General features: G+C 62.3%; 45 protein-coding genes, 1 tRNA gene and 1 pseudogene (1 of these 47 running past the window's edge). 12 read left to right on the top strand and 35 right to left on the bottom strand.

From position 1 onward, the window contains the following. The coding region (locus JaAD80_RS02335) for a hypothetical protein (RefSeq protein WP_146012236.1) at positions 1 to 311 on the bottom strand (311 nt) is incomplete at its 3' end. Continuing rightward, the gene (locus tag JaAD80_RS02340; protein WP_102292703.1) at positions 308 to 1,087 is read right to left on the bottom strand and encodes a hypothetical protein; all 780 of its coding nucleotides are present in this window, start codon (positions 1,085 to 1,087) and stop codon (positions 308 to 310) included. The genes JaAD80_RS02335 and JaAD80_RS02340, both read right to left, overlap by 4 nt. A gap of 172 nt (positions 1,088 to 1,259) precedes the next feature. Here JaAD80_RS02340 and JaAD80_RS02345 point away from each other — a divergent pair, with 172 nt between their 5' ends. The 5 genes from JaAD80_RS02345 to JaAD80_RS02370 all read left to right on the top strand — a co-directional run bounded on the left by JaAD80_RS02345 (position 1,260) and on the right by JaAD80_RS02370 (position 5,860). After that, the gene (locus tag JaAD80_RS02345; protein WP_180979261.1) at positions 1,260 to 2,057 is read left to right on the top strand and encodes a caspase family protein; all 798 of its coding nucleotides are present in this window, start codon (positions 1,260 to 1,262) and stop codon (positions 2,055 to 2,057) included. Next, positions 2,051 to 2,662: a hypothetical protein gene (locus JaAD80_RS02350; RefSeq protein ID WP_146012237.1), complete on the top strand. Its 612-nt coding sequence runs from the start codon at positions 2,051 to 2,053 to the stop codon at positions 2,660 to 2,662. The genes JaAD80_RS02345 and JaAD80_RS02350 overlap by 7 nt, the downstream gene beginning before the upstream one ends. Positions 2,663 to 2,747: 85 nt before the next feature. After that, positions 2,748 to 3,572, top strand: coding sequence for a hypothetical protein (locus tag JaAD80_RS02355; RefSeq protein WP_102292706.1), 825 nt, complete (start codon positions 2,748 to 2,750; stop codon positions 3,570 to 3,572). 175 nt (positions 3,573 to 3,747) lie between these two features. Next, entirely contained in the window at positions 3,748 to 4,479 is a 732-nt protein-coding gene (locus JaAD80_RS02365) for a hypothetical protein (protein ID WP_219726770.1), read from the top strand. A gap of 115 nt (positions 4,480 to 4,594) precedes the next feature. Then, positions 4,595 to 5,860 carry a DUF6445 family protein gene (locus tag JaAD80_RS02370; protein ID WP_102292708.1) on the top strand — a complete coding sequence of 422 codons (1,266 nt, stop codon included), beginning with the start codon at positions 4,595 to 4,597 and terminating at the stop codon, positions 5,858 to 5,860. 505 nt (positions 5,861 to 6,365) lie between these two features. Here JaAD80_RS02370 and JaAD80_RS02375 read toward each other — a convergent pair. From JaAD80_RS02375 to JaAD80_RS02465, 19 genes and pseudogenes are all read right to left on the bottom strand, one after another. After that, entirely contained in the window at positions 6,366 to 7,307 is a 942-nt protein-coding gene (locus JaAD80_RS02375; protein ID WP_102292709.1) for a LysR family transcriptional regulator, read from the bottom strand. 95 nt (positions 7,308 to 7,402) lie between these two features. Beyond that, the gene (locus JaAD80_RS02380; protein ID WP_102292710.1) at positions 7,403 to 8,380 is read right to left on the bottom strand and encodes a glycoside hydrolase family 43 protein; all 978 of its coding nucleotides are present in this window, start codon (positions 8,378 to 8,380) and stop codon (positions 7,403 to 7,405) included. Between the two features lie 5 nt (positions 8,381 to 8,385). Further along, positions 8,386 to 9,360: a galactofuranose ABC transporter, permease protein YjfF gene (gene yjfF / locus JaAD80_RS02385; protein ID WP_102292711.1), complete on the bottom strand. Its 975-nt coding sequence runs from the start codon at positions 9,358 to 9,360 to the stop codon at positions 8,386 to 8,388. After that, positions 9,357 to 10,448, bottom strand: coding sequence for an ABC transporter permease (locus tag JaAD80_RS02390; protein ID WP_102292712.1), 1,092 nt, complete (start codon positions 10,446 to 10,448; stop codon positions 9,357 to 9,359). Before JaAD80_RS02390 ends, yjfF begins: the two co-directional genes overlap by 4 nt. Next, positions 10,445 to 11,986, bottom strand: coding sequence for a sugar ABC transporter ATP-binding protein (locus JaAD80_RS02395; protein WP_258002774.1), 1,542 nt, complete (start codon positions 11,984 to 11,986; stop codon positions 10,445 to 10,447). Before JaAD80_RS02395 ends, JaAD80_RS02390 begins: the two co-directional genes overlap by 4 nt. A 9-nt stretch (positions 11,987 to 11,995) precedes the next feature. Continuing rightward, positions 11,996 to 12,962 (bottom strand): annotated as a pseudogene (locus JaAD80_RS02400) (ABC transporter substrate-binding protein). Between the two features lie 165 nt (positions 12,963 to 13,127). Then, positions 13,128 to 15,485 (bottom strand): glycoside hydrolase family 127 protein, encoded by a 2,358-nt coding sequence (locus JaAD80_RS02405; RefSeq protein ID WP_102292713.1) that lies wholly within the window; start codon positions 15,483 to 15,485, stop codon positions 13,128 to 13,130. Between the two features lie 9 nt (positions 15,486 to 15,494). Further along, on the bottom strand, positions 15,495 to 16,535 hold the full coding sequence (locus JaAD80_RS02410) for an arabinan endo-1,5-alpha-L-arabinosidase (protein WP_258002775.1): 1,041 nt from the start codon (positions 16,533 to 16,535) through the stop codon (positions 15,495 to 15,497). A gap of 18 nt (positions 16,536 to 16,553) precedes the next feature. Then, a complete protein-coding gene (locus tag JaAD80_RS02415; RefSeq protein WP_258002776.1) occupies positions 16,554 to 18,110 on the bottom strand; it encodes a glycoside hydrolase family 43 protein in 1,557 nt (518 codons plus the stop codon). 94 nt (positions 18,111 to 18,204) lie between these two features. Next, positions 18,205 to 19,749: an alpha-N-arabinofuranosidase gene (locus JaAD80_RS02420; protein WP_102292715.1), complete on the bottom strand. Its 1,545-nt coding sequence runs from the start codon at positions 19,747 to 19,749 to the stop codon at positions 18,205 to 18,207. 91 nt (positions 19,750 to 19,840) lie between these two features. Beyond that, a complete protein-coding gene (locus JaAD80_RS02425) occupies positions 19,841 to 21,760 on the bottom strand; it encodes a glycoside hydrolase family 97 protein (RefSeq protein WP_180979262.1) in 1,920 nt (639 codons plus the stop codon). A gap of 187 nt (positions 21,761 to 21,947) precedes the next feature. Continuing rightward, on the bottom strand, positions 21,948 to 22,715 hold the full coding sequence (locus JaAD80_RS02430; protein WP_102292717.1) for an SDR family NAD(P)-dependent oxidoreductase: 768 nt from the start codon (positions 22,713 to 22,715) through the stop codon (positions 21,948 to 21,950). A gap of 77 nt (positions 22,716 to 22,792) precedes the next feature. After that, positions 22,793 to 24,370, bottom strand: a complete 1,578-nt coding sequence (locus JaAD80_RS02435; RefSeq protein ID WP_102292718.1) for an aldehyde dehydrogenase (NADP(+)) — start codon at positions 24,368 to 24,370, stop codon at positions 22,793 to 22,795. Beyond that, on the bottom strand, positions 24,367 to 25,359 hold the full coding sequence (gene araD1, locus JaAD80_RS02440; protein WP_102292719.1) for an AraD1 family protein: 993 nt from the start codon (positions 25,357 to 25,359) through the stop codon (positions 24,367 to 24,369). Before araD1 ends, JaAD80_RS02435 begins: the two co-directional genes overlap by 4 nt. 12 nt (positions 25,360 to 25,371) lie before the next feature. Next, positions 25,372 to 27,114: an IlvD/Edd family dehydratase gene (locus tag JaAD80_RS02445; RefSeq protein ID WP_034752921.1), complete on the bottom strand. Its 1,743-nt coding sequence runs from the start codon at positions 27,112 to 27,114 to the stop codon at positions 25,372 to 25,374. Positions 27,115 to 27,371: 257 nt separating this feature from the next. Further along, the gene (locus JaAD80_RS02450) at positions 27,372 to 28,448 is read right to left on the bottom strand and encodes an aldose epimerase family protein (protein WP_102292720.1); all 1,077 of its coding nucleotides are present in this window, start codon (positions 28,446 to 28,448) and stop codon (positions 27,372 to 27,374) included. 16 nt (positions 28,449 to 28,464) lie between these two features. Next, the gene (locus tag JaAD80_RS02455) at positions 28,465 to 29,412 is read right to left on the bottom strand and encodes a glycoside hydrolase family 43 protein (protein WP_102292721.1); all 948 of its coding nucleotides are present in this window, start codon (positions 29,410 to 29,412) and stop codon (positions 28,465 to 28,467) included. A 165-nt stretch (positions 29,413 to 29,577) separates the two neighbouring features. Then, positions 29,578 to 30,930 (bottom strand): MFS transporter, encoded by a 1,353-nt coding sequence (locus JaAD80_RS02460; protein WP_102292722.1) that lies wholly within the window; start codon positions 30,928 to 30,930, stop codon positions 29,578 to 29,580. A gap of 187 nt (positions 30,931 to 31,117) precedes the next feature. Then, positions 31,118 to 33,817, bottom strand: coding sequence for a TonB-dependent receptor (locus tag JaAD80_RS02465; RefSeq protein ID WP_102292723.1), 2,700 nt, complete (start codon positions 33,815 to 33,817; stop codon positions 31,118 to 31,120). Positions 33,818 to 34,394: 577 nt separating this feature from the next. On the opposite strand from JaAD80_RS02465, the gene JaAD80_RS02470 reads away from it, so the two are divergent. Beyond that, a complete protein-coding gene (locus JaAD80_RS02470) occupies positions 34,395 to 35,036 on the top strand; it encodes a hypothetical protein (protein WP_146012238.1) in 642 nt (213 codons plus the stop codon). A 193-nt stretch (positions 35,037 to 35,229) separates the two neighbouring features. Here JaAD80_RS02470 and JaAD80_RS02475 read toward each other — a convergent pair. After that, positions 35,230 to 35,305 (bottom strand) — tRNA-Arg (locus JaAD80_RS02475). 199 nt (positions 35,306 to 35,504) lie between these two features. On the opposite strand from JaAD80_RS02475, the gene JaAD80_RS02480 reads away from it, so the two are divergent. After that, positions 35,505 to 36,068, top strand: coding sequence for a cytochrome c5 family protein (locus JaAD80_RS02480; RefSeq protein ID WP_102292725.1), 564 nt, complete (start codon positions 35,505 to 35,507; stop codon positions 36,066 to 36,068). 183 nt (positions 36,069 to 36,251) lie between these two features. Here the strand turns inward: JaAD80_RS02480 and JaAD80_RS02485 are convergent, their stop codons facing one another. The 3 genes from JaAD80_RS02485 to JaAD80_RS02495 form a co-directional block, all read right to left on the bottom strand. Then, positions 36,252 to 38,321, bottom strand: coding sequence for a M13 family metallopeptidase (locus tag JaAD80_RS02485; protein ID WP_102292726.1), 2,070 nt, complete (start codon positions 38,319 to 38,321; stop codon positions 36,252 to 36,254). 302 nt (positions 38,322 to 38,623) lie between these two features. Then, positions 38,624 to 40,696 (bottom strand): M13 family metallopeptidase, encoded by a 2,073-nt coding sequence (locus tag JaAD80_RS02490; protein ID WP_102292727.1) that lies wholly within the window; start codon positions 40,694 to 40,696, stop codon positions 38,624 to 38,626. Between the two features lie 434 nt (positions 40,697 to 41,130). Next, entirely contained in the window at positions 41,131 to 41,709 is a 579-nt protein-coding gene (locus tag JaAD80_RS02495; RefSeq protein WP_102292728.1) for a hypothetical protein, read from the bottom strand. Positions 41,710 to 42,037: 328 nt separating this feature from the next. On the opposite strand from JaAD80_RS02495, the gene JaAD80_RS02500 reads away from it, so the two are divergent. The 3 genes from JaAD80_RS02500 to ybaL all read left to right on the top strand — a co-directional run bounded on the left by JaAD80_RS02500 (position 42,038) and on the right by ybaL (position 46,739). Then, complete coding sequence (locus JaAD80_RS02500) at positions 42,038 to 43,489, top strand: S41 family peptidase (RefSeq protein ID WP_102292729.1); 1,452 nt, start codon at positions 42,038 to 42,040, stop codon at positions 43,487 to 43,489. Positions 43,490 to 43,692: 203 nt separating this feature from the next. Beyond that, complete coding sequence (locus JaAD80_RS02505) at positions 43,693 to 44,814, top strand: beta-ketoacyl-ACP synthase III (RefSeq protein WP_102292730.1); 1,122 nt, start codon at positions 43,693 to 43,695, stop codon at positions 44,812 to 44,814. Between the two features lie 212 nt (positions 44,815 to 45,026). Further along, a complete protein-coding gene (gene ybaL, locus JaAD80_RS02510; RefSeq protein ID WP_102292731.1) occupies positions 45,027 to 46,739 on the top strand; it encodes a YbaL family putative K(+) efflux transporter in 1,713 nt (570 codons plus the stop codon). Positions 46,740 to 46,799: 60 nt separating this feature from the next. Here ybaL and JaAD80_RS02515 read toward each other — a convergent pair whose 3' ends face one another. Further along, positions 46,800 to 48,845: an NADPH-dependent 2,4-dienoyl-CoA reductase gene (locus JaAD80_RS02515; RefSeq protein ID WP_102292732.1), complete on the bottom strand. Its 2,046-nt coding sequence runs from the start codon at positions 48,843 to 48,845 to the stop codon at positions 46,800 to 46,802. A gap of 172 nt (positions 48,846 to 49,017) precedes the next feature. Between JaAD80_RS02515 and JaAD80_RS02520 the strand changes: the two genes are divergently transcribed. Further along, on the top strand, positions 49,018 to 49,617 hold the full coding sequence (locus JaAD80_RS02520; RefSeq protein ID WP_102292733.1) for an SRPBCC family protein: 600 nt from the start codon (positions 49,018 to 49,020) through the stop codon (positions 49,615 to 49,617). Positions 49,618 to 49,641: 24 nt separating this feature from the next. On the opposite strand, the gene JaAD80_RS02525 is transcribed toward JaAD80_RS02520, so the two are convergent. The 4 genes from JaAD80_RS02525 to JaAD80_RS02540 all read right to left on the bottom strand — a co-directional run bounded on the left by JaAD80_RS02525 (position 49,642) and on the right by JaAD80_RS02540 (position 52,213). Beyond that, entirely contained in the window at positions 49,642 to 50,097 is a 456-nt protein-coding gene (locus JaAD80_RS02525) for a hypothetical protein (RefSeq protein WP_092798744.1), read from the bottom strand. Between the two features lie 46 nt (positions 50,098 to 50,143). Further along, positions 50,144 to 50,584, bottom strand: a complete 441-nt coding sequence (locus tag JaAD80_RS02530; RefSeq protein ID WP_071325824.1) for a DUF2721 domain-containing protein — start codon at positions 50,582 to 50,584, stop codon at positions 50,144 to 50,146. A gap of 112 nt (positions 50,585 to 50,696) precedes the next feature. Beyond that, on the bottom strand, positions 50,697 to 51,653 hold the full coding sequence (gene pip / locus JaAD80_RS02535; protein ID WP_102292734.1) for a prolyl aminopeptidase: 957 nt from the start codon (positions 51,651 to 51,653) through the stop codon (positions 50,697 to 50,699). 77 nt (positions 51,654 to 51,730) lie between these two features. Further along, the gene (locus JaAD80_RS02540; protein WP_102292735.1) at positions 51,731 to 52,213 is read right to left on the bottom strand and encodes an Lrp/AsnC family transcriptional regulator; all 483 of its coding nucleotides are present in this window, start codon (positions 52,211 to 52,213) and stop codon (positions 51,731 to 51,733) included. 153 nt (positions 52,214 to 52,366) lie between these two features. Between JaAD80_RS02540 and JaAD80_RS02545 the strand changes: the two genes are divergently transcribed. Beyond that, positions 52,367 to 52,987, top strand: a complete 621-nt coding sequence (locus JaAD80_RS02545; RefSeq protein WP_258002777.1) for a LysE family translocator — start codon at positions 52,367 to 52,369, stop codon at positions 52,985 to 52,987. Here the strand turns inward: JaAD80_RS02545 and JaAD80_RS02550 are convergent. From JaAD80_RS02550 to JaAD80_RS02570, 5 genes are all read right to left on the bottom strand, one after another. Then, positions 52,924 to 54,360 (bottom strand): hypothetical protein, encoded by a 1,437-nt coding sequence (locus tag JaAD80_RS02550; protein WP_102292736.1) that lies wholly within the window; start codon positions 54,358 to 54,360, stop codon positions 52,924 to 52,926. The genes JaAD80_RS02545 and JaAD80_RS02550 overlap by 64 nt on opposite strands. Before the next feature lie 118 nt (positions 54,361 to 54,478). Continuing rightward, complete coding sequence (phbB, locus tag JaAD80_RS02555; protein WP_035823615.1) at positions 54,479 to 55,219, bottom strand: acetoacetyl-CoA reductase; 741 nt, start codon at positions 55,217 to 55,219, stop codon at positions 54,479 to 54,481. 211 nt (positions 55,220 to 55,430) lie between these two features. Then, positions 55,431 to 56,609: an acetyl-CoA C-acetyltransferase gene (locus tag JaAD80_RS02560; RefSeq protein WP_102292737.1), complete on the bottom strand. Its 1,179-nt coding sequence runs from the start codon at positions 56,607 to 56,609 to the stop codon at positions 55,431 to 55,433. A gap of 207 nt (positions 56,610 to 56,816) precedes the next feature. Beyond that, positions 56,817 to 57,383: a phasin family protein gene (locus JaAD80_RS02565; protein ID WP_102292738.1), complete on the bottom strand. Its 567-nt coding sequence runs from the start codon at positions 57,381 to 57,383 to the stop codon at positions 56,817 to 56,819. A gap of 48 nt (positions 57,384 to 57,431) precedes the next feature. Next, on the bottom strand, positions 57,432 to 57,671 hold the final stretch of the coding sequence (locus JaAD80_RS02570; RefSeq protein WP_102292739.1) for a LysR family transcriptional regulator. 669 nt of this gene lie beyond the right edge of the window; the window shows 240 of its 909 coding nt (coding positions 670–909); its start codon lies beyond the right edge, outside the window; the stop codon is at positions 57,432 to 57,434.

The following is a 57,671-nucleotide window of genomic DNA, read 5'->3' on the forward strand; positions in this document are numbered from 1 at the left end:
GCATACGCTGTGTCCGGCGTGACGAGCCAGCCGCGCCAGCGCTGCCGCGTGCTGTCCCAGGCATCGAGCAGCACGGCGCCAAAGCCGGGACAGCGCGCCAGCAGGTGGATTTGTCCGCCGGCGATGGGCCGCGCAGCCAGCGGCGCGGCGTCGCTGCGGCGCGCAAAGCGTTGCTGCACGTGTTCCGGCACGGCGACGCCGCGCCAGTCGGGGGTGGCGCCGGCCACCTCGCCGTCCAGCATGTCGACTGACGATGGAGGAGACGGCAGGCGCGCGGCAACGATGGCCAGCGTGGGCGTCAATGCATTCATGCCGAAGGCCTTTCATCGGGGTTCGAGGGAGTGGACGCGGGGTCCATGTGCAGGGATAACGCGGCCAGGCACAAAATATCCAAAACTATTTGCGCCGCCTGCAGGTCGCGTGCCGCCAGGGCATCGCCCACGCGCAATTTGAGCAGGTTCAATACCCAGCTGCCCAGCAGGGTGGCGCGGTGGGCCGGCTCGACCACCTGGCGCCCCGCGCTATTGGCCTCGCCCTTCTGCTTGTGCACCAGGCCCAGCTTGCCGCCGTGGTAATGCGCCGACGCGATCTGTTCGGCCAGTTCCTTGACGGGCATGCCGCCGCAGCCGCAATGGCGCAGCAGCAAGATCAAGTCATGCGGCAAGGTCGTGATGAACAGGTCGGCCGCGTCGCGCACTTGCAGTGGCGTCAGCTGGTAGTCGCGCAGCGGCTCGGCGTAAGAGTCGGGCGCCTGCAGGTCGCAGCCTTCTTGCGCATCGGCATCGTCGTCATCGCGCTGCTTGCGCAGCTGGTCGATGATGAAGCGCTTGAAGTACAGGAACAGGGCGCCCACGTGATGGGGCGCCGCATCGCTGTCGCCGTGCAGGACTTTTTCAATGAAGAACTGGTGCCGCAGGTCGGCCAGGGACTCGCCCAGCGACGCGGCCTCGCGCGGGCGGCATGGCGTCAGCGCGGCGATGACGCGCTGGTAAAACTCGCCCAGTTCGCCTTGCGTCAGCTGCTGGCGGCGGGTCCAGAAAGCATGAATAGGTTCAAATTGTTCCGATTGCACAGCCGGTCCGATCATGTGTTGGGGCGGCGCGCGCCACTGGCCGGAAGCAAGGCTCGCCGGTAAAGAAGAAATACGCTGGACAACAAGACAAACTTGTCAGTCAGGTAAAATGCATTCGGGCAATTTTCTCATACCACACTGGAAATCGCTAACTTTTGTTACTTCCACGACAATTTCCGAGCCGCCGATGCAACGCCTGATTCCCTTGTTCCTGAGCCTGTTCTGTTTACTTTGCGCCAACATGGCGCAGGCCGCCGTGCAGGCCAGCGCGCCAGCGGCCCCCGGCAAGCGCATCGCGCTGGTGATCGGCAATGCCGCGTATCCGCAGCCATTGTTGAACCCCGTCAACGATGCGCGCGCCATGGCCGAACGCTTGCGCCGCCTGGGCTTTGAAGTGCTGCTGCGCACGGACATCACGGCGGCGCAATTACAACAGGCCTCGGCGCAATTTTCCACGCAGGCGCGCGGCGCCGACATCGCCCTGGTGTTTTACGCGGGCCACGGCGCGCAGGCAGGCGAAGCGAACTATGTGCTGCCGCTGGGCGCGAACATGAACGCGCTGAGCGCGTCGGCCATTGCTGCGCAGGGCGTGTCCGTTTCCAGCCTGGCGGGCGACCTGCAGCGCACGGGCGCGCGCGGCGCCGTGCTGATCCTCGACGCCTGCCGCCAGGAATATACGCGCGGCGGTGCCACCGTGCCTGTGCCCGGCGGCAGCAATGCGGCCAGCCACGGCTTTGCCGACACGCAAGCGCCGCGCGGCGTGGTGATCGCCTATTCGGCCGGCCCCGGCGCCCTGGCGCGCGATTTCTGGTCGCCCGATTCGCGCAACAGCCCGTACACCAGCGCCCTGCTCGACGCGCTCGATGCACCGGGCTTGCCCATGGGCGATGTATTTTCGCAAGTGGCGGCCAGGGTTGCCGCCATGACGCATGACGTGCAAAAACCGCGCGTCTCGTTCGGCGAAACGTCGCGCGCCTGGTGCTGAACATGGGCAGCGGCAAGGGCGTCAGCCAGCCAGCACCTGGTGTGCTGGCCGCAGGCAACAGCGGCATGCGCGCTCCGGGGCCCGCGCCAGCCCCGGTGCCCCCGGCGGTGGCCAGCACGGCCCCCGGTGCGAAAGTGTGGCCAGGCAATGTGCTGCAAGACATCAACTATGAAATCCGCATGCAGATCGCGGCACGGCCGTTTCCCCGCCAGCAGCTGGAAAAGCGCGCACGCACGGGCGACCTGGTCGCGCTGACGGCGCTTGGCTACGGCATCGGTGGCGGCGACGCCGGCATCAAGCAGCCGAAGGCGGGCATGCAGTGGCTGGAAAAAGCCGCCGCCAAGGACTTTCCCATCGCCCAGACCTATCTGGCGGAATTGCTGATGGTCAAGGGCGACCCGGCCTCGTTGAAACGCGCGGGCGTGCTGCTCGACGCCGCATCGCAGGCCGGCTACAGCCCCGCCCATGCGTATAAATTCGACCTGGCGCGGCGCACGGGCGCGCCGCCGCAGGACGCGGCACGCCACTTGCAGGACGCCTTCATGGGCTTGATGAAGGATTACCAGGGCGCTGCCAAGGACCTGATGCAGCCGCCCAAAAAATAAACTGAAAAAATTTTGTATTTCCCTGAGCTGCCCCCGTTATCCGTGGGTACATGCAATAAAGCATGACAGCTCTCAGGGAAATTCCATGCACGCATCCAGCCCAGCAGCAAGCAGCGCCACGCAACGTGGCCGTATCCTCGCCTACCAGCCCAGCGGACAAGGTTCCGTCAGCGTGGCAGGCATTCAACATGCGTTCGACGTCGCCACGCACTGGCGCTCGGACGTGGCGCCCGCCATCAACGCCGTCGTCGACGTGCGCTTTGACGATACAGGCAGCCTCGACACCGTCAGCGCCGTGGCGACACAGCAGCTGGCGCAGGAAGAAATGGCCGGCGCGGCGAAATTGGCGCGCGAAAAAAGCCAGCAGTTGTGGGGCCGGGCCGTGTCCGCCCTGGGCATCAAGGTGCTGGCCAGCCTGGGCGTCCTGATCGCCGGCGCCTTTATCTTCAACACCATCGGCATCCGCCTGTTCGCCAGCGTCTCGCGCACCTACTGGCAGCTGCTGGGCCTGTCCGCCGACAGCCTGGAGAGCTTTGCCCGCGATGGCGGCGGCGGTTTTACCTCCGCACAATTTTTCTTCCTGCTGGCCATTGCCGGATGCTTTGCCACCATGGCCAGCAGCCACCCGAAAGCGGCGCTGGGCAAGTGCGCTCCTTTGCTGTTCATCGTCATCCACAGCAGCTTGCTGTTCATCAAGATCAAGGGCGCTGTCAGCGATGCGGGCAGCGCCATGGGCGGCATCATGGGCACCCGCGCGGCCCGCATGGCCGAGCAGATGGCCAGCGAAATGCTGGGCCAGGTCTGGCAGGGACTCTCGTTCGGCATCGGTTTTTACCTGGTGCTGGCCGCATCCATCGTCCTGGCCGCTTACGGCGTGGGCGAATACAAACGCTTGGGAGGCAAGCACTGAAAACCTACTGCGCAGCCCACTTCCGGGTCGGCGTTGCTCACTGTACATAAAGTACGGTTCCGCTACTCAACCCGGCATTGGGCTTGCTCGCTACGGTTTTCAGCGCTGCCGTGACTTTCACAACCCTAAAAATTAACACCGTCACTACCTTTTAACTTATCTTAAAGGAAATATCATGAACCGTACCCTGCCCGCCCTGCTCGCCATCGCCATCCTGCTGTCTGCCTGCGGCAAGCCCGCCGAGCATGCCACGCCGGCGGCTTCGGCGCCCGCCACCAGCGTGGCCGACATGGCCGCCAAGGCGCAAATGAAGGCGGCCGCCGCCAGCCTGCCGCAAGCGGACGCCGCCACGCCAACATCGAGCTATGTCGACATCACCAGCGGCAACCAGTTGATGTACAGCTACCTCGCCCTGTCCGGCGTGCCGCCCGACTACGCGGCCGTGGCGCAGCGCATCTCGCGCGAATATGCGGGCAGCAACGATGCCTTCCGCAAACAGGAAGTGCTCGACGCCCTGAAACCGCAGATCGACGCCAAGGTCAATGAGGCGAAAACCAAGCGCTACCTGCGCTACCAGATCAATGGCCAGGGCGCGCTGTCGCCGTACGCGATGGACAAGGCCGCCTTCCCCGCCAAGTTCGCCGAAGCGGGCACGTATTACTACATGTACGACAACGGCGACTACAAGCTGGCGTTCACGAATGGCGATGGCTACTCGCTGCTGAAAGTGGACCAGGACGCGGCCCGCAAGATCGAAGCGGCGCGCAGCGGCTACAAGGACTTTGCCATCGTCGTGTATGCCTACGCCCAGGAAGCGGACATGGCCAGCAACCAGGTCAAGGCGCAGATCGTCAAGGTGGCGATCAAGCTGAATGGGGAAGAAATTCCCGTTCAACAAGCGATGTAAACCCAAGGTCAGGTAGCGGGGTCGAACCCTGAGGGGCCGACCCCGGCCTTCGTTTTGGGTTCACGACCTCGCCACTTGCAGTTACACTATTCGCCAACGACATCGAGAGTGAGACATGGGCGAACAGACACTGGCGGAACAACAGCTGGCCAAGGGCCGGCAACTGCAGCAGCAAGGCAAGCTGATCGAGGCGATCAACGCCTACCAGGCGGCCTACAAGCAGGACCCGGCCCTGGCCGAAGCGCAGCATTTCCAGGGCCTGGCGATGCTGGAGCTGGGCCAGGGCACCATCGGCCTGGGCCTGTTAAAACTGTCGCTCAGGCAGCAGCCGGACAATGCCCTGTTCCACTACAACCTGGGCAATGTGCTGCGCGGCACGGACAGCGCAGCGGCGCTGGACAGCTATGCCACGGCGGCGCGGCTGGCCCCGCACGAGCATGATTTCGCCATCAGCCATGCGGAATTGCTGCTGGGGAAACAGCACCTGCAGGAAACCATTGCCGAACTGGAACGCGCCCACGCGCTGCGCCCGCAACGCTGGCAAACCCTGCAGGGCCTAGCCGAGCTGTACTACCGCACGGGGCAGCAGGAACTGGCGCTGGCCCGCTACGCGCAAGCCCTGGCGCTGCACCCGGCGCTGGCGGACAGCTGCCGCATCGGCTTTGCCCACCCTGCGCCGGCGGGCAGCGAACAGTCCAGCGTGCCGGAGGTGGCCGCCGGGCTGCAAGACTTCCTGCGCGAAACAGACCTGCACATCCTCGACGATTTCCTGCCCGACCCGGCCGCCTGGCGCGCGCAGGCGTTGACGCTGCCGTTCGCGCAGCAGCGCTATGCGGGACAGAACTATCCGGGCAGCCAGACGGATGGCCAGCCCAGTCAAGCCATCATGGAACGCATCGCCACGGCGCTGGGCCGCCCCATCCGTTTCATCTCGCCCGACAATGGCTCCTACCGCCTCAGCTATGCGGACGCCATGGCGCGCACGGATATCCACGTGGACAACGAGACGGGCAACAATTTCAATTTCTATGCGGGCGTGCTGTATTTGAACCCGCCCGAGCAGTGCCAAGGCGGCACCACCTTCTGGCGCCACCAGCCCAGCGGCTGGTACCGGAGACTACCGGAGGCGGACGTGAAAGCGGGTGGCTACGCCAGCTTCAAGGATTTTCAGAAACGCTGGCTGCCAAACAGCACAGTGCAGAAATTCAACGACCTGCAGGAACAGCGCGACAGTTGGCAAGCCTTGCTGGAAGTACCCATGCGCCACAACCGCCTGATCGTCTACAAGGGACACTACTTTCACTCGATCAGCAATGTGTTTGGCGACACGCCGGAGAATGGACGCCTGGTGCAGCTGTTCTTCTTTGAAGTGCCCGACTGAGCATGCTGCGCGGGCATTGTCGGATTACGCCCTGCGGGCTAATCCGACCTACCTGTTACCGTGCCATCCGTCGGTCGGATTAGCGGAACGCGTAATCCGACACAGCTCCCACAGCGACGGTTCAACACATCTCCGCGGCAGTGGTGCGTACAGGCACAAGCACCACAGCATCGATTCAATACATGTGGTTGTTGACCGTCGGTCGGATTAGCGGAACGCGTAATCCGACGCAGCTCCCACAGCGACGGTTCAGTACATGTCAGCGGCCGTGGTGCGTACAGGCACAAGCACCACAGCATCGATTCAATGCATGTGGTTGTTGACCGTAGGGCGGATTAGCGGAACGCGTAATCCGACACAGCTCCTACAGCGACGATTCAACACATGTCCGCAGCAGTGGTGCGCACAGACACAAGCACCACGGCATCGATTCAATACATGTGGTTGTTGACCGTCGGTCGGATTAGCGGAACGCGTAATCCGACACAGCTCCCACAGCGACGATTCAGTACATGTCAGCGGCCGTGGCGCGTACGGCTTTTAACAGCATATCCGCCCCGGGCGACAGCAAATGATCCTGCTGGCGGATGATGCCGAAGGCATCCATCTTGCACGGCAGTTCGATCGGCAGGATGCTCAGCACGTTCAGGGATGCGTAGTAGTGCGCCACTTCCGTCGGCATCACGTGCAGGGAATCCGTCTGCTGCAGCAAGGACGTGATCAGGAGCAAGGCGGTCGTGTCGACGACGTCGACGGGAGGCTCCAGGCTGGCGCGGCGGAACATCATGTCGAAGCGGTGGCGCAGGATGCTGCCTTGCGGCGGCAAGATCCACGGCTGGCCCGCCAGGTCCTTCAATTGCAGATTCTTGCGCGACAGCAGCGGATGGCCATTGCGCGCCACGGCGCTGGCCGGCTCTTCCGTCAATTCCTCGTAGATCAGCCCGGCGCTGCTTTCCTTTTCCAGGATGCGCCCGATCATGAAGTCGAGGGTACCGTGCTGCAGCATGTCCATCAGGGTATTGCTGTGCTCGAGGTGCACGCCGATGCGCATCAGCGGCGCCTGCTGCTTGATGCGCGCAATGGCGCGCGGCAACAAGGCCATGGCCGGCGTCATGATGACCCCCACTTCCACCTGGCCCGTCAAGCCCGACTTCAGGGCGACGATATCGTCATGCGCCAGCGACAGGCTGGTCAGGGCCATGCGCGCGTGGCGTATCATCGTCTCGCCGTAGATGGTCGGCTCCATGCCGCGCGGCAACCTGTCAAACAGGCGCACGTCGAGCATCTCTTCCAGATCCTTGATTTGCTTGGACGCGGCCGGCTGCGTCATGTGCAATTCTTCCGCCGCGCGATGGATGTTGCGCTGCTCGTCAAGGGCGATCAGCAGCAGCAATTGCCGCGTCTTCAGGCGGGCTCGCAAGAACCAGTTGGGGTTGAGGGTATCCATGAATAAATCATATCATGATCGATATCAGTTTCTAGCTGATACCGATATTATAGATATCGGTATTTCTCCTTTTTGTACGTGAAAACAACGCCTGCTTAACCGGCCTTGCAGGCCGCGCCGGGGTTCGCCGCCGGACCCTGCTGCGTCTGGTGGATGAACTCGATGGTGCCGTCCGGCTTGTATTTCAGTTCTTCCACGGCGACAGAGCGGCGGTATTCGCCGCCGCCGGGCAACTTATCGTTGTGATAGAAGATGTAGGACTTGCCGTTGAACTCGATGATGGCCTGGTGAATGGTTTTCACCACGGCGTTCTTGTCCATGATGGTGCCGCGGAAATGCCATGGTCCCGTCGGCGACGGCCCCGTCGAATACGCCGTTTCTTCCGGGAAGTTGCGCGAGTACGACAGGTAATACGTGCCCGCATGCTTGTGCATGTACGCCGCTTCCGTGAACGCATCCATGCCGAAGGTGAGGATCGGGCCGTCCAGCTCCGTCATGTTGGCTTTCAGCTTCGCGTACTTCAAGACCGTGTTGCCCCAGTAAATATAGGCCTGGCCATCCGTATCGATGAAGACGGCCGGGTCGATATCGTCCCAGGGAATGGCCGTCTGCTTCGTCATGTCGTTGGTGATCAGGGCGCTGCCGCGCGCGTCGACGAACGGGCCTGTCGGGCTGTCGGACACGGCTACGCCGATGGCCTTGCCGGGGATGCTTTTATGGTCGACGGTCGAGTAAAAATAATACTTGCTGCCGCGCTTGACGATGTCGCCGGCCCAAGCATCTTTTCCCGCCCAGGCAAAGGTGGAAAAGCGCACGGGCGAGCCGTGATCCGTCCAGTTCGCCATGTCGCACGACGAATACACGCGCCATTCATGCATGCGGTAATCCGTGTCCGTGGCGCTGGCTTCATCGTGGCCCACGTACAGATAGACTCTGCCATTGTCGACCAGCGCGGCCGGGTCGCCCGTGTAGATATTTTTCACGATCGGATTGGCCGCCTGCGCGCCGAATGTGGCGCAGGCGAGCGCTGCCGCCATGCCGATGGCTGCGGCACGTGTTTTTTGCTTCAACATAAAAGTTAACTCCCGTTGGTATTTTTCTGGCCCATGGCCATCAGTCTTTGCACGACGCAAAAGACAAACAGCAGGCCGCCGATGACGATCTTCGTCCACCAGGAACTGAGCGTGCCGTCAAAGGCGATCAGGGTCTGGATGGTGCCCAGCACCAGCACGCCGGACAGGGCGCCGGCCACATAGCCGTAACCACCGCTGAGCAAGGTGCCGCCGATGACGACGGCGGCGATCGCGTCCAGTTCCGTGCCCTGCGCATGCAAGCCATAGCCGGACAGCATGTAGAAGGCGAACAGCACGCCGCCCAGCGAGGCGCAGAAGCCGCTGAAGGCGTAGATCAGCACCTTGGTGCGGCCCACTGGCAAGCCCATCATCAGGGCCGACTGTTCATTGCCGCCGATCGCATACACGGCGCGGCCGAACGGCGTGGCGTGCGCCAGCCAGATGGCCAGCAGCAAGGTCGCCACGGCAATCACCACGCCCGGCGAGACAAAGCCGCCCAGGAAGCTCAGCTGGGTCTGCGACATGGCAACGAACAGCGGGTCGTCGATGGTGATGGAATTGATGCTGATCAGGTAGCACAGGCCCCGTGCCAGAAACATGCCGGCCAGGGTGACGATGAAAGGCTGCAACTTGAAATAATGGATCAGCGCGCCCATGCTGGCGCCAAACACGGCACCCAGCGCCAGCACGGTGGCGATCACCAGGGTCGGCGGCCAGTGCGCCACGTTGAGCAGCCAGGCGGCAATCATGGTCGACAGGGCCAGCACGGAGCCGACGGACAAATCGATGCCGCCGGAAACAATCACGAAGGTCATGCCGACGGCGATCACCAGCAAAAAGGCGTTATCGATCAACAAGTTAAAAATGACTTGCGTCGACAGCAGGCCAGGGTAGGCGGCGCCCCCCAGGCCCAGCATCACCACCAGCAGCAGCACAGTGACGAGCGAGGTGAAATACGGGGTGTGCAGCAAGCCCTTCATGCTTTTCTCCGATGCAGCAATTGCTTGAATTCCGACGATTGCGACAGGCAGACGAGGAAGACGACGACCGACTTGACAACCATGTTCACTTCCGGCGGCACGCCCAGCGAATAGATGGTGTAGGTCAGGGTTTGGATGATGAGGGCGCCGATCATGCTGCCCACCAGGCTGAACTTGCCGCCGGCTAAGGAAGTACCGCCCAGGGTGACGGCCAGGATGGCGTCGAGTTCCAGCATCAGGCCCGCGTTGTTCGCGTCGGCGCTCTTGATGTTCGAACTGATCATCAGGCCCGACAGGCCCGCGCAGGCGGCGCAAAAGACGTAGACAAAAAAGATCAGCGTGGCCGTCTTGATGCCCGCCAGACGCGCGGCGACGGGGTTGATGCCGACGGCCTGGATGAACAGGCCCAGCGCAGTCTTGCGCATCAGCACGGCCGTGATGATGAACACGGCAGCGACGAGGAACAGGGAAAACGGCAAGCCGAACAGATAGCCGCTGCCAATGAAGAAGAAGGGCTGGTAGTAGACGGTGACGATCTGGCCATCCGTCAGCAGTTGCGCCAGGCCACGCCCGGCCACCATCAGGATCAGGGTGGCGACGATGGGCTGCAAGCCCAGGCCCGCCACCAGCACGCCATTCCAGGCGCCGCACAGCAGGGCCGCGCCCAGGGCCGCCGCCAGCGCCCAGCCCATGGGAATGTTGCTCACATAGGTGGGCACGCCGTTGTCCATCACCATGGTGCCGCCGATCAGCATGGCGGCCACGGTGCCGGACAGGGCCACGACGGCACCGACGGAAATGTCGATGCCGCGCGTGGCGATGACGAGGGTCATGCCCAGCGCCGCCAGCATCAGCGGCGCGGCGCGGTTGACGATGTCGATCACGCTGCCGTACAGGTGGCCGTCGCGCACTTCCAGGTGGAAAAAGCCGGGGATGGCGAAGAAATCGACCAGCAGCAGCAAAAACAGCGCGGCCAGGGGCCGGCTCAATGGATGATGTAAAACGCTATGCACAATGGAGGAATCCGTGGTGGAGGCCGCCCGTACCGCCTCGATGGGCGCCGCGGACGGCGGTGTGGTCATGCTCATGCTGTCTCTCCGGCGATCACTTGCAGCACGGAACTGTCGTCAAGCTCGCCACGCGCATAGTCGCCGCAGGCCTTGCGGTCGCGCATGACGAGAATGCGGTCGCTGCAGCGCAGCACTTCCGGCAATTCGGACGAGATGAACAAAATTGCCATGCCCTTGCGGCACAGCTTGCTGACATAGCTCATGATTTCCTGCTTGGCGCGCACGTCGATACCGCGCGTCGGTTCATCGAGGATCAGCATGGTCGGCGAGGTCACCAGCCAGCGCGCCAGCAAGGCTTTCTGTTGATTACCGCCAGACAAGCTGCCGATCGGCGTCTCGATGCTGGCCGTCTTGATGCCCAGCGCCTTCACATATTCATCGGCCAGCGCCTGCTGGCGTTTAAAGGGAATGGCGCGCAGCAAGCCCGTGCGGGCCTGCAAGGCAAGAATGATGTTTTCGCGCACGGAGAGCGACAAGATCGCTCCTTCGTGCTTGCGGTCTTCCGAGCAAAAGCCGATGTCGGCCGCAATCGCATCGCGCGGCACGCTGAAGTGGCGCGGCTTGCCATGCACCATGATGCTGCCGGAGTCGGCCTTGTCGGCGCCAAACAGCAGCCGCGCCAGTTCCGTGCGGCCCGAGCCCAGCAAGCCGGCCAGGCCCAGCAATTCACCCTGGTGGATGTGGAAATCCATGGGCAGCAAGGCGCCCTTGCGGCCCAGTCCCTGCGCTTCCAGCACCGTGGGACCGAAGCTAGCGGCGCCGGCCTCTTGCGCCAGATCAAGCTCTTGCTCCTGCGTGTCGGCTGCCACGCCGATCATCTTGTTCACCAGCGCCAGGCGCGACAGTTCGCTGCACGCATACTCGCCTTCGCGCTCGCCATTGCGCATGACGGTGATGCGGTCGGAAATGGCGTAGGTCTGGTCGAGGAAGTGCGTCACGAACAGAATCGCCATGCCCTGCTCGCGCAGGCGGCGCAGCACGGAAAACAGCAGATTGACTTCCGCCTCGTCGAGGCTGGACGTGGGTTCGTCCAGGATCAGCACGCGTGCGGAAATGTTCAGCGCACGCGAAATGGCCACCATTTGCTGAATGGCCAGCGGAAAGCTGGACAGTTGCGCCGTGACATCGATATCGATCTGCAATTGCTGCAGCAAGGCACGCGCCTGCTGCTGCATGCTGCGCCAGTCGATGCCGCCGAAGCGGCGCGGATAGCGGCCAATAAAAATGTTTTCCGCCACCGACAGGTTCGGGCACAGATTGACTTCCTGGTACACGGTGCTGATGCCGAGCAGCTGCGCATCCGAGGTGGACGCCGGGGCGATCGGCTTGCCGTCGAGCAGAATCTGGCCGCTGTCGGGCGTGTACACGCCCGTCAGCACCTTGATCAGCGTCGACTTGCCGGCGCCATTTTGCCCCATCAGGGTATGCACTTCGCCCGGATACAGGCGCAGGGCGACATTGCTGAGGGCTTTGACGCCGGGAAAGGATTTACTGATGCCGCGCAACTCCAGCAAGGGAGCTGGCGCGGCGTCTTGATGCGCTTGCGTATTCATCATGCGGCAAGCTTAGTATTTACGGTTAGGAAATTCCTTCGCGGCCACCTCGGCAGGGAACACGCCTTCCACCGTCGTGATACGCGCCGGCACGGGCTTGCCGGCCACCACATCGCGGGCGATGGACATCAGTTGCGGGCCCAGCAGCGGGCTGCATTCCACGGTGACATTCAGCTTGCCGGCGATCATGGCCTCGAACGCGCCTTTGACGCCATCGATGGAAATGATGATGATGTCCTTGCCCGGCTTCATGCCCGCTTCTTCGATGGCCTGGATGGCACCGATGGCCATGTCGTCATTGTGGGCGTACAGTACGTTGATCTTCTTGCCTTCCGCCTTCAGTGAACGCTTCCATCACTTCCTTGCCCTTGGCGCGCGTAAAGTCGCCCGTTTGCGAACGGATGATCTTCATCTTCGGATTCTTGCCCACCACTTCCAGGAAGCCCGCCTTGCGGTCGATGGCCGGCGCGGAACCGACCGTGCCCTGCAGTTCAACGATGTTCAGGGTGGCATCCGGGGTCTTCTTGGCGTGCTCCAGCAGCCACTGGCCGGCGCGGCGGCCCTCTTCCACGAAGTCGGAACCGATGAAGGTCACGTACAGCGACTTGTCGGCCACATTGACGGCGCGGTCCGTCAGGATGACGGGAATCTTGGCGGCCTTGGCTTCGCGCAACACGGTATCCCAGCCCGACTCGACCACGGGCGAGAAGGCGATGACGTCGACCTTTTGCGCGATGAAGGAGCGCAGCGCCTTGACCTGGTTTTCCTGCTTTTGCTGGGCATCGGCAAATTTCAGGGTGACGCCATCTTTCTTGGCGGCATCTTTAATGGAGACGGTATTGGCGGTGCGCCATTCGCTCTCGGCGCCCACCTGCGAAAAGCCCATGACGAGGGGCTTGGCGGCGAAGGCGGTGGAAGTGGCGAAGGTGCTTGCCAGCAGCATGGCGCTGGCGAGGAGGGTGCGGCGTGTCAATGTCATTCTTGTCTCCAGTTTTTATTGGAATACCATCACAGCCGGATGCCGGATGGGCGGTTTTTATGAACCCATGGTAGGAGAAAGCAACATAGCCATCCAATCAATTCTTTTTCGCTTGCGATACCGATTTGCGTATCACTGGATGGCGTCCCGGCTCGCTCCTGCGGCTCAGCGCAGCAGGCGCAGCCCGTACAAGCCACCGGCCACGGAGTCCTTGCCGGCGACAAATTTCACCACCAGCTTGCCGTTCGCCGCCGCTACCAGCGCCTTGGGAATGGCGATGTCAAACGTATGCAGCTCCTGCGGCGCGTCGGCCGCCACGGCAACCGTCTGCAGCTTCGTGCCATTCACCAGCACGTCGAAGGTCCGGCCCGCATCGAGGGTGGACAGGGTCAGGCGCAGGGTGGCCGCCTCGCCTTGCGGGTCGTTCAACACATAACTGAACCAGCCTGTGGCGTGGCGCCAGTGCATGCCCTTGTTGACGCCGTTCTCTCCCCCTTCGGCCTGGAAAAAATGGTCCGATTCCGGCTGCTGCTGGCCGGGCGCCACCTGGTCGATGGTGAGCGCATCGAGGGCCAGGCGCTGCGCTTCCGCCTGCCGGGTCTTTTCCTGCAGCTGCGCCAGGTTGGCGGGCGTGGACACGGGCCAGTACAGCATGTAGCGTGCATCGTGCAGGCGGAAGAACGGAATCAGTTTCAAGGTCGCCGCATCCTTGCCCTGGATCAGGCCGGGTGCCGTAAACGTCAGCGGCTGGCCCTTGACGGGCTTGATCTTGTGCATGAACTCCTTGGTGTCGCTGACGAACAGGGGCGACGATTCCAGCGGGCAGACTTGCCCCTGGGCGATATGCCCCATGCGCGAGTCGTCGGCAAAATAATTCAGTTGCTCGTTGGCGAACGGCTGCGTCTTGGCGGCCAGCACGATGGGGCCATGCAGCACGGCATAGTAATTCGACTGGTCCGGCATCTGTTCCAGGCGCGTGCGCATCGGCAGCACCACGTCCACGCTGTCGCCGCTCTTCCAGGCGCGCGTGATGGTCACGTACTCGCCCGGCGCGCCGTGCACGCGCATGGCCTTGCCATTGAGTTTGACGCGCAGCTTGCCCTTGGCCACCCACCGCGGGTAGCGGATCTTCATGCTGAAGGTCTTGTTGCCTTGCACTGTGATGCGCGTCGTGTCCTGGTCGGGGAACTGTGTCGATTGGACGATGGTGACGCCCTGCTCCTGCCAGTCCAGGGTGGAGGCCATGAACAGGTTCACGTACAGCGCGTCGCCCTCGTGGGCGTAGATGAACTCGCCATACTTGGCCTGGCTTTCGATGCCGGAACCCACGCAGCACCACATGCCCTTGTCCACTTCCGAATACACGCGGTAGTGGTTCGGGCGCATGGGCGTGAAATACACGAAGCCGCCCGTGCCCGGGCGCTGCGACGACAGGATGTGGTTGTACAGCGCGCGTTCGTAGTAATCCGTGTATTTCACCTGTTCGTCGCGCTGGAACAATTGCTCGGTGAGCTTGAGCATATTGTAGGTATTGCAGGTTTCCGGTCCTTCGACCTCGTCCACCATCGATGAAAAATCGTGTTCGTCGTGGAAATGCTCCTTGACGCTGTTGCCGCCGATGGCCACCGTGCGCTTGTCGTGCACGGTTTGCCAAAAGAACTGCGCCGCCTGCTGCCAGTCGCGCCGGCCAGTCAGTGCGCCGATGCGCTCGAAACCGATGACTTTCGGGATTTGCGTATTCGCATGCAGGCCCGTCAGCTTGTCCTGCTGCGCCACCAGGGGCTGCAGGATGGCCTGGTGCGAGAAGCGCACGGCCAGGTCCATGTAGCGCTGCTCGCCCGTCATCGTGTAGACGTCGGCCAGCACTTCATTCATGCCGCCATGTTCGGCGCGCAGCATGGCTTGCATCTGCTCGTCGCTCAAGGCGTCCGACAGCTTGACGGCCCAGTCCGACAAGGCGATCAGCATGGTTTTCGCCTGTTCGCTGCCCGCCTGCTGGTAGGCGTCGCGCAAGCCCGCGTACACCTTGTGCAGGTTGTACCATGGCACCCACTTGCCGTTGACGGAGAAAGTGTCCGCCTGCATCTGTCCTTTCGCGACGGCTTGCCAGGCGGCGCTGCCGTCGGGAATGCCGCCCAGGTAGCCATTGCCATTGGCTTCCTGGCATTTCTGCAATTCCGCCAGCACGTAGTCGAGGCGCTCGCGCACCTGCGCGTCGCCCGTGGAAGCGAACATCAGGGCCAGCGCCGACAGATAATGTCCGCCCATGTGGCCGTCCAGGCCCGTCGCTTCCCAGTTGCCATAGCCGGGCTTGGGCTGCGGCAGGCCCGCCTCGCGGCGAAACGGCGCCAGCAATTTATCCGGGTCGAAGGCCATCAGGTAATGCAGGTCCGTCGTCTGCGCATCGAGAAACGGCCCGGCACCCAGGCGCACGGCCGAGAGGGGAAACAGCTCGGCCGCCTGCGGCACAGGCGTGACCAGCCCGCCGGCGGCCAGCGCCAGCGTCAACAAGGTTTTTTTCACGGTGCGTCCTTACGGTTTGGCGGTAGCGGCAGGCAACTGGCGGCTTTGATAGCGGTTCAAGTCGCGCGGATCGACTTGCGGCCAGCCATCCTTGTCCCACGTCATGGGCATGATCTTGAGTTTCTGCAAGTAGTCGTCCGCCGTTTCATACGCGTGCAGCACCAGGTAATCCTTGCCGTCAAAGGTATAGGCGCTGTTGTGGCCCAGGCCCTGCCAATCCTTGTCGCCCTTCAGCAGCACCGTGCCGCCGCCCTGCGCCATGTCACGGCCATCCTTGTCCAGGTAGGGTCCCGTCACGCTTTTTGAGCGCCCCACGGCCAGGTGGTAGGTGCTGTCGGCTTTCTTGCAGCACAGGCCCCACGAGACAAACAGGAAATACTCGTCGCCGCGCTGGAAGATGAACGGCGCTTCGATTTCTTCCGGCGCCGGCTTGAATTCGCCGTTTTTTGGCGGCAGCGGCACGCGGCGCGCCAGCGAGTGCCACTCTTGCGGTTCCGCAATCGTTTTCCAGTCGGCGTTCAGTTTCACCAGCTTGATGCCGTTCCAGAACGAGCCGAACGACATCCACGGCGTGCCCTGCTTGTCGGTAATGATGTTCGAATCGATGGCGTTCCATTCGTCGCGCTCGGGCACCGATTGCAGCAGCATGCCCTGGTCGACCCAGCGGTAGTTTGGCGAGCGGGGATTCAGGGTAGTGTTGACGGTCACGCCAATGCCCGAGGTGTTCTTGCCGAAGCCGGAGACCGAGTAGTACAGGTAATATTTGCCGTTGTGGAACTGCACGTCGGGCGCCCACACATGGTCGTCGAACGATGGCGCGGCTGTTTTCGCCCACGTGGGCTGGCCGGCAAAGACGCGCCCTTCCGGCTGCCAGTCCACCATGTTTTTGGAACTGTAGAAGGTGATGCCGGGACCCGTGCTGTACAAATAATACGTGTCGCCATCCTTGGCCATCACGGGGTCGTGCACGCTCACTTGCGCGGCATGGCAGGACAGCGCCATCAGGGTGGCGGTAACAGCGGCCAGGCCGCGCTTGAGCGTTTGCATCATGTGTTCCTTTACTTGTAATTAATTGCCCGTGCGGGCGCCCCACAGCGACACGCCATCAATGGACTGCGCCGTGAACGTCACGACAAAGGCGTTCGCATTGCCATTCCACTGGCGCGACAGCACGCCATTGAACAAGCCGCCGGACGCCAGGGTGATGGCGACCAGGTTGTTGCCCTGGTGCTGCCACGTCCCCGTCTGCGTGCCCGTGACGGTGCCGTTCGCCAGCAGGGTGATGGATTGCGACAGCTTGAGCGCCGTGGAAATATCCTTGCCATGGTTGATCAGTTTATAGCTGCCCGCCACTTCCGTGGCCGCCACTGGCGCCGTCAGCGGCGTGACGCTTTTACTCAGCGGCACATAGCGGAAGGGCGCGGCCACCAGCCAGCCATCGGCGTTGATGAACAGCTCGTGCACGCGGATCTCGTGCAGCTCGCCCGTGTTCGGGAAGCGCGTATGGAAGATAAGGAAATACTGCTGCGTGGCGGCATCGTACACGGCCGAATTGTGTCCTGGCGACACATATCCCAGCGGCGTGCCCGTCTCGCCCGCAGCCAGCGCGAATTGATGGTTGCCCATCAGCTTCTGGCCGAAAGGCGCGATGGAGGCGTCGTCGAACAGCGGCAAGGCGGGATTCGACTTGACTTGCCGCATGTCCTTGCCCCTGGCGTCCACGTAGGGACCGTCCGGATTGCGCGAGCGGGCCACGCGCATATTGTAGGCGCCGTTCGCGTCCAGGCCACCGAACGAAGTGAACAGGTAGTAATACTGCGTTTGCGGGCTGTACAGCACGTAGGCGCCCTCGATACGGCTATGGTTGCCGCCGATCACGTGCTGGCCATAGCCCTGCCCCGCGACAGGCAAGCCCGTGGCCGGGTCCATGGCGAGGATGAAAATACCGCCCGAGTACGAGCCGTAGATCATCCACAGCTTGCCCGCCGCGTCGCGGAAGGTGTTCGGGTCGACCACGTTCGGTTGCGTCAGCGCATCGTAGATGGTCACGCCATCTTCGCTGACCTGGCCCCACATGCCGGACTTCAGGAAAATCTTCTGGTTCAGGTACGGGCCTTGCACCGCATCGGCCAGGGCCAGGCCCATGGCGGACCGGGGCGAATCGCCCTTGCAGCTGTTGTAGTACATGGCGAACTTGCCATTGTCGAGCTGGATGACATCGGGCGCCCACAGCCCGGTCACTTGCGACCAGGCAAAGGTATCTGCAAGGCTGGTGACGACATTGTTGAACAGGGGATTGCTGGCATTGACACCTTCGGCAATCTTGCTCCAGTTCATCAGGTCGGTGGACTTGGCGGCCGCCAGGTGGGAACCGAACACATAATACGTATCGGCCACCTTGATGACGGACGGGTCATGCACGGAGGCATTGATAAAGGTGATGGCGCCTTGTACGGGGGGCACGACCTCGGGCGGCGTGACGACGGGCGGCACCACGGGCGGGACGACAGGGGGCACGACGGGCGGCGTGACCGACACCACCGGCGCGCTATCGGAGCCGCCACCACCACAGGCGGCCAGGGCCATGGCGCTACCGAGCGCCAGTACAGCTTCTCTTCTGTTCATGGAATACTTTCTCTACAGCGTGCAGCACGATGCGGCTGGCCAGCGCGGGTAAGCTCCCGCGCCGGCACAGAGTAGACAACAGGAAGCTGGCGGCTTACTCGACGGCGACCACCACCACGGCCTTGGCCGGGATCGACACGGTCAGCTTGCCGCCTTGCGCCTTGGCATTAAACGCCACCGGTTGCACGGCTTGCGGCTGGGCAAAGCTGTTGACGGCATCCATCTTGCCTGCGGTCAGCACGCGGCCATTCACGCTGGCCACTTTCTTGCCAGCCAGGGCCACGTTGACGTCGACAGCCTTGTGCGGGTTCGTGTTGACCAGCGACAAATACACCTTGCCATCCTTGGCGCGCGCGGCCGAGGCGCTCACTTCAGGAATACTGAACTTGCCCAGGCTGTACTTGCCATTGCCGGCGATGGCAACCGGCAGGGAAGTGGCGTCCTGGAACGGCACGTACATCTGGAAGGCGTGGTACGTGGGCGTGAGGAAATATTTGTCCTTGTCCGTGATGATCATCGCCTGCAGCACGTTGACCATTTGCGCGATATTCGTCATGCGCACGCGATCGGCGTGCTCATGGAAAATGTTGAAGTTCAGGGCGGCAACGAGCGCATCGCGCAAGCTGTTTTGCTGGAACAAAAAGCCCGTGTTGGTGCCTGGCTCGACGTCGTACCAGGTGCCCCATTCATCGACGTACAGACCGGTCTTTTTCGACGGGTCGTTCTTGTCGATGGCGGCGATATTGTTCTTGATTAAGCTATCGATGCGCAAGGTGCGGCTCAGGGTGGAAATCCACTCATCTTCGCCAAAGCCCGTGGCGGCGCCCTTCTTTTCCCACACGCCCGTCGGCACCGTGTAGTAGTGGAAACTGATGGCGTCCATCATGTTCGGCTTGATTTCACGGCTCAGGGTATCGGACCAGCTGATGTCGTCGTCATTGCCGCCGCTGGCGATGAATTTCGGACGCGCGCTTTCCGGCGTTTTCATGAAGGTGTGATAGTGCTTGTACAGGTCGGTGTAGTACTGCGGACGCATATTGCCGCCGCAACCCCAGGCTTCGTTGCCGATGCCAAAGTAATCGACTTTATACGGCTGCGCGCGGCCATTCTTGCGGCGCAGTTCGGCCAGGGTCGATTTGCTGTCCGAGGTCATGTATTCCAGCCATTCGGACATTTCCTGCGGCGTGCCGGAACCGAGGTTGCCATTGATATAGGTCTGTGCGCCCAGCAGTTCGGCCAGGTCGAAGAATTCGTGCGTGCCGACGGCGTTCGACTCTTCCACGCCGCCCCAGTTCGTGTTGACCTTGGTCGGGCGCTTGTCGCGCGCGCCGATGCCGTCCTTCCAGTGGTATTCATCGGCAAAGCAGCCGCCCGGCCAGCGTACCAGCGGCACATGCAACTGCTTGAGCGCGCCCAGCACGTCGTTGCGCCAGCCCTTGGTGTTCGGAATCGGCGAGTCCGGGCCGACCCACATGCCTTCGTAGATACCGGTGCCCAGGTGCTCGGCGAACTGGCCGTAGACGTTCTTGTTGATCACGGGACCCGGCTTGGCCACGTCGATGGTGACATTGACGGGGGCGGCAAAGGCGCTGCTGACGACCAGGCTCAAGGCCAGGATGCTGGTATTGACGAGTTTCATGCTGTCTCCTGTTGTTTTAATTTCATACAACCCAAGTGCAGAAGCCGGGGTCGGGCCCTGAGGGTCCGCCCCCGGTATCTGCTTTTGGGGTTTAGTTAAATACGGCTACAAAGCCGCCATGCGGCTTGATCGTGATGACGGCCTTGCCGGCCGCAATTTCCTGCTGGCTGAATGCACGCTCGCTGGCGCCGTCCGTGATCAGGGCGCCGCGCTTGCCTTCCAGGAAGGACAAGTCCACGGTAAACGTCTGCGCCGCATCCTGGGCATTGATGCCGGCCACATACCAGCGCTCGCCTGCCTTGCGGGCCAGCATCAGATACTGGCCGGGCACGCCATCGAGGAAGCGGCTGTCATCCCAGCTACGCGGCAGTTCCTGCAAGAAGGTTTTGACATAGGCAGGGACGCTGGCCATGCCCGCAGGCACTTCGGCAAAGTTCTGCACGCCCGACAAAAACAGCACGGGCAGGGCCAGCTCGAAGCCGTTGCGCGTGGCGCGGCGGATATTCGGCACGTCGCCAAATACCATGGGCGTGAAATCCATGGGGTCGAACAGGTTGCGCGCAAACGGCAGCATGGCCGCGTGCGCGGGCATGGCATCCTGGTCGCGCTGCTCAAAGGTGGTGAACTCCAGTCCCTTGACGCCTTCGGCTGTCATCAGGTTCGGATACGTACGGGCCCAGCCGCGCGGCAAGGTGGCGCCATGGAAATTGACCAGCAAGCCGTGTTGCGCCGCATCGTTGAGGATGCCTAAATAATAGGCAATCATCGACTGGCCATCGCCGGCAAAGAAATCCACCTTGATGCCCTTGATGCCCATGCCGGCCAGGCGCGCAAATTCCGCTGCGCGCTGCTGCTGGGTCAAGAGCTTGCCTTTCGGCGAGTAAGTGGTCTTGTTCCAGTTGCCCGAGGAGTTGTACCAGAGGAAGAGGCCTACATTCTTGCCTGCCGCATACGCGGCCAGTTCGGCGATTTTCGCGTAGCCGATCTGGCGGTCCCAGTCCGCATCGACCAGCACGTAGTCCCAGCGCATGTCGGCCGCGTAATCGATGAATTGTTTCTGCACCGCATACACGGTAGCGTCATCCTTGAGCAAGCCCCAGCTCCAGGCCGCATGGCCGGGCAGCACCTTGGCCGCGTCGAAGGCGATGGCGGGAGCGGCCAGGTCGGTGCCCAGCGTGCTGTCCATGACCGTGGCCAGGCTGCCGATGGCCAGGATTCGCCATGGCGAGCGCAAGCCCGTGGCCGCCTGCGCCAGCAAGGCGCCGCCTGGCGCCACTTCGGCCGCCATCGGCGTGCCGATGCGGTAGACGCCGCCCCTGGAATGCGCCTGCAGGCGCGAGGCGTGGAAACTGCCATCCATGTCCGCTTCCGTCAGCGCCACCCAGGTGTCGCCCGACTTGAACAGGGCCGGAAAGACCCAGCCGGCCGCCAGCGGCGACGGCGTGCCCACCGGGATATCCATGCGGTAATGTTCTTCGTAGGCGGGATTGGTATTCATCCAGCCCGTCTGCGCCACCTGCATCGGTTGCAGCCAGGCCCGCGTGGACGGTGCAAAACGGAACGCCGTGCTTTCCTGCAGCATGCTCCCTGCCCTGCCAGGCACCTGGCCCAGCACATAGCGGAAGGCCACGCCATCGTTGGACACGCGGAACACCACGTCCATGGCGTGCCCCTGCGCATTTTTCACGCTGAAGCGCTGCTCGTTGGCCGCATAGTCGATGACACGGCGCTTGCCCGTGGCCATCGTATAGCGCTCGGACACGGGCGTGATGGCCGAGCCTGGCTCCAGGGTCAGCTGGCGCGACAGGTCCAGGCCGGCAAACTGCAGTCCCAGGGCCGACGGCAGGATGACGGGCATGCCCGCGCGCTGCACGGCATAGGTGATGGTACCGGCAGGGCCAGGCGCGACCTTGACGTGCAAGGTGCCGTCGGGACTGTGCAATGCCTGCGTGCCTTGCGCACTGGCGGCGCTGGCGCAAACGAGGGCGATGCTGCAAACGAGAATTTTCATGTTCGGCTTCCGGATGTGGCGATGCCTCTCCTGCCGCGGGGTTGGGGCGGCAAGAGCGGTGCTGCAATGGAGGTAGCGATTGGGCTGCGGGAAGGCCCGCGCCCGACAAAACGCCCAGGGCTAGGTGCCTTGCCGAAGACAGTACGAAAGTACGGCTAGGCAAGGCAACAACGCCCTGGACGTTTTGTCAAACCCAGCCGGCGTCGACGATGAATTCCTGGGAGGAGCACATGGCGCCGTCATCGGAGGCAAGGAACAGCACCATGGCGGCGATGTCCTGCGGCATCAGTTTATTGGGCAGGCACTGGCTTTTCTTGATTTCCAGTTCCGCCGCGTCGTCGACCCACAGGTCGATCTGGCGCTGCGTCATGACCCAGCCGGGCGTGACGGTATTGACGCGGATGTTATGCGCGCCGAAATCGCGCGCCAGGCCCCGCGTCAAGCCGACGACAGCCGCCTTGGTGGTGGCGTACACGGGGTAGCCGCCCGACTTCATGTGCCAAGAAATCGAACTGACGTTGATGATCGAGCCGCCGCCCTGGCGTTTCATGCCCTCGAAGACGGCCTGGCAAGTGAAGAACATCGGGCGCTGGTTGATGGCAATGCGCTCGTTCCAGTATTCCAGGGTGACATCCTGCGCCTGGTGGCGCTGGTCGTTGGCGGCATTGTTGACGAGAATATCGAAGTCGCCCAGCTTGTCGGCCAGTTCGGCCATGACGGCTTGCAGCGCGGGGATATCCGTGATGTCGCAATGGCGGAACAGGGGCGCCGTCACGCCCGCTTCGGCCAGGCGGCGGCACAGGGCCTCGCTCGCTTCACGGGCAATATCGACAAACGCCACCACGGCACCCTGGGCGGCAAACTCCGCCACCAGGGATTCGCCGATGCCGCTGCCGCCACCCGTAATGAACACGCGCTTGCCCTGCAAGCTGCCATATTTCGCCAATTGCTTCATCTTGTCTCCACCTGTTTATTTTTTTAGGTACTACGCGCAACAACAGCGGGCCGCATGATATACGGCCCGCCGTGCTGTTATTCCTTGCCCAATACGCCGTCCTTGCGGCGCCAGATGCCCAGCGGATTATCGTCGCGCAGCGACTCCGGCAGCAAGTCCTGCGCCAGGTTCTGGTAGGACACAGGGCGCAGGAAGCGGTTGATGGCGGCCGTGCCCACCGAGGTGCTGCGGCCATCCGAGGTGGCCGGGAACGGGCCGCCGTGCACCATGGCTGTCGACACTTCCACGCCCGTCGGGAAACCGTTGGCCAGGATGCGGCCCACGCGGCGCTCCAGCACGGGCAACAGGCGGCGCGCGTCTTCCAGGTCGCCCGCATCCATCTGCAGGGTGGCCGTCAGCTGGCCTTCCAGGCTTTCCGTGATCGCCAGCAATTGTTCCATGTCCCGGCACGCCACCAGCAGGGAAGCCGGGCCGAAGACTTCATCGCGCAGGTCGTGCTTGGCCAGGAAGGCCTCGCCCGAGGTGACGAACAGGGCGGCGGCGCCCTTGCCTTCTTCGCCCGCGTTTTGCACCAGCGGTGTCACGTCGGCATGCTGCGCCAGCGCGGCCACGCCCTTGGCATAGCTGCTGGCGATGCCAGCGGTCAACATGGTGGCCGCTGGCGCCGGCGCCAGCGCGTCGGCGGCGGCGGCCGCAAACGCCGTAAAGTCAGCGCCTTCCAAACCCAGCACGAGGCCGGGATTGGTGCAGAACTGGCCCACGCCCATGGTCAGCGAGGCGGCAAAGCCGCTGGCGATCGCCGCGCCACGGGCAGCCAGCGCTTGCGGCAGCACGAAGACGGGATTGATGCTGCTCATTTCAGCATAGACGGGTATCGGCTGTGGACGCTCGGCCGCCACTTTCATCAGGGCGATGCCGCCCGAACGCGAACCCGTGAAACCGACGGCCTGGATGGCCGGATGGGCCACCAGGCCCTGGCCGATGCCATTACCGGTGCCGGTCAGCAAGGCAAACACGCCGGCCGGCAGCTTGCAGATGGCAATCGCCTTGACGATGGCGCGCGCCACCAGCTCCGACGTGCCCGGGTGGGCCGAGTGGGCTTTCAGGACGACGGGACAGCCGGCAGCCAGGGCCGAGGCCGTATCGCCACCGGCCACCGAGAAGGCCAGCGGGAAGTTACTGGCCGCAAACACGGCGACGGGGCCCAGGCCGATCATGCGCAAGCGCAAGTCCGGGCGTGGCGGCACGCGGTCCGGCAGCGGGCTGTCGATGCGCGCATCTGTCCAGGAACCCTCGCGCAGCAAGCCGGCGAACAGTTTCAGCTGGCCCACCGTGCGGCCGCGTTCGCCTTCCAGGCGCGCGCGCGGCAAGCCGCTTTCCGTCATGGCGCGTACGATCAGCTCGTCGCCCAGTTCGATGATTTGCGCGGCGATGGTATCGAGAAAATCGGCGCGTTCCGCATCCGTGGTGGCGCGGAACGGGTCGAAGGCGGCTTGCGCCAAAAGGCAGGCTTCGTCGATTTGCGCGGCGTCGACCATGTGGAAGGCGGGCGCGATGTGCGCGCGGGCGGACGGGTCCCAGGCTTCGAAGGAGCCGCCATTACCTTTGACGGCAACGCCGCCGATCAGTGCATCACCGGTGATGATAAAACTCATAATGTGCTCACTTTCGCAAATTCGGTTGGGAAGACATCGAGGCGGTTGCGCAGGGCAGGGCCAAAGGCCGGCGCTTCGATTTCAAAGGTTTCGCCCGGCTGCACGCTGATGCCATCGGCAAAGCTCAGGGTGGCCGTGCCGAAGAAGTGCACATGCACGTCGCCAGGGCGCTTGAACAGCGGATACTTGAAGTGATGATGTTCCAGGTTGGCGATCGTGTGCGACATATTGTTTTCGCCGCTGACAAAGGCTTTTTCCCAGCGCACATTGCCCGCCGCGTCGAGCACGCGCGAGGTGCCGTCTATATGCGCAGGCAATTCGCCCACCAGCAAGGCCGGTCCCACGCTGCAGGCACGCAGCTTGGAGTGGGCCAGGTACAGGTAGTTCTGGCGTTCCGTGACGTGGTCGGAGAATTCATTGCCGATGGCGTAGCCGACGCGATACGGCTGGCCGTCGTCGCCGATCACGTACAGGCCGGCGATTTCCGGCTCTTCGCCGCCATCGAGGGCAAATTCCGGCATGCGCAGCGGCTGGCCGCCAGCGCGCACGATGGAGCCGTCGCCCTTGTAGAACCATTCCGGCTGGGCGCCGGCCGTGCCAGCGGCGGGCTTGCCGCCTTCGACACCCAGGCGGAACATTTTCATGGAGTCGCTCAGGGACTCCGCATCGCCGCCGATTTTCTTGTGCATGGCGTCGCGCGCGCCGGCGCTGCCCAGGTGGGTCAGGCCCGTGCCCGTGACGTAGCAGTGCGCCTCATCCGCGTGGTCCAGCGGCGGCAGCAGGCGGCCGCTGCCGGCCACGTCCGCATACAGGTGCGTGGTGTTGCCGACCGTGGCGTTGACCAGTTCGGCCAGGTTGACCTTCTTGCGGATGGCGTCTTGCGCCAGCGCATAGCTCGTGTTGTAGCCTTCGATAACGCGGATCTGGTCGTCTTGCAGCAGGCCGACCAGGCGGCCGCCGTGTTCATTCGTAAATTGCAGCAACAGCATGATTCTCTCCGCTTAATGTGAGTGGCGCGGCACGGCGGAACCGCGATTGCCGACCAGGAAGTCGAAATCGCAGCCTTCGTCGGCCTGCAACACGTGTTCGATATACAGTTGCTGGTAGCCGCTCTTCGGTCCTGGCGCGCTGCCCAGTTCGCGGGCCGCCAGGCGCTCGGCGATTTCCGCGTCGCTGATGTCGATGTTCAGGCTGCCGTTATGGCAATCGAGGGCGATCATGTCGCCATCCCTGACGATGCCCAGCGGGCCGCCGGCCATGGCTTCCGGCGCCACGTGCAGCACCACGGTGCCGTAGGCGGTGCCGCTCATGCGCGCATCCGAGATGCGCACCATGTCGGTGATGCCTTGCGCCAGCAGTTTTGGCGGCAAGCCCATGTTGCCCACTTCAGCCATGCCCGGATAGCCTTTCGGGCCGCAGTTTTTCATGACCAGCACGGAGTTCGCGTCGACATCCAGATCCGGATCAACGATGCGCGCCTTGTAATGTTCAAAATCTTCAAACACGACGGCCTTGCCACGGTGCTGCATCAGGTGCGGCGAGGCGGCCGATGGTTTCAGCACGGCGCCGCGTGGCGCCAGGTTGCCGCGCAACACGCAGATACCGCCATCGGCCAGCAAGGGATTGTCCAAGGTGCGCACCACTTCATCGTTGTAGATCGGCGCTTCGACGCAGTTGTCCCACAGCGACTTGCCGTTGACGGTCAAGGCATTCTTGTGCGGCAGCAAATCGCCCTCGCCCAGGCGGCGTATGACGGCCGGCAAGCCGCCCGCATAGTAAAACTCTTCCATCAGGAAACGGCCCGACGGCAGCAGGTCGACGATGGTTGGCGTGCCACGGCCGACCTTGGTCCAGTCTTCCAGTTCCAGGGGCACGCCGATGCGGCCGGCGATGGCTTTCAGGTGGATCACTGCATTGGTCGAGCCACCGATGGCGGCGTTGACCTTGATGGCGTTTTCAAACGCTTCGCGCGTCAGCACTTTCGACAGGCGCAGGTCTTCGTGCACCATTTCAACGATGCGGATGCCCGACATGTGCGCCAGCACGTAGCGGCGCGAATCGACGGCGGGGATCGCCGCGTTGTGCGGCAGGGACGTGCCCAGCGCTTCGGCCATGCTGGCCATGGTCGAGGCCGTGCCCATGGTATTGCAGGTACCGGCCGAACGCGACATGCCCGACTCGGCCGACATGAACTGATGCAGGGTGATGGAGCCGGCTTTCATCTGCTCGTGCAGCTGCCATACGGCCGTGCCGGAACCGATGTCCTTGCCATTGAGCTTGCCGTTCAGCATGGGGCCGCCGCTGACGACGATGGTGGGGATGTCGACGCTGGCCGCGCCCATCAGCAGCGCTGGCGTGGTCTTGTCGCAGCCGACCAGCAGCACGACGGCGTCCATCGGGTTGCCGCGGATCGATTCTTCCACGTCCATCGACGCCAGGTTGCGCGTCAGCATGGCCGTCGGGCGCAAGTTCGATTCGCCGTTCGAGAACACGGGGAATTCCACCGGGAAACCACCGGCTTCCAGGATGCCGCGCTTGACGTGTTCGGCCAGCTGGCGGAAATGCGCATTGCACGGGGTCAGCTCGGACCAGGTATTGCAGATGCCAATGATGGGCTTGCCATGAAACTCGTGGTCAGGTATGCCCTGGTTTTTCATCCAGCTGCGGTACATGAAGCCATTCTTGTCCTGCGAGCCGAACCACTCGGCGGAGCGCAGGGCAACCTTCTTTTTTGTCTCAGACATGCAATTCTCCTGGTTGTGCCATGCCGGATCTAATGTCGTCAGCCCGGGCAGCGATGTTGGAATACTAAAGAATCCTGCCATGCCTTTCCAATCAATTTTTATAGCGTTCCGATATCGAAAACGATATCGGCATGCACCAATGAAAACGCCCTGCGAGCGCATGGCGGCAGGGCGTGGGCTGGTCTATCCCTTCGGGGTCGGAATCTGCCCATCGGGCATATTCGCCCGCCGGGCCAGACCGCAGGGAGCTGCGACGGTTATTCTGCGGAAAACCGATAGACGGTTTCCGTCTGATAGACCGCGCCCGGGCGCAGGATGGTGCCGGGGAAATGCGCCTGGTTCGGCGCATCGGGGAAATGCTGGGTTTCCAGGCATAGCGCGCTGCGGTAGCTGATGGCGCGCAGCTTGCCGTACTGGCTGCTGTCGAGGAAATTACCGGAATAAAACTGGATACCCGGCTCCTGCGTGTACACCTGCATCACCCGGCCCGAGGCGGGATCGCGCACCTTGGCGGCCAGGTTCAGCAACTGACCTGCCTGTTTATTCAGCACGAAGTTGTGGTCGTAGCCCCGGCCGATGCGGATCTGCTCATGCGGCAAGTCGATGCTGTCGCCGATGACGGTGGGCTGGCGCAGGTCGAATGGCGTGCCGGCCACGTCCGCCAGTTCGCCCGTGGGGATCGACCCCGCGTCGACGGGCAGGTAGTGGTCCGCGTTGATCGACAGCTCGTGGCCCAGGATATGCCCCTGCCCAGCCAGGTTGAAATAGCTGTGGTTGGTCAAGTTGATGGGGGTGGCCTGGTCCGTCACCGCGTGGTAGCGCAGGCTCAGCGCGTTGTCGTTGTCCAGCTCGTACACCACCGTGACGTCCAGCTTGCCGGGATAGCCATCTTCACCGTCCGGACTGCTGCGCGTGAACGTGACGCCGACGGCGTCGTCCCTGGTGAACGGCTCGGCGTGCCACATGACCTGGTGAAAGCCCTGCAGGCCGCCGTGCAAGTGATTCGGCGGGTTGTTTACGGCCAGCTGATAATCGTTGCCATCCAGGCTGAAGCGCCCTTCCGCGATGCGGTTGCCGAAGCGGCCGATCACGGCGCCCAGGAAGGCTGCATTGTGCAGGTAGGGTTCGATGCGCTCAAACCCCAGCACCACGTCGGCAAAGGTGCCATTGCGGTCCGGCACGTGGATTTCGCTGATGATGGCGCCAAAGTCCAGCACCTTGACTTGCATGCCCTGGCGGTTGCTCAGGGTAAAGACGCTGACGTGGGCGCCGTCAGGCAAGATGCCGAACGGTGCTTGCGTCACTGAAACAGAAGCGGAATCAACTGAGGTCATGGCGTGGGGTCCAGGTTTACAGGGTCGATGAACGGCCAAACACGGGCATGCCCTGCGCATCCCAGCGCAGCGGTTTGACAAAGGTATGGCGGTCCGGGTTCCACAAAGGATCGCCAACGATTTCCGTGTAGGTGCGCGCATGGTACACCAGCAATACACCGTCGCCATCTTCGGCCGTGGTGAAGCTGTTGTGGCCAGGGCCGTAGATGCCGTGCTCGTAGCAGGTGGCAAACACGGGTTCGGGCGACTTGCTCCACGCCGCTGGATCGAGCAGGTCGGCCGTGTCATCGGCCCACAGCAAGCCCATGGCGTAGTTTTCATCCGTGGCGCTGGCGGAATAGCTGATGAAGATCTTGCCGTTGCGCTTCAGCACGGATGGCCCTTCGTTGACCCAGAAGCCGCGGATTTCCCAGTCGAATTCCGGCTTGCTCAGCATCACGGGCGGGCCGCCCAGCTGCCATGGCGTGGCCATCGGCGCGATGTAGAGGTTGGAATTGCCTTCGATGGCCACATCTTTCTGTGCCCACAGGTAATACAGCTGGCCATGGTGCTCGAAAGTGGTGGCGTCCAGGCAGAAGGTGTCGATGCCCGTGTCGACCTGGCCCATGAATTCCCACTCGCCTTCGAGCGGGTTGGCGTTGGTATTGCGGATCGCATACATGCGGTGCTGGAACAGTTTATGTTTGATCTCGCGGCTCGGTGCGGCGGCGAAATACACATACCAGGCGCCCTGGTTGAAGTGCAGCTCGGGCGCCCACACCAGCTCGCTGTACGGACCCGTCTCCGGCTTGTGCCAGACGGCGACTTGTTGCGCATCGGCCAGGCCGGCGATGCTGTCGGCACGGCGCAGCTCGATACGGTCGTACTGCGGCACGGAAGCCGTAAAGTAATAATAGCCGTCGCTGTGGCGGTAAATGTGCGGATCGGCACGTTGTTCGATCAGCGGGGTCAGGACTTCAGCCATAAGCACTCCAAATCATTTCATCAGATTAAATTAGTTTGCCTTACAACACCTGAGCAAACCGTAGCGAGCGGAAGGGAGAGGTGGCTGAGAAGCGCAACCGTACTCTAGTACGGTGAGCATCGCAGGCCGCCTATACCGACGCGCAGCAGGTTAGCTCAGGTGTCCTCACGCAGCCACGTAGCCGCGCTTGTGCATTTCCACTTTCACGCCACGGTAGTAGTCATCGCTGATGCGGTACTTGAACATCAGCAGGCCCATCAGCAGGTGGAAGAAGCCGGGGATGATCGACAGCATCAGGGCGATGCCGTTCAGGGCGAATTGCGTTTGCTCATGGTTTGGCTGGTAATCGAAATACGACAGCAACATGCCGACGAGGAAACCCGCCACGGCCATGCCCGCCTTCTGACAGACGGAGATGCCGCCAAAGGCGAAGCCGGACACGCGCTTGCCCGTTTTCACCTGGCCGTAATCGATGGTCTCGGCGATGGCCGACCAGAACACGGGCGCATGCAAGTCCACCACAAAGGACAGCAGGAAATACAGAGCGAAGGCCAGCACCGTGTCGCTCGGCTTGACGAAGAAATAGATCGCCAGGCTGATCAGCGCCACACCAATTTGCGAATAGCGGAACAGTTTTACTTTGCAATAGAACTTGGTGATCCAGGTCGAAGCGATCATGGCCAGGATGGCCGCCACCACGCCCGTGGTCAAGAACGCCGCCACGGTTTCCGTGTCGCCGCCCAGATAATATTTCGCATAGTAAATAGCGACAGAACCGCGCACCACGTAGCCCACCGTACCGGTGACGCACACGCCGCACAGTACCAGCCACTGGTCATTCTTCAGCAGCACTTGCAGCTGTTCCAGCAGCGATTGCTTTTCGACCACGTGGACGACGCGCTCGGTGGTGGTGAAGTAGCAGAACAGGAACAGGGCCACGCCCATCACAGCCATCACGGCCATGGCCGCCTGATAGCCCACGGCCGGGTTGCCGCCGCCCCAGCGCTGCGACAGGATCGGCACGACGATGGTTACCATGAAGGCGCCGATCTTGGCGAAGAACAAACGGTAGCCGTTGGCCGACAGGCGCTCGTGCGGGTCGCTGGTGAGGCCGCTGATCAGCGAGATGTAGGGGATGCCCACGCCGGCCGTCATGATGGTCATCAGGATATACGTGGAATATGCCCAGATGAGCTTGGCGTCATAGCCCCATTCCGGCGTGGTGAAAACGAAAAACACGCTGACGCCGAATGGCACTGCCAGCCACAGCAGGTATGGCCGATAACGGCCCGAGGCGAAGCTGTAGCGGTCGGTGATCTGCCCCATGACCAGGTCGGCGATGGCGCCCACCACTTTCACGGCCACGAACAGCAGGGCCAGGTCGCTGGTTTTCAAGCCATAGATATCGGTATAGAAAAAGGTGATGATCAACATCATCGACGAGATGACGACATTCAGCGCCATGTCGCCGGCGCCGAAGCCGACCTTTTCAACGGTAGATAATTTTTGCGTCTCCATGCTTTCCGTCCATTCTTTTTATGATGAATCGTGCCTGACTGCCCAACTGACAGGGGCGCTGCCGGCCGAAACCATGGCAACGCCCTTGGATACTGCTTTTCACTCCTGTAAAACGTTCAGGGCAAGGCGCATTGCCGACGACAGTACGAAAAGTACGGTGAGGCAATGCGACGCAGCCATGGACGTTTTACATTTTCCAGCGCAGGGAAAGGCCGACGGTGCGGTCGTAGCGCCGCGTATCGCGCGCATACACGCCCGGCTCGTTCCAGTAATCCTTGAACTTGGTATCGAGCAAGTTATTTCCATCCAGGGTCAAGGTGAACTGGTCGTTGATCTTGTACGACAGCGAGCCGTCGAGCTGGGCCGTGGCTGCCACTTTCAAGTCCAGGCCGGGGCCGCCCTGGTTGTAGCTGTCGATGAATTTCGAGCGCCAGTTGTAGGCCAAACGACCCGACCACGCGTCTTTTTCGTACAGCACGACCAGGTTGTAGGCGTAGCGCGACACGCCCGTGATGGCATGGCTGCCCGTCTCGTCGTCCGTCTTGCCGCTCATGTAGGTGCCGTTCGCTTGCAAGCCCAGGCCGTTCAAGATGCCCGGCAAGCCGTCATAAAACTGCTGATAGCCAATTTCCAGGCCCTGCAGCTTGCCGGCGCCCGTGTTGTAAGGGCGGTCCACGTCGTACACCTTGCCGCCGATGGTTTCGCTGGAAATGCGCTGCTGGATATAGCCGTCGAACTTGTGGTGGAACACGGTGGCGTTCACGGAGCCGGCCGGCGCGAAATACCATTCCAGGGCGGCATCGAAATTGTCGCCCGTCACCGGTTTCAGATTCGGATTGCCGCCCGCGCCCGTGGCTTTGACCGTTTCCGTCGAGTTGACCAGGGCCACGCCAGGGTTCAGCTGGGCAAAGCCGGGACGGCTGATGGTGCGGCCCGCCGCGAAACGGCCGATCAGGTCGGAACGCAGCTTGATCTTCAGTGCCACGCTCGGCAGCACATCGGTGCTGGAAGTGTCGCTGATGACGGGCGTATACACGCCATCCTGTGAACTGTTGCCCTGCAGACTTTGCTCGGTGCGCACCACGCGCACGCCCAGGGTGCCATCGACCGGATATTCACCGAGCTTGAAGGCGATCTTGGCCTTGCTGTAGATGGAATAGGTTTTTTCCGTATCCTTGAAGAAGGAGCCTGGGTCGAGGGTGCGCGCGGCGCTGCTGCCCGTGATGGCTTCGCGCAGGGCGCCCGTGTTATTGATCAGGAAGCTGGCGCACGGCGTGTACCACTGCTTCAGGCCATAGTTGGGGCCGCCGCTGGACATCGGCTCCGACAGGCAATTGAGGCCGGGTATCGAAGTCACGCTCTGGCGGTTGAAGGGAAATGCTGCGCCGGACACGTCCGGTGCTTCCGCATTGCCTTCATAGCTCTTGATCGATTGCGCTTCGCGTTTCACGCCGCGCACGCCGACGCTGATTTCCTTGAAGAAGCCGCCGGCGCCGGGCGTGTAGGCCAGGTCGGCGCGCAAGTCGTTCGAGCTGCCTTCATCCTGGCCGTAGCGGTCGAAAAAGCCCTTCAGATAGTAATTTGACGGGTCTTTCAGGTCGATGCCGCTGTAATCGACGTTCAGGGTGCCGTTCAGATTGGTATTGATGGTGGCGTTCGGCACTTGCGTGATGGCGTCGAGAATGGGGTTGCGCCAGTTAAACGTGCTCTTGGTACTGGCCAGTTCCGACGTGAAACGCCATTCCGGATTGATTTCCCACAAGCCACCCACGGCGAACTGGTGCGTCTTCGATTCGCTCTTGTTCGCCTGCGTCGACATGATGGTGTTGACGTTGGTCGACGTCAGCGTTTGCAGCTGGTCGGTACCGGGAATTTTGGTGGCGGACACGGGCGTGCCCCACCATGGCAGGCCGACGAAGTAATCGGATTCCGAGTCGAGCAGGAAACGCGTAGCCATGCCTTCCGCGTACAGTTCCACATCGGCGTTCGGGCGCCATTGCAGCGCGGCATTGGCAGTGGTGCGGCGGCGGTCGCCCTTGATCGGCAGCAAGCCGACCTGATCCGGCGCCGTCAGGCCCGGCGAAAAGTAGCTTTTGTCCACGGGCGCCGTATTGAACGCGCGTTCCTCGTGGTAGCGGTGTTGCTGCTGCGACAGGCCGAACAAGGCGCCCACGTCGCCGATGCCCGTTTTCCAGCGGTTCGATACCATGCCGCTGACGTTCGGATCCGTGGCCTTCGATTTGTCGCTGTACATGGCGCGCGTGTTGACGCTGGCCGTGAAATCCTTGAAATCGAAGGGACGGTTGGTGCGCACGTCGATGATGCCGGCCACGCCGCCCTCGACCTGGTCGGCGCCCTGCGATTTATACACGTCCACGCGCTGCAGCATGGTGGCGGGAATGTCGGCCAGGTTGACGTAGCGGCCCGTGGTGGTAAACAGTTCGCGGCCGTTGAGCAGGGTCGTGACATCGCGCAAGCCGCGGATCATGACGGCGCTGGCCTCGCCCGAATCGCGGCGAATCTGGATGCCGGACACGCGCGCCAGGGTCTCGGCCACGTTATTGTCGGGGAATTTGCCGATATCGTCGGCCACGATGGAATCGATGACCTGGTCCGAGCGCATCTTGATCTGCTGCGAGTTTTGCGCCGAGCGGCGCACGCCGCTGACGGTCACGACCGATACTTCGCCTTCCGCTTGCGGTGCGGCGGCAGGCGCCACCGCGGCCACCTCGGCCGCTGGCGCCACGGGTGCCGGCGCGACATCCGCCTGCGCCCAGACCGAGGCAGAGCTCAGCAAGCCGATACCGGCCAGTGCAGCAACAGCTGCCTTCAAGGTGAATGGACGAGGGGAAATGGCCGCGAGCGGGCCGGTGGCGTAAGACATCATGAATCTCCAGATATTGTATTGATATTTTTATACGGCTTGCATGTCGAACGCATGCTCGGCGTTTATCTTAGGGGCTGGACGATAATCTCTCCAATCAATTTTTCCACTGTTTTGATATCAATTTCGATATCGGCAGCTGGAGCACTGGGAGGGTTGTAAACGGACAACGGCAGGGGCGTCGTGGGCGGTTTCCGAGACAAGCTGAATAAAAAATCAGCAGCGCCGGTGCACGGCAAGAAAAGCGGCAGACCAGCGCGCAAGACGCCGACTGGCCGCCTGGAATAAGAGATGTAATGTTGATTGAGGAGTAGCACAGGGCCTTGTCGAAGGCGACAGCGCAGGTCCTGCTAAATTTGTTGAAACGGGGAGAACAGCATGTCACGACGTCGGTGTCGCACACGACATTTATTTTGAAGCGCGCATCTCGGTAGTCTACGGCGCGACAAAGCGAGCGACATCATTCGGGGAAAAGTGCCCCATACGCCAAATCAATGGACACGCCTGCGTCGAATATTGCCAATTGGACACTCCAAGTAGCAACCGTTACACTAGCTCTGTCCCTCTTCCGAAAGAATCTATGCATTCTGATTCATCACCAGCAGGCCAGCGAACCACTGTCGTCTTGTGGGCTGCTGTGGCTGTGCTGTCCATCGCATCAATTATTCTTGCAGCCTTGTACTACCAGGCGACGCGCGACCTTGAAGAGCAGAAAATGACAGTCGCTGCTTTGCAGTTGGAGATTGCCAAAGAAGTTACACGCTCGGCCGAACTAAAGTCAGACCTCAACGCGTCCCGTACCGACACCCAGATCCTAGCTGCAAAGTCCGCTCAACTATCGTCGGAAGTGGATAGTAAGGAACAGGCTTTGGCCACAGAAAGGGAAAATGTCGAAGCGGAGAAGTCTAAAGCCGAGTCTGTGCAATTGGCGCTCGACCACGAAAAATCGCGCCTGCCTGTCCTCCCGGTGCATATCGAGATGCGACGTTCTGCGATGGGCAGGGGATTGGTCGCTATATTCACGAACACGTCAGCATTGCAACTCTCGGTTGTCATGGGAACACTGAATCCAACGACCAAAGCCTTCTTCAGGAAGTCGATACAGATAGCCCCCGGTAGAAAGCTAGAAATAGGCTACCTTGAAGGAATTCAATTTGCATCTGGCGATGAGATCCGGATGCGCACTGCGGGATTTGAAGAAACGCACTACACCGTGCCATAAGTAGCTCAACGTACAGCGGGAATAACTGAGGGATTAGGTATCTGTACATACACAACTCTGTTCAACAAGTATTGATACACGCAGGACTGTTGATTAGAAAGTGCTTACTTATCGCCGCTTGGAAATGAACTGAGATAATCAAATGTATGGCAACGCGAAATGCGCAAGAACTATTTGACTCTATTGGAAAATCTGGTGCGGCTGGCGGGGATCGAACCCACGACCCTTGGCTTCGGAGGCCAATACTCTATCCACTGAGCTACAGCCGCGTAGGGGGAATTTCTGAAGTGATGCGAAGGATACCGTTTTTCTTTACCTACGTCTACGGAAACTGTCGTATCGCCGGCAATTGCATGTCACTGCTCAATTTTTGTGCCTATAATTGTGGGTTTCATAAAGGTTTACATCCAGGCATGTAAAAATGCTACCTTACACGGCCATCAGTTTCAAATCTGGACTAAGGACATCATGAGCGACGCACATAACGAACAACAATCAGCGATCAAAACGCCTAAACAATTGCTTGCCGCCGTAGCTGGCTTCTTTCTCATCACCGTCATCGGCATCATCCTGCTGGTGCAGTTCGTCACGGCGCAAAAACTGACGGGCGCGGGCACGGACAGCCAGTCGCCGGAAGCCATTGCCGAGCGCCTCAGTCCCGTGGCCAATGCCGGCTATACCTTCAAGGATGCCAGCGGTCCGAAAGTGCTGCAAAGCGGCGAAGCCGTGTACACGGCCACCTGCGTGGCATGCCATGGCGCCGGCGTGGCCGGTGCGCCGAAATTTGGTGATGCGGCCGGCTGGTCGGCCCGCCTGGCCCAGGGTTACGATACCGTCCTGAAGCACGCCATCGAAGGCTTGCGCGCCATGCCCGCCAAGGGCGGCAATCCCGACCTCGACGATGTGGAAGTGGCGCGCGCCGTCGTCTACATCGCCAACGCGTCGGGCGGCAAGTTCAAGGAACCGGAAGTGCCGGCACCTGCCGCAGCCGCTGACGGCGCTGCCGCTCCTGCCGCCGAGCCTGCCAAATAATTCAGCCGGTGCGCTGAACCAGGAACCGCCCGGATGGGCGGTTTTTTTTTGCCTGCGCATAAGCAGGCGATTTGTCGGATTACGCGTGCCGCTCATCCGACTTACGCGACGTTCTCGACGGAAGTGAAAAAGCCGCCCGGCTTGATAGCGGGGCGGCTCGGCGCTAGCGCGTTGGCACTGCTGTTACCACATGATGACGCGGTCTTTTGGCGGCAGGTACATCTTGTCGCCCGGTTTCACGTCGAAGGCTTGATAGAAGCCGGGCTGGTTGCGCATGGTGCCGTTGGCGCGGAACTGGCCTGGCGAGTGCGGGTCCGTTTTCAGCAAGACCAGTTGCTGCGCTTCGCGCATCTTCATGCGCCATACCTGGGCAAAGCCCGCGTAAAAGCGCTGTTCGCCCGTGAAGCCGTCGATGATCGGGGCTTTCTTGCCGTTCAGCGACAATTTGTACGCTTTATACGCGATGGCCACGCCGGAGTTGTCGGCGATGTTCTCGCCCAGGGTCAGCTCGCCATTCACATGGTGGCCAGGGATGGGGCTAAAGCCGTTGTACTGCGCCACCAGCTGCTTGGTTTTCTTGGCGAAGTTTTTATGGTCGGCCTTGGTCCACCAGTCGCGCAGGTTGCCGTCGCCGTCGTACTGGGCGCCCTGGTCGTCGAAGCCGTGGCTGATTTCATGGCCGATGACGCCGCCGATGGCGCCGTAGTTGACAGCGTCATCCGCGTTGGCGTCGAAGAACGGCGCTTGCAGGATAGCGGCCGGGAAGACGATTTCGTTCAGTTCCGGGTTGTAATAGGCGTTGACGGTCTGTGGCGTCATGCCCCACTCGTCGCGGTCGATCGGCTGGCCCAGCTTGTTCAATTCACGGTTGTAGTTCAGCAGGTGCGAACGCTGGATGTTGCCCACCAGGTCGTCCGCCTTCACGTCCAGGCCGGAATAATCGCGCCATTTGTTCGGATAGCCGATCTTGGTGGTGAACTTGGCCAGCTTGATCTGCGCCTGTTTCTTGGTGACGGGGCTCATCCAGTCGAGCTTGTCGATGCTTTGCTGGTAGGCCGTCATCAGGTTTTTCACCAGCGCTTCCATGCGCACCTTGCGCTCGGCCGGGAAATATTGCTCCACGTAAAGCTGGCCCACGGCTTCGCCCAGCGCGCCTTCGACGGCGCCCACGCCACGCTTCCAGCGCGGACGCATTTCCGTCACGCCCGTCAGGGTGGTGCCATAGAAGGCAAAGTTTTCATCCACGTACGCTTTTGGCAGGTAGCCGGCATTGGCGTGCAGCAAATGCCATTGGAAGTACGCTTTCCACGTCTCCAGCGGGGTCTTGTTGGCGATCTCGGCAAAGCCTTTCAGGTAGCTGGGCTGGCTGACGATCACATAATTGACCTTGCCGGCGATGCCCGTGTCCTTCAGGTAGCGGGCCCAGTCGTAGCCTGGCGCCACTTCGGCCAGTTTCGCCAGTTCCACCTTGTTGTAAGTCTTGACGGGATCGCGGTTCTGCACATTGCTCCATTGCGCCTTGGCCAGATCCGTTTCCAGCGCCAGGATAGCCTTGGCATTGGCGGCTGCGTTCGCGTCGCCGGCCAGGCTCAGCATTTTTTCCACGTGGGCCAGGTATTTGGCGCGCGTGTCGGCCTTGCCTGCTTCCAGGTAGTAGTCGCGGTCAGGCAGGCCCAGGCCGCTTTGCACGATGTCGGCCACATATTTGGTGGAATCCTTGGCGTCCTGGTGGATGCCGAAGTCGTAAGGCGAAGTCACGCCCAGCTTGCTGAAATGGGCGATCACGGCCGGCAGTTCCGCCTTGTCCTGCAGCGCGGCGATTTTCGCCAGTTCCGCGTTCAAGGGCGTCAGGCCCAGGCTTTCCAGCTTGGCTTCGTCCATGAAGCTGCTATAAAAATCACCGATTTTCTGCGCGTTCGAACCGGCCGCGCGGGCCTTGTCGGCGGCCGCGCCTTCGACGATGCCGCGCAGCTGGGTTTGCGTATCGTCGGCCAGTTTGGCAAAGCTGCCCCAGCTCGACTTGTCTGCAGGAATCACGGTTTCGGCCAGCCATTTGCCGTTCAGGTGCTGGAACAGGTCGTCCTGCGCGCGCACGGCAGGGTTGACGTATTCGATGGCGATGCCGGAGGTCAGCGCGGCAGGCGCGGCGGCCGTGGTGGCAACGGCTTTCTTGGCGGTATCAGCAGCGCCAGCCATGCCGGACACGCCAGCCAGCAAGCTCAGGGTCAATGCACTTAACAAATAACGATTCACGGTAATCCTCAATATTGTATTGTGTGGAATATAAGGGTCAGAACGCCCAAGGCTTCTGGCCCGGTTTTTGACTGTAGCATACCGGCCGAAACGGCAGAAATAACTTTTGCCAGAATGCAAAAAAGACCACGCACGGTGGTCTTTTTTGTGGTGACAAGATAACGTTTACATGGCGTAGGTCGGCTTAGCCCAGAGGGCGTAAGCCGACAACATTGTTAGCACCGGCGGTATTGTCGGATTACGCGCTTGCGCGCCTCGGCGGCCCCGCTAATCCGACCTGCTTAGCTAAATCTCAATGGCACTTACCAGATGATGACGCGGTTTTCCGGGGCGACATACATCTTGTCGCCCGGTTTCACGCCAAACGCTTCATAGAAGGCCGGCTGGTTGACCATGGTGCCATTGGCGCGGTACTGGCCCGGCGAATGCGGGTCGGTCTTGATCTGCACGATCTGCTGCGCTTCGCGCATCTTGCTGCGCCACACCTGGCCAAAGCCCATGTAGAAGCGCTGGTCGCCCGTCAAGCCATCGAGCACGGGTGCCGGCTTGCCGCCCAGCGAGATCTTGTACGCCTTGTACGCGATCGCCACGCCCGAATTGTCGGCGATGTTCTCGCCCAGGGTCAGCGCGCCGTTGACGTTGTAGCCCGGCAATGGGCTGTAGCCATCGTATTGCTTGGTCAGCGCGTCGGCCTTGGCGGCGAAGTTCTTGCGGTCGGCCGGCGTCCACCAGTCGCGCAGGTTGCCGTCGCCATCGGACTGGCTGCCCTTGTCGTCGAAGCCGTGGCTGATTTCATGGCCGATGACGGCACCGATGGCGCCATAGTTGACGGCGTCGTCCGCATTGGCGTCAAAGAACGGCGGCTGCAGGATGGAAGCGGGGAAGACGATTTCATTCATCGTCGAGCTGTAATAGGCGTTCACCGTTTGCGGCGTCATGCCCCACTCTTCGCGGTTGATCGGCTTGCCCAGCTTGGCCACCTGGCGTGCGGAATTGAAGTTGGCGGCACGCATCATGTTGCCCACCAGGTCGCCCTGCACGATCTGCAGCTTCGAGTAATCGCGCCAGACGTTCGGGTAGGCGATCTTCGGCGTGAACTTGGCCAGCTTGGCTTGCGCTTCCTTCTTGGTTTCCGGGCTCATCCAGTCCAGGGTATCGATGCTTTCCTTGTAGGCGGCCAGCACGTTTTTCACCAGCTCCTGCATGTGCGCCTTGCGCTCTGCTGGGAAATATTGCGCCACATACAGCTTGCCCACCGCTTCGCCCAATACGGCCTCGACCGAACCCACGCCACGCTTCCAGCGCGGCTGGTTTTCCGTCACGCCGCTGAGCACCGTACCGTAGAAGGCAAAGTTCTCATCGACAAAGTTCTTCGACAGGTAGCTGGCATAGCTGCGCAGCAAGTGCCATTCGAAGTAGGCCTTCAGGGTGTCGAGGTCGGTTGCGGCCAGCACCTTGTTGAAACCCGCCAGGTAGCTCGGCTGGTTGACGATGACGTAATCGACCTTGTTGGCGATGCCCGAGGCAGCCAGACCCGCTTTCAGGTCGTAGCCCGGCGTCAGGTCGTTCAGCTTGGCGATATCGGTCTTGTTGTAGCGTTTTACCGGGTCGCGGTTCTCGACCTTGGTCCATTGCACTTCGGCCAGGGCCGTTTCCAGGGCAACCACCGCCTTGGCGTGCGCGGCAGCGTTCTTGTCGCCGGCCATGCCGAGCATTTTTTCCACGTGCGCCTGGTATTTTTCCTTCACGCCCGCCTGCTTGGCTTCCAGGTAGTAGTCACGATCGGGCATGCCCAGGCCGCTTTGGCTGACATACGCGGCATATTTGGTCGACGCGCGCGCATCCTGGCCAATGTAGACGGCGTACGGCGCGCCCACGCCATTCTGGCTCAGGTGGGCGATCAGGGCCGGTACACCCTTTTTGTCGCGCAGCGAGCGGATGCGGTTCAGTTCGCCGGCCAGCGGCTTCACGCCCAGCGCGTCCAGCTTGGCTTCATCCATGTAGCTGGCGTACAGGTCGCCAATTTTCTGCGCTTCGGAGCCGGCTTTCCGGTTCTTGTCCTGCTGCGTGGCTTCGATGATGCCGCGCAATTGCGGCGTCGTGTCGTCGCGCAGCTTGGCGAACGAACCCCAGCTCGATTTGTCGGCTGGGATCTCGGTCGTGGCCAGCCACTTGCCATTCAAATGGGTGAAGAAATCATCCTGCACGCGCACGGCGGGGTCGATGTACTGCACGTCGATGCCGGAGACAACGCCGGCGGCGGCAGGCGCGGCCGGGGCGACGGTCGGTGCCGCAGCGGCGGTGGCCGGTTCGGCGGCGTTGGCAAACGCAGCCAACAGGGACAGGGTCAGACTGCTTAAGAGGTATCGGTTCACGGATTGTCCTTATGGGGCATGTCAAAGAGATCAGGCGGGTAGCCTCTGGCGGAGTGCCTCATATGAAGAGCCCGCCGCGCCAGGCGCTTCAGAAATGTAGCACGCCAACACAAGGCTTGACCATCCCCGGCGCCCCGGCGGCGGCACAATGCGTGCGCTCAGCCAGCCCTGTATAAACTTGGTTAGACAACAATGACGCCAGACAGTATGCGCCTGCCGCGCCGCTGGCAAGGCTGGGAGCGGTGCCTGCGCCTGGCTGTCCGGCAGACAGGCGCCAGCATGGCGGGCGCGGCGCGGCTGGAGGCGAATGCTCCACGCCTGGCCGCAGGCTGCGGCGCAGGCATTTTTTTTACTTTACGATACATAAGCACAACAATTGACTAACAAATCCGTGGCGGCGCTTACAACACTTTCACCACAACACTGCCAGCCGATCAGTTGCCGGGGACATTCATGCCCGCGCCGCCGGCGCCCATGCTCACGCCCATGCCGCCTTTGCCGCCGCCTTTGCGTGCGCCGTGTTCGCCAGGCGGCGCCCCGCGCAACTCGCCGCGCGGCACGGCCGCATCCATGACGCGCGCCATTTGCCCGGCAATGAACTGGGCCACCATCTGGCGCTGGCGTTCGTCCAGCGCGTCGTTGACGCTCAACCACCACTCGCGTACCTGCTTGTCTTCGGCCAGGCTGAGCGCGCCCTCATTGTCCAGGCCTCCCGCCAGGTCGCGCAGTTCCAGCCCGGGCGCCTGCAAGCCCTGCGCCACGCCCGCTTGCAGGCGTTCGCGGCGCGCCTTGCGTTCGCGCAAGAGCTGGCGGGTTTTGCCTTCCACCTGCTGCCACAAGGTGCTTTGATTGGCATTGAGCTTCAATTCCGTCTTGAAATCGGGCGCCATGGGCAGCAAGTCTTCCAGACGCATGTCGGCGATCGGCACGGCCGAGGCTGTCAAAGCCGTAGTGCCCAGCAGCAAAGCCAGGCAGAGGCGGCGCAAGGCAGGGGGAAAGGTCAACGATGGCATGGGGGCTCCGGCGAAAAAAAAAGCCTGCGTCCGAAGACGCAGGCAAAACCACTTCGGGTCGAGAATGCGAATCCACTATAGGGCCGCCGCACACGCTTTTTTTCGACTCTTACAAATGCTTACTCCCCTCAAGACTAACTATACATCGCATACAAAACCGCAACACTTGGCAAGCTGGCCGCCGCCGTTTACGCCCTACACTTGCCCATGGAACCCATTTTCCCCGGCCTGCCAACGCCGGCCGGGATTCAGGTCTATACTTTCAGGAAAGCGCCGCTCCACGGGGACTGGCGCTGGCGCAAGACACTACCGCAGCAAAGGTGCAAAGATGGGCAAACTCAAAAATACCGGCTTGATCGGCCTGGGCGTGGTGGCTGGCGTCGCCGTATCGCTGCAATTTTCCGCGATGGCGCAAAAAACCGTCGAACCGCCCCTGCCGCTGGAAGAGTTGCGCCAGCTGGCCGACGTGTTCGGCCTGATCAAGTCCGATTACGTCGAGCCGGTGGAAGACAAGAAACTGCTGGAAGAAGCCATTTCCGGCATGGTCGCCTCGCTCGACCCCCATTCCGCCTACCTGGACAAGAAAGCCTACGCCGAGCTGCGCGAAGGCTCCGAAGGCAAGTTTGTCGGCCTGGGCATTGAAATTGGCCTGAGCGAAGACGGCTACATCAAGATCGTCTCGCCCATCGAGGATTCGCCCGCCTACCGCGCCGGCATCAAGGCTGGCGACCTGATCACCCGCCTCGACGGCCAGCCCGTCAAGGGCGTGGCCCTGGACGACAACGTCAAGCGCATGCGTGGCGAACCGGGCACCAAGGTCGCCATCACCATCGCCCGCAAGGATGAAGCGCAACCCTTGTCCTTCGTCATCACGCGCGAGGAAATCCACCAGAAGAGCGTCAAGGCCAGAATGGTCGAGCCAGGCTATGCGTGGCTGCGCGTGTCGCAATTCCAGGAACCGACGGTGGACGACATGGCGGCGCAGATCACGGCGCTGTACAAGCAAGACCCGCAGCTGAAGGGCATGGTGCTCGACCTGCGCAACGATCCCGGCGGCGTGCTGCAGGGCGCCATCGGCGTGTCGGCCGCCTTCCTGCCCAAGGATGCGGCCATCGTCTCGACGAATGGCCAGTTGCCCGATTCGAAACAGGTGTTCTACGGCCGCGCCGAATACTATATGTTCCGCTCGGAAGGCGATGCGCTGGCGAAACTGCCGGCGGCCATCAAGAAAGTACCGCTGGTGGTGCTCGTCAACACAGGTTCGGCCTCGGCCTCGGAAATCGTCGCCGGCGCCCTGCAGGACTACAAGCGCGCCACCATCATCGGCACGCAAACCTTCGGCAAGGGTTCCGTGCAAACCATCCGCCAGTTGACGGCGGACACGGCCGTCAAGCTGACGACGGCGCGCTACTACACGCCAAATGGCCGTTCGATCCAGGCCAAGGGCATCGTGCCCGACCTGCTGGTCGATGAAAACGCGGACGGCGACGGCTTGAACGGCCTGCGCATCCGCGAAGCCGACCTGACCAAGCACCTGAGCAACGACCGCGACCAGGGCAGCGCCAACGACGGCGCCAGGGCAGCGCCCGTCAACGACGAGATGGAAGAGCAGCTGCGCATCCTGGCTCTGGAAAAAACCCGCAAGCCGCTGGAGTTTGGCAGCAAGGACGATTTCCAGCTGAACCAGGCGCTGAACCATTTGAAGGGTTTGCCGGTCCAACTGGCGAAGGCGGAACCCGTGGTGGTGCAGGCCGACGTCAAGAAGGAACAGAAAAAGTAGGCAATTTGCGGTCAGACCCGCCGGGTCTGCCCCCACCCAGCGGGGGCACCATGCCCCGTTATCCCGTCCACGCGACAAAAATCAAGCTGGCGCAACACATCGCCGCTCCCGGCAACACGAAACTCTCTACAGTCGAGCACGTTTGTGTAAAATTTGCTTCACTTATCGGCGCCACGTCGATTGCCAAATTTGAAAGTTTAACCATGAAACAAGTCGTCATCAGCGGTACCGGACTGTACACGCCGCCATTTTCGATCTCCAACGAGGAACTGGTCACCTGCTTCAATGCCTACGCGGAAAAGTTCAATACCGATAACGCCGACGCGATTGCCGCGGGCGAGGTGACGGCGCTGGACCTGTCAAGCGTGGCCTTCATCGAAAAGGCCTCCGGCATCAAGTCGCGCTATGTGATGGAAAAAGAGGGCATCCTCGATCCGGCGCGCATGGTGTCGCGCATCCCGGAACGGGGCGATGACGAATTGTCGCTGCAGGCTGAAATGGCGGTCGCCGCCGCGCACGATGCGCTGGCGCGCGCCGGCCGCACGCCAGCCGATATCGACATGGTGCTGGTGGCCTGCAGCAATATGCAGCGCGCCTACCCGGCCATGGCCGTCGAAGTGCAGGACGCGCTGGGCATCGACGGTTATGGTTTCGACATGAACGTGGCGTGCTCGTCGGCTACCTTCGGCATCCAGCAAGCCGTGGCCGCCGTGCAAAGCGGCCAGGCGCGCGCCGTGCTGGTATTGAATCCCGAAATCACCAGCGGCCACCTGAACTGGCGCGACCGCGACAGCCATTTCATTTTCGGCGATGCCTGCACCGCCATCGTCGTCGAAGCGAAAGACACGGCCGTATCGCAGCACCAATTCGAGATCATCGGCACGGAACTGAAAACGCGCTTTTCGAACGCCATCCGCAACAATTTCGGCTTCCTCAACCGTTTTGACGAGTCCGGCGTGGGCAAGGCAGACAAACTGTTCCGCCAGCAAGGCCGCAAGGTCTTCAAGGAAGTGTGCCCGATGGCCGCCGAAATGATCAAGGCGACCCTGGCCAAGGCCGGCGTGGAAGTGGCACAAGTCTCCCGCTACTGGCTGCACCAGGCCAACCTGAACATGAACTTGCTGATCGCGCGCCTGATCCTGGGCCGCGACGCGGAAGCGAACGAAGCGCCCGTGATTCTCGACACCTACGCCAACACCTCGTCGGCCGGCTCCATCATTGCCTTCCACAAATATCAGGATGACATGGCGGCGGGCGCCACGGGCGTCATCTGCTCGTTCGGCGCCGGCTACTCCATCGGCTGCGTGATCGTGCGCAAGGTCTGAGCGCATCCGTGTAACATTGCCTGATTCCTTGAATTAGGCGCAGTTCATGGCCGATAGCGGTGCGTTCGCGGCCACCTGCACGAAGATGTGGCGCAGGTTTTTTTCAAAAAAAGCGGCAGGATTATTCCAGCCGCAGCTTTGTTGCGTTTATACTTACCCCCTGAGCAACATCTTTTTTCCATCCGCACGCCGCCATAAGGAACCCACCCCGCATGCCCCATGACATCAGTCTGATCACCACCATCGCCGCCGCCCTCGGGTTCGGCCTCATCTTCGGCTTTATCGCCGCGCGCCTGAAATTGCCGGCATTGGTCGGCTATCTGGCCGCCGGCATCATCATCGGACCGGCCACGCCCGGTTTTGTGGCGGATGCGGAAATAGCCGGGCAATTGGCGGAAATCGGGGTGATGCTGATGATGTTCGGCGTCGGTCTGCACTTTTCCATCGAGGATTTATGGGACGTGCGCAAGATTGCGCTGCCTGGCGCTATCCTGCAGATCGGTGTCGCCACGGCGATGGGCATGGGCCTGGCCCACTGGTGGGGCTGGACCCTCGGTGGCGGGCTGATCTTCGGCCTGGCCCTGTCGGTGGCCAGTACCGTGGTGCTGCTGCGCGCGCTGGAAGAACGCGGCATCCTCGATTCCCTGAATGGCCGCATCGCCGTCGGCTGGCTGGTGGTGGAAGACCTCGTCACCGTGCTGGTGCTGGTGCTGTTGCCGGCCTTCGCCACTGTGCTGGGCGGCAAGGCCGCGCCGGATGCCGCGACCGTCAGCCTGTGGCATACCCTGGCCGTGACCCTGGGCCAAGTGGCCGGCTTCATCATCTTCATGCTGGTGGTCGGACGCAAGCTGTTCCCGTGGATCCTGTGGCAAGTGGCGCGTACCGGTTCGCGCGAACTGTTTACCCTGTGCGTGATCGCCGCCGCCGTCGGCATCGCCTACGCTTCGACCAAGCTGTTTGGCGTGTCGTTCGCGCTGGGCGCCTTCTTCGCCGGCATGGTGCTGCGCGAATCCGAGCTGAGCCACCGCGCCGCGGAAGAATCCCTGCCCCTGCGCGACGCGTTCGCCGTGCTGTTCTTCGTTTCCGTCGGCATGCTGTTCGAGCCCAACATCCTCATCGACAAGCCGCTGCAAGTGCTGGCCGTGTGCGCCATCATTATCTTCGGCAAGTCGATCGCCGCCTTCTTGCTCGTCATGGCCCTGCGCTATCCGCCCAAGACGGCCATCATCGTCTCGGCCAGCCTGGCGCAGATCGGTGAATTCTCGTTCATTCTGGCCGCGCTGGGCCTGTCCCTGGGCCTGATGCCGCAGGAAGGGCAAAGCCTGATCCTGGCCGGCGCCATCCTGTCGATCGCCCTGAACCCGCTGGTCTTCAGCATGGCCAAGCCGCTGCTGCGCGTGATGAACAACAGCGATTTCGCGCGCAAGTTCGAGCGCACCACGGATCCGCTGGCCGAACTGCCGATGACGGTGCCGCAGGAAAAACTCTCGGGCCAGATCGTGCTGGTCGGCTATGGCCGCGTGGGCCGGCGCATCGCCGCCGCCCTGATGGAGCGGGGCATCCACTTTGTCGTGGCCGAGGAAAACCGTGAAATCGTCGACCAGCTGCGCAAGCAGGGCATACCGGCCGTGGCCGGCAATGCGGGCGAACCGGCCGTGCTGATCCAGGCGCACATCACGCACGCCACCATGCTCGTCATCGCCACGCCGGACACCTTCCACGTGCGCGCCATGATCGAGACGGCGCGCGCGCTGAACCCGCACATCATGACGGTGGTGCGCACGCACAGCGAGGAAGAAGCGGAATTGCTGCGCGCGGAAAACGCCGGCAAGGTGTTCATTGGCGAACACGAACTGGCGAATGGCATGGCCGAGCACGTGCTGCAGAGTTTTGATGCGGCGAAGAAGGGGCATGGCGGACATTAAGCCGGCACCCTCCGCCTGTCCAGCAAAGCCTGCCCGCTCCCCAGCCGGCAGGCTTTCTTTTTACAAACTCGCCGCCAGCTCGGCCCCTTCGCGTATCGCCCGCTTGGCGTCGAGTTCCGCCGCCAGCGCGGCGCCGCCGATTTTATGGAAGCGCGGGCCGCCCGCCGCCAGCGGCTTGCCGTCCTTGTCCGTTTCCGGCATCAGTTCCGTCAGGCTGTCCTGTCCCGCACAGATGACCACGTTATCCACCGCCAGCAGGCGCTGTTCGCCGCCCACCGTGATGTGCAAGCCCTGGTCGTCGATCCTGTCGTAGCTCACGCCGGCCAGCATGGCCACGCCATTTCTCGCCAGCGCCGCGCGGTGCACCCAGCCCGAGGTCTTGCCCAGTCCCGCGCCCACCTTGGACGTCTTGCGCTGCAGCAGGAAGATCTGCCGCACGGGATCGGGCGCCACGGGGGACACCAGGCCGCCACCGGTGGCCGCATTCAAGTCCACGCCCCATTCGCCCGCCCAGCTCGCCACAGGCTGGGGCAGCGGATGCGCCGGGTCATGCAGCAGATACTCGCCCACGTCAAAGCCGATGCCGCCCGCGCCGATGATGGCCACGCGCGCGCCGACGTGCTGCTTGCTTTGCAGCACGTCCAGGTACGTCAAGACCTTCGGGTGCCCGATGCCGGGAATGGCCGGCAGGCGCACCTTGATGCCGGTGGCGACGATCACGTCGTCGTAGCCGCCGGCCAGCAATTGCTCGCGCGTCACGCGCTGGCCCAGGCGCAGCTTGACGTCCAGCAGCGCCAGCCGGCGACTGAAGTAGCGGATGGTTTCCGTGAATTCTTCCTTGCCCGGTATCTGCATGGCCACCTTGAACTGGCCGCCGACGCTGTCGCTGCTGTCGAACAGGGTCACGTGGTGCCCGCATTCGGCCGCCACGCAGGCAGCGGACAAGCCGGCCGGCCCGGCACCGACGACGGCGACGCGGCGCGGCACGGCTTTTTTCGCGTAAATAAGTTCCGTTTCATGGCAGGCGCGCGGGTTGACCAGGCAGCTGGCGCGCTTGTTGGCGAACGTGTGGTCCAGGCACGCCTGGTTGCAGCCGATGCAGGTGTTGATTTCATCCGTGCGCCCGGAGGCGGCCTTGGCGACAAAGAACGGGTCGGCCAGGAAGGGCCGCGCCATCGACACCAGGTCGCAGTCGCCCCGTTCCAGGATGGCGTTGGCTTCCTGCGGCATGTTGATGCGGTTCGAGGCCACCACGGGAATGCTCACTTCGCGGCGCAATCGGCCCGCCACGCTGGCAAAGGCGGCGCGCGGCACCGAGGTGACGATGGTGGGGACCCTCGCCTCGTGCCAGCCGAAACCCGTGTTCAGGATCGTCACGCCCGCCTGCTCCAGCGCCTTGGCCACCGCCACCACGTCATCCCAGGTATTGCCGCCTTCGACCAGGTCTAGCAGGGAGTGGCGGTACATGATGATGAAGTTGGGCCCGACGGCGGCGCGGATGCGGCGCACGATCTCCACCGGCAGGCGCATGCGGTTTTCGATACTGCCGCCCCAGCGGTCCTGGCGCAGGTTCGTGCGCGCGCACAGGAACTGGTTCAATAAATATCCTTCGCTGCCCATCACCTCGATGCCGTCGTAGCCGGCCTTTTGCGCCAGGCGCGCGCAGCGCACGTAATCGCAGATGGTGCGCTCGATGCCCCGCTCGCTCAGCGCACGCGGGCGGAAGGGCGAGATCGGCGACTTTTTCGCCGAGGCGGAAACGACGAACGGCTGATAGCCATAGCGGCCCGCATGCAGGATCTGCATGACGATCTTGCCGCCCTCCTCGTGCACGGCGCGCGTCACCTTGCGGTGGTTCGGCACGTCGCCGAGAAAATTCAAGGTGCCGCCGAACGGCAGCAGCCAGCCCTGGCGGTTCGGCGAGATGCCGCCCGTGACGATCAGCCCCACGCCGCCGCGCGCCCGCTCGCGGTAAAACGCGGCCAGCTTGCCATAATGATAAAAGCGGTCTTCCAGGCCCGTGTGCATGGAGCCCATGATGACTCTGTTGCGCAAGGTGGTGAAACCCAGGTCGAGCGGGGCCAGCAAGTGGGGGTAGGCAGTCATGGTCGGTCCGATAGAGGTGGTATGCAGGCCGTACGGTAACAAGCATTGCCCGCTGCCGCAGCGTATTTCTCTAGACCGGGAGTTCTAAATCGGCCATCGCGTGCGGACGCTGGCGCACTTAGCCGGTGCGCGCAGCTTGTGCCGGGCGCAACTTTCCCGTAGGCTAGGTAGCATGACGCGACTCTTCCCCTGCCTGCTGTTGCTGTGCGCCGTTGCCGCCCCGCTGGCCGCCCCTGCGCAGACGCAGACGCAAGCTCCCCGCCTGGACAAGCTCAAGGTTGACGTCAAGCGCATCGAGGTCGACGGGCAGCGCATGTATGAAGTCGATGCCAGCGGCAGCGTGCTGGCGCCGCCGGCGTCCGTGTGGAAGACCCTCACGACTTACGAGCGCATGAGTGAATTCGTGCCGGACCTGAGCTCCTGCCGCGTGCTGTCGCGCAACGGCAATGAAGTCATCATCGAACAGCAGGGCATGGCGCGCTTCCTGTTCATGAACCACCCGATCCACCTGGTGGTGCGGGCCATCGAAACGCCGCCGACAGCCATCGACATCGACCTCATTTCAGGCGACATGCGTCATTATGAGTCGCGCTGGAATCTGTTTCCCGTACCCGAGACGGGCGGCACGCGCATCGTTTTCAGCAGCCGGCTGATGCCGGGTTTCTACGTGCCCGGCATGCTGGGCACGACCATGATACGCGGCGATATCGAGCGCATGATGGCCGCCGTGCTGGCGCGCATCGACAGCCAGCATGCCAACAAGGCCGGCTAGCGCCGACCAGTATCAGACCAAAGGTCAGGCCAAATAGGTGTCGCGGTCGCGGATTTCCGCGAAGTTTTCCAGGCTGCCCAGTTTCACGGTAACGGGATTCAGGCTGGCCTGCGGCTGCATCGAGCGCCAGGCGAACAGCCATTCCTGTTCCGCCGCTTCGGCGCGCGTCTTGGTGAACGCGGCGCCCAGGGCGGCGCGCTGGCCATATTCGACGATGCCGTCGATGCCGGCCCAGCTGGGCAAGGTGCGCTGCACGGCGCGGTGCAGGCGTTCGCCGAACTCTTCCGTATTGTGGATGATCAGACAGGCATCGGCTGGCGCGAACAGGTCGAACAGTTGCTTGTCCCATACCTGCGAAAAGCTCAGGGTCAAACAATTGCCCGCCGGCGTCAGGCGGAACTGGCCCAGGCTCAGCGCCAGTTCAAGTTCGCTGCGCTGGCCGTAGCGGTGCAGTGTGGGGGGGCGTTTGTAATCGTGCATGCTGGACTCGTTCTTCAATAGTGGGGTAAACCGGCGCAAGCACCGCCTAGCGTGGCGGGCGGATATGGCGCCGGATGCGCTGGGCCGTCGCGGCCAGGTAAATTTCGCGCAGTAAATAAATAAAACAGCCAATCAGGCAAATCACGGCCAGCACAAAGAAGGCGGCGATGTATTTGTCCAGGGTCAGGTTCAGAATATCGCCCAAAAACAGCATGGCAATGATGACGCAGACGAAGAAACCGCACGCCGTACTGAGGGAAATCGAATAATTGATCAGGTGGGTACGCTTGTACAAGGTATCCAGCTCATCCATATAGAAATCGTTGTAGCCGATGTCGAGCCGGTCTTCCAGCACGCGTGTGCGGTCGATGATGCGGCCCAGGCGGTTCGTCAGCACGACCAGCATGGTGCCGATACCGGTCAACAGGAAAACCGGCGCGATCGCCAGCTGGATGATATGGCCGATGTCGCCGATCTGTATGTTCATGGATAAAAAGTCGTGGGTTCACACCAGCGCCCGACCGTGGCGCCAGTCCAGGCCATAGTGTAGCAGGTGGCGCATGCCGGCTGGCGACTTTGCCAACCGGCATGGTGTAACGTCATGCGAAGCCGCGTCCCGGTACGAAGCGCTCGGTGGCGCGCACCAGCGCCGAAGCGATGCCGTGCTCGAGCGCGCCGTGGCCCGCGTCGGGGATCATCTCCAGTTGCGCGCCCGGCCAGGCCTGCTGCAGGCGGTAGGCCGACAGCGGCGGGCAGATGGCATCGTAGCGGCCCTGCACGATGACAGCTGGCAAGTGCGCGATGCGGCCCATATCGCGGATCAGCTGGTCTTCGTCCATGAAGCCCAGGTTGGCCATGTAATGCGATTCGAGCCGGCCCACGCCCAGGTCCAGCGCATCGTTCGGCGCATCTTCGGGCTGCGGCATCAGGTACACGCGGCGGCCCTCGAAGCGGCTCCAGGCGCGCGCCGCCGGCCAGTAGACGGCAGGGTCGCTGCTGAGGATGCGCTTGACATAGGCGGCCAGCAAATCGCCCCGCTCTTCCGGCGGAATCGGCGCGGCGAATTCCGCGTACAGTTCCGGATAAAACCAGCGCACGCCTTCGATGAACCAGTCGATTTCCGCCTGGGTGCACAGGAAAATGCCACGCAGCACGAAGCCCAGGCACGCCTCGGGGTGCGCCTGGCCGTACGCCAGCGCCAGGGTCGAACCCCACGAGCCGCCAAACACCAGCCATTGGCTGATGCCGAACTGGGCGCGCAGGCGTTCGATATCGGCGATCAGCAGCTGCGTCGTATTGTTGCGCCATTCGCCCAGCGGCGTGGACTTGCCGGCGCCGCGCTGGTCGAACAGGATCACGCGGTAGCGTTGCGGATCAAAGAAGCGCCGGTGCTGCGGCGACAGTCCCGCGCCGGGACCGCCATGCAGGAACAGCACGGGGATGCCATCCGGATTGCCGCACTCTTCCCAGTAAATGGTGTGGATGTCATCGACCGCCAGCATGCCGTGCCGGTTCGGCGACAGGGCGGGAAATAATGGCGACAGGGTATCTGGCATGGCGGTCCTTAGAATGGCAGTCAGGGGCCAGGCACATGTCCTGGCAACTGTTCCAATTATAGTGCGCCGGCGGCGCCTCAGGCCAGTAGCAAGGGCAGGCGGTTCGACGACTTGATTTCGCGCATCGACAGGCTGGACTGGATTTCCGCCACGCCCGGCAGGCGGCGCAGCACGGTGGAGACGAATTCGCCATACGCTTCCAGGTCGCGCGCCACCACTTGCAGGAAATAATCGGCTTCGCCCGCCACGTTGTGGCAGGACAAAATCTCGGGAATCGTGGCGATGGCTTGCTCGAACTGCGACGGCTGTTCATTGCCGTGGTTGGCAAACACCACGCGCACGAACGCCACCAGGCCGATCCCCAGTTTCTTGCGGTTAAGCAACGCCTGGTAGCCGGTAATAAAACCTTCCTCTTCCAGCCGGCGCAAACGGCGCCAGACGGGCGTTTCGCTCAGCTTCAGGCGCTCGGCCAGGCGCGCATTGGACAGCCGTCCTTCATCCTGCAACAGCCTGAGTATCTGCAAATCGGTGGCGTCGAGGCTCACTTCTGAAATTTTCATCTAAATTTTAATTCAATACGAGTGGAATCCACCCGAATACTAGGGTATGCCGGGCAGGAAAAGCAAGCACATTTCATCTCAGCAAGAAGATAATGGGGCCCGGCGAGCATGCTGCACAGTGCGGTTGCTCCCGCTTTCTTTTATGGCTGGCGCATGTCCGATTCTACCTTCCTGATGTACCTGCTGGCACTGGCCGGCGCCTTTTTATTACCGGGTCCCGACATGGCGCTGGTGCTGGCGACGGGCGCCGCGCGCGGCGTGGCCACGGCGCTGGTGACGGCGCTGGGCATCGCCGGCGCGCGCGCCGTGCACGTGGGGCTGTCGGGCGCGGGCCTGGCGGCATTGATGGTCACGCATCCGGAAGCCTTGCGCTGGGTCAAATGGGCGGGCGCCGCCTACCTGCTGTACCTGGCGCTGCGCCTGCTGCAGTCGGCCCTGTCCAACACCGCCACGCCCGAGGCGCAAGCCCCCGCCACGGCGCACAGCGCGCGCGCCAGCCTGGTGCGCGGCTTCCTCACCAATCTGCTCAATCCGAAGGCGCTGCTGTTTTGCAGCATGTTCCTGCCGCAATTCGTCGTTGGCAGCGACAGCGTCGGCATGCAATACCTGCGCCTGGGCACCGTGCTGGTCCTGGTCGGCCTGCTGTTCGACGCCATGTACGCCGTGCTGGCCGCGCGCCTGGCGCGCCGCCTGCGCGGCAAGCCCTCGCCCTACGGCAAGTTTGTGCTGCCCACCGTCTTCGTCCTGCTGGCCGGGCGGCTGGTGCTGGGCTGATCTGCCGGCGCCAGCGGCGTGCCGCCGGCAAAGAAGTCAGGGTAATTGCGCAGCAAGTCCCGTTCAAGATCGTTGATCTTGCGAAATTGCCGCAACCCCGGCGCCATGGCCCGGCCCGCATCCCAGCTGCGCCAGGCATTGGGTGCATCGAATTGCGCGTAGAGCGCGTCGCCCAAGTCCTGGTACACGGCCGCCATATGCGGTTTTGCCTGCAACACCTGCAGATACAACGCTGTCGCTTGCGGCCATTGCCCCAGCTTGGCACGCAAATTTCCCTCGAACAAAGCCAGTACCGGCTGCTCCTGGCCATGCTGCTGGCGCAAGCCCTGCACGGTGACCAGCGCATCCGCGATGCCCTCCTTGTCCTTGGCCAGCAGTCCGCGCGTCAAGTCATGGATGGGCTGGCACGCCTGCATGGCCAGTTGCTGCTGGCGCGAGAGTTTTTCGACCAGCGCGCCCGTGGAAAAATGGTCTTCCAGCATGGTCAGGAATGCGTCGAAAGGCTTTTCCGCGGCAAACTGCTTTTCCGCCTCGGCGCGCAGCGCAGGATGCGCCTGGGATCCCAACGGCGGCAGCAACGCCGCCTGCGCCAGCACTCGTTCCAGCGCGGGCGCGTCGGCCGTGAGCGGACGAGGCCGGTAGGCGGCCAGCGAGTACGTGGCGGGCGCGTCCATATTCAGTCCGCTGACGCGCAAGCGCCGCGTGACGCTGCCCGCCACTTCCTGGTAATGCAGGGTGAAGTCGGCGGGAATGCGCTTGCCGCCGGCCAGCATCTTCAATACCAGCGGGTGCGCCCCCCACGTGTAGCGCACATACTGGGCGAAGGTGCGCGCGACGTCATCGCTGACGGGGCTGCCGGCGATGGCCAGGTTCAGCAAGGGCTGCTGCTCCAGCGACCACAGCACGGTGCCCTCCTGCACCTGCGGCTGCAAAGGGCCGCGCCGCTGGCCGTCCGGCACGGACAAGGCCTGCTCTTCATATACGGGCGGCGGCGCATGCTGCGCCACGCCGCCCGCCTTGAGGATGCCGGCGATGCCTTGCCGGTGGCGCAGCTCGATGGCGCGAAAGCCGACGGCGTCGAACAGCGAATAGCTGACATAAGTGCCGGCGGCCGTATCGACGACATGGCGCCGGCGCGTGGCAAAGTCCAGCACGGTGAGCGACTGGCCTTCGCGGATGCTGATGAACTGTTCGCCCAGCACGACGTCGCTGTCCTGCGTCTCGCGCGCCGGCAGGCTGGTGCTCACGCCCGGTGTGTGTTCGCGCTCGGTGCTCACCGCCAGGTGCAAGGCAACGCTGGCCTGGGCCGCGCCGGCACCGAGGAAAAGGAAGGCCACCGCGCTGGCGCGGCGCAAAACAGGAAGCAGGGACATGGAGATAATGCTATGAAGAAATGCTGATTCTAAGGCAAATCCCACCATCCCCTTGTTTTGCTTGCAAGCATAAAAAAAGACAGCCGCGGCTGTCTTTTCTGTTTTACCTCAACAACGATTACGACATGTGCTGGCCGCCGTTGATGGAAATGTTGGCGCCCGTGACAAATGCCGCTTCGTCGGAAGCCAGGTACGCCACCAGGCCCGCCACTTCTTCCGGCTTGCCCAGGCGCGCCATCGGAATTTGCGGGATGATTTTGCTGTCGAGCACTTCCTGCGGAATCGCCATGACCATCTTGGTGCCGATGTAGCCTGGCGAGATGGTGTTGACGGTGACATTCTTGCGCGCCACTTCCAGCGCCAGCGACTTGGTGAAGCCGTGCATGCCGGCCTTCGCCGCCGAGTAGTTGGTCTGGCCGAAAGCACCCTTCTGGCCATTCACGGACGAGATATTGATTATGCGGCCCCAGCCGCGTTCCACCATGCCGTCGCAGACAGGCTTGGTCATGTTGAACACGGAGTCCAGGTTGGTGCCCATCACGGCGTCCCAGTTCGGCTTGTCCATCTTCTTGAACGTCATGTCGCGCGTGATGCCGGCGTTGTTCACCAGCACGTCGACAGGACCGATTTCCGCTTCCACGGCCGCCACGCAGGCGGCCGCCGAATCGTAGTCGGCCACGTCGCACGGATACGCCTTGAAGTCGTAGCCCATGTCCTTGGTCGTCGCCAGCCATTCCGCGACCTTCGGATTGCCTGGGGAATACGTGGTCACCACGCGATAGCCGAGCGCCGCCAGTTTGAAACAGACCGCTTCGCCCAGACCACCCATGCCACCAGTTACCAATGCAACTCTTGCCATTTTCATCCCCTCAGTGTCGTTCTGTTGCTAAAAAGTTAATAATTTAAATGCAGTCGCCCGAAAGCGCCGCGTGACGGCGGCCTACCGCACCGCATCCAGGCGTAGCGAGCGGTGATGATTTGCGGCTAAGAAGCGCAACCGTGCTGGAGCACGGTGAGCATCGCAGGCCGCAAAGCGCGCCGCGCAGTAGCTTGGGTGCGGTGCCAGCTACTTAGTCGCGTTCGATGGCGAGGGCCACACCCATGCCGCCGCCAATGCACAGCGCTGCCAGGCCTTTCTTGGCATCGCGGCGTATCATTTCGTGGATCAGGGTGACCAGGATGCGCGCGCCCGAGGCGCCGATCGGGTGGCCGATGGCGATCGCGCCGCCGTTCACGTTGATCTTGCTGGTGTCCCAGCCCATTTCCTTGTTGACGGCAATCGCCTGCGCGGCAAACGCTTCGTTAATTTCCATCAGGTCCAGCTCTTCATGCGTCCAGCCGGCTTTTTTCAGGCACAGGCGCGAAGCGGAGACGGGGCCCATGCCCATGACGGCAGGGTCCAGGCCCGACGAGGCGTAGGCCTTGATGCGTGCCAGCGGCTTCAGGCCCAGTTCCTTGGCTTGCGAAGCGGACATCATGATGACGGCGGCGGCGCCGTCGTTCAGGCCCGAGGCGTTGCCGGCGGTAACGGTACCGTCCTTGGCGAACGCGGGGCGCAGGCCGGCCAGCGATTCCAGGGTCGAACCCGGCTTGATGTATTCGTCGCTGTCAAAGACGACGGTGCCTTTTTTGTTGGCGATTTCCAGCGGCAGGATTTCATCCTTGAACTTGCCCGCCTTGTGGGCCGCTTCCGCTTTCAGTTGCGACTGCAGCGCGAACTCATCCTGCTCGGCGCGCGTCACTTCGTATTTTTTGGCGACATTTTCCGCCGTGATGCCCATGTGGTACTGGTTGTACACGTCCCACAGGCCGTCGACGATCATGGTGTCGATCATCTTGAAGTCGCCCATGCGGAAACCGTCGCGCGAACCGTTCATCGCATGCGGCGAGGCGCTCATGTTTTCCTGGCCGCCGGCGATGATGATGTTGGCGTCGCCGCACTTGATCGCTTGCGCCGCCAGGTGCGTTGCCTTCAGGCCGCTGCCGCAGACTTTATTGATGGTAAATGCGGGGATGCTGCTCGGCAGGCCAGCCTTGATGACGGCCTGGCGCGCGGCGTTCTGGCCGACGGCGGTCGTCAGTACCTGGCCCAGGATCGCTTCGCCGATCAGGTTCGGGTCGATGCCGGTTTGTGCCAGCAAGCCCTTGATTACATGCGCGCCCAGTTCGGACGCAGGAATCTTGGCCAGGCTGCCACCGAATTTGCCGACTGCGGTACGGCCGGCGGCCACGATTACGACATCATCCATTTATTTCTCCGATATGCTGGCCACGACGGCCATGGTGTTAATAGAATCCAATGAATCCAGGAAGACACAGCAGGCTGTGTTTCATTCTAGCGTGGCATGCGCCACAGTTCCAGCGCCGCACCGCAGGCGGTGGCGATGTGTGCCTGCCCTGCGGTGGCGGCGGGCGGCCTGGCGCGGCGGATAGCCGCTGCCCGGGCCGCGACGCGCTTACGCCTGCCGAGCAGGACGCGTGTTTTTATTTTTATCATACCCTTCATCGGCAGCGCCGAAAGGGGTTTTTAGAAAATTATTGAAGGGAATAATCAGGGGCACGGGGGTTTGCTTTACCACCTGCAACAGCTCGCCAAATTTTTGACGCGATGCAGCAAACTCACCCTTTGTCACCGTGTCGAATTTCTCCTGGGTTTCCTGGGCAACATCCTTTGCCTGGCGACCATATGCACCGATACGTTCGATCGCCAGTTGCGACTGCGTGCGCGACAACTGCAGCAGCGCTTGCGGGTCTTTCGCCGACAGCAGCTGATTGCCCGCTACCGCAGCGGCGGCCAGCGCCGTGCGGGCGGCGTCGAGTTGCAAATCGAGTACGCTGGCGCCGCTGTCAAACGCGGCCTGGGCATACGCTTGCGCGCTGATCAATTGCGCTTCCACCACGGCCTTGCCGGCCAGTGTCCATTGCTCGGAAAATGAAAACATCGTGTTCCTCTCCAATGTGAAGGCGGTGCCATGTTGCGCCGCACAGTGCTCAACTGTAAGCGGTGGTTCATTGCTGAACATTGATATATCTCAAGCTTTTCTGTTGGTTTGTTTCCAATTCAACGTTGATCAAGACAACAACTTGATACCATCGAGCGCAGCCGCGCACTGCTCGCGTATCACGCTGACGAAGTCGCGCACATAGGCCTTGTCCTGCAGATGGTCCGGCACGGACACATACAGGTCGCTCCACAGGCCATGCTCGCCCACCGGGCGCGCCACCACATAATCGTAATCGACGTAATTCTTGATGGCCCAGTTGGGCAAGGCGGCGATGCCGCGCCGGCTGGCCACCAGCTGCAGCACGGC

Source organism: Janthinobacterium sp. AD80 (assembly GCF_002878455.1).
Classification (GTDB): Bacteria; Pseudomonadota; Gammaproteobacteria; order Burkholderiales; family Burkholderiaceae_D; genus Janthinobacterium.

Bases quoted from the DNA above. Each gene is read 5' to 3' on its own strand.
- JaAD80_RS02500 (WP_102292729.1), top strand. From the start codon at position 42,038: ATGGGCAAACTCAAAAATACCGGCTTGATCGGCCTGGGCGTGGTGGCT.
- JaAD80_RS02410 (WP_258002775.1), bottom strand. From the start codon at position 16,535: ATGATGCAAACGCTCAAGCGCGGCCTGGCCGCTGTTACCGCCACCCTG.
- JaAD80_RS02425 (WP_180979262.1), bottom strand. From the start codon at position 21,760: ATGAAAATTCTCGTTTGCAGCATCGCCCTCGTTTGCGCCAGCGCCGCC.
- JaAD80_RS02525 (WP_092798744.1), bottom strand. From the start codon at position 50,097: ATGCACGATTACAAACGCCCCCCCACACTGCACCGCTACGGCCAGCGC.
- JaAD80_RS02435 (WP_102292718.1), bottom strand. From the start codon at position 24,370: ATGAGTTTTATCATCACCGGTGATGCACTGATCGGCGGCGTTGCCGTC.
- JaAD80_RS02550 (WP_102292736.1), bottom strand. From the start codon at position 54,360: ATGTCCCTGCTTCCTGTTTTGCGCCGCGCCAGCGCGGTGGCCTTCCTT.
- JaAD80_RS02390 (WP_102292712.1), bottom strand. From the start codon at position 10,448: ATGAGCATGACCACACCGCCGTCCGCGGCGCCCATCGAGGCGGTACGG.
- JaAD80_RS02395 (WP_258002774.1), bottom strand. From the start codon at position 11,986: ATGATGAATACGCAAGCGCATCAAGACGCCGCGCCAGCTCCCTTGCTG.
- araD1 (WP_102292719.1), bottom strand. From the start codon at position 25,359: ATGCTGTTGCTGCAATTTACGAATGAACACGGCGGCCGCCTGGTCGGC.
- JaAD80_RS02565 (WP_102292738.1), bottom strand. From the start codon at position 57,383: ATGTTCAGCAATGAACCACCGCTTACAGTTGAGCACTGTGCGGCGCAA.
- JaAD80_RS02515 (WP_102292732.1), bottom strand. From the start codon at position 48,845: ATGACTGCCTACCCCCACTTGCTGGCCCCGCTCGACCTGGGTTTCACC.
- JaAD80_RS02355 (WP_102292706.1), top strand. From the start codon at position 2,748: ATGCACGCATCCAGCCCAGCAGCAAGCAGCGCCACGCAACGTGGCCGT.
- JaAD80_RS02340 (WP_102292703.1), bottom strand. From the start codon at position 1,087: ATGATCGGACCGGCTGTGCAATCGGAACAATTTGAACCTATTCATGCT.
- JaAD80_RS02505 (WP_102292730.1), top strand. From the start codon at position 43,693: ATGAAACAAGTCGTCATCAGCGGTACCGGACTGTACACGCCGCCATTT.
- JaAD80_RS02380 (WP_102292710.1), bottom strand. From the start codon at position 8,380: ATGTTGAAGCAAAAAACACGTGCCGCAGCCATCGGCATGGCGGCAGCG.
- JaAD80_RS02375 (WP_102292709.1), bottom strand. From the start codon at position 7,307: ATGGATACCCTCAACCCCAACTGGTTCTTGCGAGCCCGCCTGAAGACG.
- JaAD80_RS02530 (WP_071325824.1), bottom strand. From the start codon at position 50,584: ATGAACATACAGATCGGCGACATCGGCCATATCATCCAGCTGGCGATC.
- JaAD80_RS02415 (WP_258002776.1), bottom strand. From the start codon at position 18,110: ATGAACAGAAGAGAAGCTGTACTGGCGCTCGGTAGCGCCATGGCCCTG.
- JaAD80_RS02495 (WP_102292728.1), bottom strand. From the start codon at position 41,709: ATGCCATCGTTGACCTTTCCCCCTGCCTTGCGCCGCCTCTGCCTGGCT.
- JaAD80_RS02420 (WP_102292715.1), bottom strand. From the start codon at position 19,749: ATGAAACTCGTCAATACCAGCATCCTGGCCTTGAGCCTGGTCGTCAGC.
- JaAD80_RS02480 (WP_102292725.1), top strand. From the start codon at position 35,505: ATGAGCGACGCACATAACGAACAACAATCAGCGATCAAAACGCCTAAA.
- pip (WP_102292734.1), bottom strand. From the start codon at position 51,653: ATGCCAGATACCCTGTCGCCATTATTTCCCGCCCTGTCGCCGAACCGG.
- JaAD80_RS02430 (WP_102292717.1), bottom strand. From the start codon at position 22,715: ATGAAGCAATTGGCGAAATATGGCAGCTTGCAGGGCAAGCGCGTGTTC.
- JaAD80_RS02540 (WP_102292735.1), bottom strand. From the start codon at position 52,213: ATGAAAATTTCAGAAGTGAGCCTCGACGCCACCGATTTGCAGATACTC.
- JaAD80_RS02560 (WP_102292737.1), bottom strand. From the start codon at position 56,609: ATGGATGATGTCGTAATCGTGGCCGCCGGCCGTACCGCAGTCGGCAAA.
- JaAD80_RS02520 (WP_102292733.1), top strand. From the start codon at position 49,018: ATGACGCGACTCTTCCCCTGCCTGCTGTTGCTGTGCGCCGTTGCCGCC.
- JaAD80_RS02345 (WP_180979261.1), top strand. From the start codon at position 1,260: ATGCAACGCCTGATTCCCTTGTTCCTGAGCCTGTTCTGTTTACTTTGC.
- JaAD80_RS02460 (WP_102292722.1), bottom strand. From the start codon at position 30,930: ATGGAGACGCAAAAATTATCTACCGTTGAAAAGGTCGGCTTCGGCGCC.
- ybaL (WP_102292731.1), top strand. From the start codon at position 45,027: ATGCCCCATGACATCAGTCTGATCACCACCATCGCCGCCGCCCTCGGG.
- JaAD80_RS02470 (WP_146012238.1), top strand. From the start codon at position 34,395: ATGCATTCTGATTCATCACCAGCAGGCCAGCGAACCACTGTCGTCTTG.
- yjfF (WP_102292711.1), bottom strand. From the start codon at position 9,360: ATGAAGGGCTTGCTGCACACCCCGTATTTCACCTCGCTCGTCACTGTG.
- JaAD80_RS02445 (WP_034752921.1), bottom strand. From the start codon at position 27,114: ATGTCTGAGACAAAAAAGAAGGTTGCCCTGCGCTCCGCCGAGTGGTTC.
- JaAD80_RS02450 (WP_102292720.1), bottom strand. From the start codon at position 28,448: ATGACCTCAGTTGATTCCGCTTCTGTTTCAGTGACGCAAGCACCGTTC.
- JaAD80_RS02365 (WP_219726770.1), top strand. From the start codon at position 3,748: ATGAACCGTACCCTGCCCGCCCTGCTCGCCATCGCCATCCTGCTGTCT.
- phbB (WP_035823615.1), bottom strand. From the start codon at position 55,219: ATGGCAAGAGTTGCATTGGTAACTGGTGGCATGGGTGGTCTGGGCGAA.
- JaAD80_RS02465 (WP_102292723.1), bottom strand. From the start codon at position 33,817: ATGATGTCTTACGCCACCGGCCCGCTCGCGGCCATTTCCCCTCGTCCA.
- JaAD80_RS02370 (WP_102292708.1), top strand. From the start codon at position 4,595: ATGGGCGAACAGACACTGGCGGAACAACAGCTGGCCAAGGGCCGGCAA.
- JaAD80_RS02455 (WP_102292721.1), bottom strand. From the start codon at position 29,412: ATGGCTGAAGTCCTGACCCCGCTGATCGAACAACGTGCCGATCCGCAC.
- JaAD80_RS02545 (WP_258002777.1), top strand. From the start codon at position 52,367: ATGTCCGATTCTACCTTCCTGATGTACCTGCTGGCACTGGCCGGCGCC.